Origin of the sequence: Aeromonas sp. S5(2024) (genome assembly GCF_041403025.1) — a bacterium.
GTDB classification, from domain to species: Bacteria; Pseudomonadota; Gammaproteobacteria; order Enterobacterales; family Aeromonadaceae; genus Aeromonas; species Aeromonas hydrophila.
The window spans coordinates 1-55584 of sequence record NZ_JBGLRI010000010.1; the positions used below are offsets into that span (position 1 = coordinate 1).

The 55584-nt window shown below is 64.5% G+C and carries 53 protein-coding genes and 1 riboswitch (1 of these 54 only partly in view); of the genes, 27 read left to right on the top strand and 26 right to left on the bottom strand.

From position 1 onward, the window contains the following. The first annotated feature begins 407 nt into the window (after positions 1-407). Positions 408-493: riboswitch (cyclic di-GMP riboswitch) on the top strand. A gap of 93 nt (positions 494-586) precedes the next feature. The 3 genes from ACB032_RS17500 (at position 587) to ACB032_RS17510 (ending at position 5308) form a co-directional block, all read left to right on the top strand. After that, complete coding sequence (locus tag ACB032_RS17500; protein WP_180807545.1) at positions 587-910, top strand: fimbrial protein; 324 nt, start codon at positions 587-589, stop codon at positions 908-910. A 482-nt stretch (positions 911-1392) separates the two neighbouring features. Next, positions 1393-4140 carry a collagenase gene (locus ACB032_RS17505; protein WP_371138428.1) on the top strand — a complete coding sequence of 916 codons (2748 nt, stop codon included), beginning with the start codon at positions 1393-1395 and terminating at the stop codon, positions 4138-4140. Positions 4141-4306: 166 nt separating this feature from the next. Beyond that, positions 4307-5308, top strand: coding sequence for a vancomycin high temperature exclusion protein (locus ACB032_RS17510; protein ID WP_371138429.1), 1002 nt, complete (start codon positions 4307-4309; stop codon positions 5306-5308). Positions 5309-5361: 53 nt separating this feature from the next. Here ACB032_RS17510 and ACB032_RS17515 read toward each other — a convergent pair whose 3' ends face one another. Both ACB032_RS17515 and ACB032_RS17520 read right to left on the bottom strand, forming a co-directional pair. Then, positions 5362-5976 carry a superoxide dismutase gene (locus ACB032_RS17515; protein ID WP_171280019.1) on the bottom strand — a complete coding sequence of 205 codons (615 nt, stop codon included), beginning with the start codon at positions 5974-5976 and terminating at the stop codon, positions 5362-5364. A gap of 21 nt (positions 5977-5997) precedes the next feature. Beyond that, positions 5998-6423, bottom strand: coding sequence for a hypothetical protein (locus tag ACB032_RS17520; protein WP_206819965.1), 426 nt, complete (start codon positions 6421-6423; stop codon positions 5998-6000). A gap of 290 nt (positions 6424-6713) precedes the next feature. Here ACB032_RS17520 and ACB032_RS17525 point away from each other — a divergent pair, with 290 nt between their 5' ends. Both ACB032_RS17525 and ACB032_RS17530 read left to right on the top strand, forming a co-directional pair. Further along, positions 6714-7625 carry a triacylglycerol lipase gene (locus tag ACB032_RS17525; RefSeq protein WP_277988202.1) on the top strand — a complete coding sequence of 304 codons (912 nt, stop codon included), beginning with the start codon at positions 6714-6716 and terminating at the stop codon, positions 7623-7625. Further along, the gene (locus ACB032_RS17530) at positions 7622-8377 is read left to right on the top strand and encodes a lipase secretion chaperone (RefSeq protein ID WP_206819253.1); all 756 of its coding nucleotides are present in this window, start codon (positions 7622-7624) and stop codon (positions 8375-8377) included. Before ACB032_RS17525 ends, ACB032_RS17530 begins: the two co-directional genes overlap by 4 nt. 45 nt (positions 8378-8422) lie before the next feature. Here ACB032_RS17530 and ACB032_RS17535 read toward each other — a convergent pair whose 3' ends face one another. Genes ACB032_RS17535 through sgrR form a run of 3 tightly spaced genes read right to left on the bottom strand, consistent with a single transcriptional unit; the run spans position 8423 to position 11332 of the window. Then, on the bottom strand, positions 8423-9136 hold the full coding sequence (locus tag ACB032_RS17535) for a hypothetical protein (protein WP_371138430.1): 714 nt from the start codon (positions 9134-9136) through the stop codon (positions 8423-8425). Between the two features lie 31 nt (positions 9137-9167). Then, on the bottom strand, positions 9168-9563 hold the full coding sequence (locus tag ACB032_RS17540; RefSeq protein ID WP_011704482.1) for a thioesterase family protein: 396 nt from the start codon (positions 9561-9563) through the stop codon (positions 9168-9170). 35 nt (positions 9564-9598) lie between these two features. Beyond that, positions 9599-11332, bottom strand: coding sequence for an HTH-type transcriptional regulator SgrR (gene sgrR / locus ACB032_RS17545; RefSeq protein WP_371138431.1), 1734 nt, complete (start codon positions 11330-11332; stop codon positions 9599-9601). A 100-nt stretch (positions 11333-11432) separates the two neighbouring features. Here sgrR and ACB032_RS17550 point away from each other — a divergent pair, with 100 nt between their 5' ends. From ACB032_RS17550 to ACB032_RS17560, 3 genes are all read left to right on the top strand, one after another. Further along, a complete protein-coding gene (locus ACB032_RS17550; RefSeq protein WP_016349280.1) occupies positions 11433-11609 on the top strand; it encodes a hypothetical protein in 177 nt (58 codons plus the stop codon). 159 nt (positions 11610-11768) lie between these two features. Continuing rightward, entirely contained in the window at positions 11769-13037 is a 1269-nt protein-coding gene (locus ACB032_RS17555; protein ID WP_011704479.1) for an O-acetylhomoserine aminocarboxypropyltransferase/cysteine synthase family protein, read from the top strand. Positions 13038-13145: 108 nt separating this feature from the next. Then, entirely contained in the window at positions 13146-13775 is a 630-nt protein-coding gene (locus tag ACB032_RS17560; RefSeq protein WP_371138501.1) for a glutathione S-transferase family protein, read from the top strand. Between the two features lie 204 nt (positions 13776-13979). Here ACB032_RS17560 and ACB032_RS17565 read toward each other — a convergent pair whose 3' ends face one another. Continuing rightward, entirely contained in the window at positions 13980-15155 is a 1176-nt protein-coding gene (locus ACB032_RS17565; RefSeq protein WP_011704477.1) for an iron-containing alcohol dehydrogenase, read from the bottom strand. Between the two features lie 211 nt (positions 15156-15366). Here ACB032_RS17565 and ACB032_RS17570 point away from each other — a divergent pair, with 211 nt between their 5' ends. Continuing rightward, positions 15367-15948 (top strand): hypothetical protein, encoded by a 582-nt coding sequence (locus tag ACB032_RS17570; protein ID WP_011704476.1) that lies wholly within the window; start codon positions 15367-15369, stop codon positions 15946-15948. Between the two features lie 195 nt (positions 15949-16143). On the opposite strand, the gene ACB032_RS17575 is transcribed toward ACB032_RS17570, so the two are convergent. Next, positions 16144-16596: a hypothetical protein gene (locus ACB032_RS17575; RefSeq protein ID WP_049046852.1), complete on the bottom strand. Its 453-nt coding sequence runs from the start codon at positions 16594-16596 to the stop codon at positions 16144-16146. Positions 16597-17061: 465 nt separating this feature from the next. Here ACB032_RS17575 and ACB032_RS17580 point away from each other — a divergent pair, with 465 nt between their 5' ends. Then, positions 17062-18534: a C69 family dipeptidase gene (locus ACB032_RS17580; protein WP_371138432.1), complete on the top strand. Its 1473-nt coding sequence runs from the start codon at positions 17062-17064 to the stop codon at positions 18532-18534. Between the two features lie 61 nt (positions 18535-18595). Here the strand turns inward: ACB032_RS17580 and ACB032_RS17585 are convergent, their stop codons facing one another. Genes ACB032_RS17585 through ACB032_RS17595 form a run of 3 tightly spaced genes read right to left on the bottom strand, consistent with a single transcriptional unit; the run spans position 18596 to position 20116 of the window. Further along, a complete protein-coding gene (locus ACB032_RS17585; RefSeq protein ID WP_139390071.1) occupies positions 18596-19342 on the bottom strand; it encodes an SDR family oxidoreductase in 747 nt (248 codons plus the stop codon). Between the two features lie 56 nt (positions 19343-19398). Then, entirely contained in the window at positions 19399-19644 is a 246-nt protein-coding gene (locus ACB032_RS17590) for a DUF3624 family protein (protein WP_371138433.1), read from the bottom strand. A gap of 13 nt (positions 19645-19657) precedes the next feature. Beyond that, complete coding sequence (locus ACB032_RS17595; protein ID WP_024946079.1) at positions 19658-20116, bottom strand: GNAT family N-acetyltransferase; 459 nt, start codon at positions 20114-20116, stop codon at positions 19658-19660. 186 nt (positions 20117-20302) lie between these two features. Between ACB032_RS17595 and ACB032_RS17600 the strand changes: the two genes are divergently transcribed. Further along, positions 20303-21745 carry a RimK family alpha-L-glutamate ligase gene (locus ACB032_RS17600; RefSeq protein WP_011704470.1) on the top strand — a complete coding sequence of 481 codons (1443 nt, stop codon included), beginning with the start codon at positions 20303-20305 and terminating at the stop codon, positions 21743-21745. Positions 21746-21769: 24 nt separating this feature from the next. Continuing rightward, on the top strand, positions 21770-22303 hold the full coding sequence (locus ACB032_RS17605; RefSeq protein ID WP_043167986.1) for an MgtC/SapB family protein: 534 nt from the start codon (positions 21770-21772) through the stop codon (positions 22301-22303). 54 nt (positions 22304-22357) lie between these two features. On the opposite strand, the gene ACB032_RS17610 is transcribed toward ACB032_RS17605, so the two are convergent. From ACB032_RS17610 to ACB032_RS17620, 3 genes are all read right to left on the bottom strand, one after another. Further along, positions 22358-23977, bottom strand: a complete 1620-nt coding sequence (locus tag ACB032_RS17610; protein ID WP_371138434.1) for an alpha-amylase family glycosyl hydrolase — start codon at positions 23975-23977, stop codon at positions 22358-22360. 123 nt (positions 23978-24100) lie between these two features. Beyond that, positions 24101-26068, bottom strand: coding sequence for a TonB-dependent copper receptor (locus ACB032_RS17615; protein WP_371138435.1), 1968 nt, complete (start codon positions 26066-26068; stop codon positions 24101-24103). 245 nt (positions 26069-26313) lie between these two features. Beyond that, entirely contained in the window at positions 26314-26571 is a 258-nt protein-coding gene (locus ACB032_RS17620) for a DUF2442 domain-containing protein (protein WP_011704466.1), read from the bottom strand. A gap of 259 nt (positions 26572-26830) precedes the next feature. On the opposite strand from ACB032_RS17620, the gene ACB032_RS17625 reads away from it, so the two are divergent. Next, complete coding sequence (locus ACB032_RS17625) at positions 26831-28795, top strand: LTA synthase family protein (RefSeq protein WP_206819240.1); 1965 nt, start codon at positions 26831-26833, stop codon at positions 28793-28795. A gap of 57 nt (positions 28796-28852) precedes the next feature. On the opposite strand, the gene ACB032_RS17630 is transcribed toward ACB032_RS17625, so the two are convergent. After that, entirely contained in the window at positions 28853-29323 is a 471-nt protein-coding gene (locus tag ACB032_RS17630) for an Lrp/AsnC family transcriptional regulator (protein ID WP_011704464.1), read from the bottom strand. A 159-nt stretch (positions 29324-29482) separates the two neighbouring features. On the opposite strand from ACB032_RS17630, the gene ACB032_RS17635 reads away from it, so the two are divergent. After that, positions 29483-30001: a cyclin-dependent kinase inhibitor 3 family protein gene (locus ACB032_RS17635; protein ID WP_371138436.1), complete on the top strand. Its 519-nt coding sequence runs from the start codon at positions 29483-29485 to the stop codon at positions 29999-30001. Positions 30002-30009: 8 nt separating this feature from the next. Here ACB032_RS17635 and metA read toward each other — a convergent pair whose 3' ends face one another. After that, positions 30010-30963 carry a homoserine O-succinyltransferase gene (gene metA / locus ACB032_RS17640; RefSeq protein ID WP_017408885.1) on the bottom strand — a complete coding sequence of 318 codons (954 nt, stop codon included), beginning with the start codon at positions 30961-30963 and terminating at the stop codon, positions 30010-30012. 144 nt (positions 30964-31107) lie between these two features. On the opposite strand from metA, the gene ACB032_RS17645 reads away from it, so the two are divergent. Further along, positions 31108-32346: a DUF3391 domain-containing protein gene (locus tag ACB032_RS17645; protein ID WP_016349264.1), complete on the top strand. Its 1239-nt coding sequence runs from the start codon at positions 31108-31110 to the stop codon at positions 32344-32346. 59 nt (positions 32347-32405) lie between these two features. Then, entirely contained in the window at positions 32406-33563 is a 1158-nt protein-coding gene (locus ACB032_RS17650; RefSeq protein ID WP_371138437.1) for a competence/damage-inducible protein A, read from the top strand. A gap of 70 nt (positions 33564-33633) precedes the next feature. Here the strand turns inward: ACB032_RS17650 and ACB032_RS17655 are convergent, their stop codons facing one another. From ACB032_RS17655 to ACB032_RS17665, 3 genes are read right to left on the bottom strand one after another with little or no spacing between them, the layout of a single operon-like run. After that, positions 33634-34728 carry an ABC transporter permease gene (locus tag ACB032_RS17655; protein WP_139707212.1) on the bottom strand — a complete coding sequence of 365 codons (1095 nt, stop codon included), beginning with the start codon at positions 34726-34728 and terminating at the stop codon, positions 33634-33636. Next, complete coding sequence (locus tag ACB032_RS17660; RefSeq protein ID WP_371138438.1) at positions 34725-35654, bottom strand: ABC transporter ATP-binding protein; 930 nt, start codon at positions 35652-35654, stop codon at positions 34725-34727. The genes ACB032_RS17655 and ACB032_RS17660 overlap by 4 nt, the downstream gene beginning before the upstream one ends. Next, the gene (locus tag ACB032_RS17665; RefSeq protein WP_371138502.1) at positions 35647-36621 is read right to left on the bottom strand and encodes an HlyD family secretion protein; all 975 of its coding nucleotides are present in this window, start codon (positions 36619-36621) and stop codon (positions 35647-35649) included. The genes ACB032_RS17660 and ACB032_RS17665 overlap by 8 nt, the downstream gene beginning before the upstream one ends. Before the next feature lie 285 nt (positions 36622-36906). Here ACB032_RS17665 and ACB032_RS17670 point away from each other — a divergent pair, with 285 nt between their 5' ends. The 3 genes from ACB032_RS17670 (at position 36907) to ACB032_RS17680 (ending at position 40623) form a co-directional block, all read left to right on the top strand. Continuing rightward, entirely contained in the window at positions 36907-38577 is a 1671-nt protein-coding gene (locus ACB032_RS17670) for a DUF342 domain-containing protein (protein WP_371138439.1), read from the top strand. A gap of 104 nt (positions 38578-38681) precedes the next feature. Next, a complete protein-coding gene (gene yidA / locus ACB032_RS17675; protein WP_371138440.1) occupies positions 38682-39491 on the top strand; it encodes a sugar-phosphatase in 810 nt (269 codons plus the stop codon). Positions 39492-39852: 361 nt separating this feature from the next. Then, entirely contained in the window at positions 39853-40623 is a 771-nt protein-coding gene (locus ACB032_RS17680; protein WP_371138441.1) for a gamma-glutamyl-gamma-aminobutyrate hydrolase family protein, read from the top strand. Between the two features lie 9 nt (positions 40624-40632). Here the strand turns inward: ACB032_RS17680 and ACB032_RS17685 are convergent, their stop codons facing one another. Then, complete coding sequence (locus ACB032_RS17685; protein ID WP_161772480.1) at positions 40633-41028, bottom strand: hypothetical protein; 396 nt, start codon at positions 41026-41028, stop codon at positions 40633-40635. Positions 41029-41161: 133 nt separating this feature from the next. Between ACB032_RS17685 and ACB032_RS17690 the strand changes: the two genes are divergently transcribed. Continuing rightward, positions 41162-42688, top strand: a complete 1527-nt coding sequence (locus ACB032_RS17690) for a mechanosensitive ion channel family protein (protein ID WP_039212899.1) — start codon at positions 41162-41164, stop codon at positions 42686-42688. 41 nt (positions 42689-42729) lie between these two features. Further along, on the top strand, positions 42730-43131 hold the full coding sequence (locus tag ACB032_RS17695; RefSeq protein ID WP_024946062.1) for an STY0301 family protein: 402 nt from the start codon (positions 42730-42732) through the stop codon (positions 43129-43131). A gap of 97 nt (positions 43132-43228) precedes the next feature. On the opposite strand, the gene ACB032_RS17700 is transcribed toward ACB032_RS17695, so the two are convergent. The 6 genes from ACB032_RS17700 to ACB032_RS17725 form a co-directional block, all read right to left on the bottom strand. Then, positions 43229-43939 carry an HAD-IA family hydrolase gene (locus ACB032_RS17700; protein ID WP_371138442.1) on the bottom strand — a complete coding sequence of 237 codons (711 nt, stop codon included), beginning with the start codon at positions 43937-43939 and terminating at the stop codon, positions 43229-43231. Positions 43940-43979: 40 nt separating this feature from the next. Beyond that, positions 43980-44957, bottom strand: coding sequence for a tyrosine recombinase XerC (gene xerC, locus ACB032_RS17705; protein ID WP_371138443.1), 978 nt, complete (start codon positions 44955-44957; stop codon positions 43980-43982). After that, positions 44950-45630: a DUF484 family protein gene (locus tag ACB032_RS17710; protein ID WP_016349251.1), complete on the bottom strand. Its 681-nt coding sequence runs from the start codon at positions 45628-45630 to the stop codon at positions 44950-44952. Before ACB032_RS17710 ends, xerC begins: the two co-directional genes overlap by 8 nt. An 80-nt stretch (positions 45631-45710) precedes the next feature. Continuing rightward, complete coding sequence (gene dapF, locus ACB032_RS17715; protein WP_011704447.1) at positions 45711-46541, bottom strand: diaminopimelate epimerase; 831 nt, start codon at positions 46539-46541, stop codon at positions 45711-45713. 65 nt (positions 46542-46606) lie between these two features. Beyond that, positions 46607-47857: a diaminopimelate decarboxylase gene (gene lysA / locus ACB032_RS17720; protein WP_371138444.1), complete on the bottom strand. Its 1251-nt coding sequence runs from the start codon at positions 47855-47857 to the stop codon at positions 46607-46609. A gap of 20 nt (positions 47858-47877) precedes the next feature. Further along, on the bottom strand, positions 47878-48054 hold the full coding sequence (locus tag ACB032_RS17725; RefSeq protein WP_017408874.1) for a lipoprotein: 177 nt from the start codon (positions 48052-48054) through the stop codon (positions 47878-47880). A gap of 73 nt (positions 48055-48127) precedes the next feature. Here ACB032_RS17725 and cyaY point away from each other — a divergent pair, with 73 nt between their 5' ends. Together cyaY and ACB032_RS17735 are read left to right on the top strand one after the other, a co-directional pair. Next, positions 48128-48442, top strand: a complete 315-nt coding sequence (gene cyaY / locus ACB032_RS17730; protein ID WP_043125653.1) for an iron donor protein CyaY — start codon at positions 48128-48130, stop codon at positions 48440-48442. 14 nt (positions 48443-48456) lie between these two features. After that, a complete protein-coding gene (locus tag ACB032_RS17735) occupies positions 48457-49110 on the top strand; it encodes an alpha/beta hydrolase (RefSeq protein WP_024946059.1) in 654 nt (217 codons plus the stop codon). Positions 49111-49233: 123 nt separating this feature from the next. Here ACB032_RS17735 and ACB032_RS17740 read toward each other — a convergent pair whose 3' ends face one another. After that, a complete protein-coding gene (locus ACB032_RS17740; RefSeq protein ID WP_371138445.1) occupies positions 49234-51768 on the bottom strand; it encodes a class I adenylate cyclase in 2535 nt (844 codons plus the stop codon). Between the two features lie 323 nt (positions 51769-52091). On the opposite strand from ACB032_RS17740, the gene hemC reads away from it, so the two are divergent. The 4 genes in view from hemC to ACB032_RS17760 are tightly spaced (at most 10 nt apart) and all read left to right on the top strand, a layout consistent with a single transcriptional unit that may run on beyond the window. Further along, positions 52092-53021: a hydroxymethylbilane synthase gene (gene hemC / locus ACB032_RS17745; RefSeq protein WP_371138446.1), complete on the top strand. Its 930-nt coding sequence runs from the start codon at positions 52092-52094 to the stop codon at positions 53019-53021. Next, the gene (locus ACB032_RS17750; protein ID WP_371138447.1) at positions 53018-53752 is read left to right on the top strand and encodes a uroporphyrinogen-III synthase; all 735 of its coding nucleotides are present in this window, start codon (positions 53018-53020) and stop codon (positions 53750-53752) included. The genes hemC and ACB032_RS17750 overlap by 4 nt, the downstream gene beginning before the upstream one ends. Further along, the gene (locus tag ACB032_RS17755; protein WP_041217696.1) at positions 53749-54822 is read left to right on the top strand and encodes a uroporphyrinogen-III C-methyltransferase; all 1074 of its coding nucleotides are present in this window, start codon (positions 53749-53751) and stop codon (positions 54820-54822) included. Before ACB032_RS17750 ends, ACB032_RS17755 begins: the two co-directional genes overlap by 4 nt. 10 nt (positions 54823-54832) lie before the next feature. Further along, positions 54833-55584, top strand: partial view of a heme biosynthesis HemY N-terminal domain-containing protein gene (locus ACB032_RS17760; protein WP_371138448.1) — the 5' portion only. It continues 412 nt past the right edge of the window; the window shows 752 of its 1164 coding nt (coding positions 1-752); the start codon lies at positions 54833-54835; its stop codon lies off the right edge, out of view.

The following is a 55584-nucleotide window of genomic DNA, read 5'->3' on the forward strand; positions in this document are numbered from 1 at the left end:
GTAATCAGGTAATCAGGTAATCAGGTAATCAGGTAATCAGGTAATCAGGTAATCAGGTAATCAGGTAATCAGGTAATCAGGTAATCAGGTAATCAGGTAATCAGGTAATCAGGTAATCATTTTAACCCATTAGACTTGGGGGGAAGCTGATATATCTGCTCTTGCCACCATCCAGTGTGGCCTTTATTTTAATTCACCGGATGCCAGTCATATATGTTCACCACAGAATAAAGCTTCGTCGAGAAGCAGTAGCCAATAGTGATGAACAAGATTGGATATATATCGCCTAATATGGGCCAGACCATATATTTTCTATCACGGTCATATATAAAATTTTATTTGTGACTGATATCCCACACTTTTTTATGGCGATTGATTTCTCAAAGTGGGGTGTTATCATCTAAACATAGAGTAAAGGGCAAACCGGTCGAAAGGTCGGGACGCAAAGCCACCGGTCTAAGGGTTCATAACCTAAGACAGCGGAGCTGCCATCTGAGAAGAGCGATGTCATCAGCTGTATCTGTGTCATTCTCTTTGATTGCGTTGCCCTTTTCGTACAACGACATGTGACGAAAAGGACATAAAAATGAACACTTCCACCGCTTCCGTTCGCAACAGCGCCATCCGTTTCGCTTCTTCTGCCGCCGCAGCCATGCTGCTGGGTGCTGCCTTGCTGCCTGCCACTGCCTCCGCCGCCGATGGCTCCGTCACCTTCACCGGTACCATCTACGAAGCTCCCTGCGACTTTGCCGACAACAGCGTGACCTGCTATTCCGGCACTCAACGCCAGACCCTGGATCTGGCCAGCCTGCAGCAAGCCGGCAGCCTCAATACCATCAGCAGCACCATGCAGTACAAGCTGTCTGCCGGCAGCAGCAACATGGCCATCGTCACCGTCAGCTACCTCTGATCGGGTCGCTCCTGCCATCTGCCCGAGGTTGTTCATTACCTCGGGCGGCTCTGTTCGCCTTTTGCAGAATGAGCCCCGATAGGCTGCCATCATTAATCACTGCTCTTCATCCACCAATCCCCCTCCCGTTTTTCTCGGCTGCCATCCCGACTGCCACCCAGCGGCTTCTCGCTACGATACTCACTGCGACACTCGGCTTTCTCCTCAGGCACCCTGCTTGATCCCCAGCTTGCTACTGTCGCATTCCCGCTTGACAAAAGAACCTCAAACGAGACTTTGATCACAGTTGCCGGCCTCAGACTGAGATCCCCCCCAGATGGCAGATGAGTCCTTGCTATCAACCGGGCCCCCAATGGGGCTCACTTTGTTTTGATTTAATCTAAATAAATGATTTATATGGCCTGATTGGTGGGTTGATATCCCTTTGGGGCTGACTAGATTGCACGCGTCAATCACGCAGACAATCAAGCAAAGGGATAACAATGAACAATCTGGGTACCAGGTTGCTGCTGCTGGCAGCACCGGGCCTGTTTGCCACTTCGGCGCTGGCCAACTACTCCCCCTCCGACTGGCAACAGTATCAACTCAAAGGTGAATCCAGCCGTCAGCTGGGGGATCGTCTCACCGAAGTGACCTACGAGCTGAGCGCCCGCAGTAGCGGCGCCCCCTATCAGCAGCTGAGGGTGTATCGCCGCTTCGACTGGAGCGATGCCAACCTGGCCGCGCTGGCAGAGCAGCAGTGCGGCGAGCCGCAGCTCAAGATCGAGCAGGGCTGGCAGATCCGCTACCTCAGCTGTGAAGAGGTGGTGCCGGCCGGCAAGGCCGTCCCTGCCAGCAGCTATGACTTTGGCTACGGCATGAAGCAGGGCCGCTGGGAGCCACTGGCAGGCACCCCGACCGCGCCGCGTCAGGATCGTCTCCCGCTGGCTGAGCGGGTCATCCTGGGTCACAGTGAGCAGGAACTGGATCGCTGCGAACTCAACGCCGAAGGTCGCTGCGCCGAACAGGCATGGCAGTACCAGCCGCAAAACTGGCAGCAATTGAAGGTGCTGGAAGAGACCCCCAATGAACGGGATGGCCGCCTCGAGCAGATCTTCTTCCGCCTGCAGCCCATCGCGGGCAGCCAGGCCGCCAAGCAGGTGAGCGAGCTGCACGTCTGGCGCCAGTACACCTGGTTGCTGGAACAGGCCAAGACCCAGCAGGAGTGCGATGAACCCCAGACCCGTCAGGAAGGGGACAAGACCATCAGCTACCGGGTGTGCCGCCAGACCCTGCCCGCCGGCAGCGAAGTGCAGGTGGTCTTGAAGGACACCGGCTATCAATACCCGGTGGGGGGCAGCGAATGGCAGACCCTGCCGGAAACAACCGAGTGGCAGGAGAGCCGGGTGCTCAACCGTCCCATCGTGCTGGCCAGCAAGGAAGAGCAACTCGACTGTCGCCGTGCCGACGGCCGCGCCTGTTCCGAGCCGGATCTGCCGGGCACCGAGCTGCTGGACGCCGAAGCGGCCAAGATAGTGCAGGATGCCAGTGGCCAGCCCGCACCAGTCTGGCAGGAGAACTATGGTCACGATGACACCAAGCTGCTGGCCGTGTCGCGCGGCATCCAGAGCCTGCTGGCGGCCAATCAGCCGGCCCATCCGGCCATGAAGCTGCTGCTGGAATATGTGCGTGCCCACAACTACCACAACTACGGCAAGCACAAGGAAGACGGCCCGGCCGCCGCCGAGGCGCTGGCCGAGGCGTTGACGGCGCTGGGCGCCCATCCGCTGCTCTTCCCGGAGCAGGCCAGCGACGAGGTTGGTGCGGTCATGGGTGCCTGGAGCATCGCCCTGCACGGCCAGTTCAAGAGCCCGGCAGTGCAGAGCCGCTTTGGCACCCTGCTCGGCGAGTTCAACCAGATGCTGGCCTATAGCACCCGCCATGCCAGCGAGATCAACGGTCAGCACGCCTGGGCGACCGGCCTGTTCGATCTGCTCAACTTCCTCGACTTCGCCAGCGACTACAGCGATCCCTTCGCCAATGACTTCCGCCAGCAGGATGGCGAGCTGCGCAAGCAGCTGCACGCCCTCGGCATGAGCGAGCTCGCGTTGTGGAAGGGACGGGATGGCGCCGATCTGTTCCTGCTCAACAACGTGCTGGATGCCTACACCCGCCTCTACCGGGTCGCCCGCTACACCCGTCCGGACGAGCTCGACGGCTACCGCAAGCTGCTGGATGACTCCGTCATCGCACTGGTTCGCCACCACGACCTGATCCCCGGTGGCCAGCAGAGCCAGGATCTGCTGGAAGACATGTCACTGACCCTCTCCACCTACTACCTGACCTACACGGACCGCACCAGCGAAGCCTGCATCAGCGGTGACTTTGCCGGGCTCTGCACCCCCGTCCGGGTGGAGGACGTGCTGCCGTTCGAGCACACCTGCTCGCCGACCCTGCGCCTGCGGGCCCAGGATCTGACCATGGATCAGGCCGAAGGGATCTGCCGTGAACTGGGTGCCGAAGAGCAGCAGTTCCACCAGCAGATGGAAACCGGCTGGCAGCCGGTAGCGGATGATCACAACGAGGCGCTGGAACTGGTGGTCTTCAACTCCTCCGCCGACTGGAAACGCTACGGCAGTGCCCTGTTCGGCGGCGTCTCCACCGACAACGGCGGCATCTACCTCGAAGGGGATCCGGCTCGCCCCGGCAACCAGGCCCGCTTCTTTGCCTACGAGGCGGAGTGGAAGCGCCCAGCGTTCCAGGTGTGGAACCTGCGCCACGAGTACGTGCACTACCTGGACGGCCGCTTCAACCAGTACGGCAGCTTCGGCCATTACCCGCTCAACCGCACCACCTGGTGGTCGGAAGGGCTGGCGGAGTTCGTCGCCCACGGCCAGTGCTTCGCCCGCGGTCTGGACAACGTCGCCGGCCGCCCGGCCAGCGATCGTCCGGCCCTGGCCGACATCCTGCATCTGGATTACGACAAGGGCGGCGAGATGGTCTACTCCTGGTCCTACACGGTGCACCGCTTCCTCAACGAAACCGGCCGCGGCGCCAGCTGGCTGGCCATGGCCCAAGCCCTGCGCAACCCGGATCAGCAGCAGGCCATGAGCGCCTTCGAAGCCGAGCTGGACCAGCTGATTGCCAATGACAGCGAGGCATACCAGCAGTGGCTCGGCCGCGAGCTGCTGCCCTGGTGGGAAGCCAACAAGGACTCCGACGAGTGCAAGGCCAACGACTCCTCCCACTGAGGACGAGACGGCTATGACAAGGGGCGGCCATGGCCGCCCCTGCTTATGAACGATTTTAATCGGCTCAGGATCAAGCAGTTAGCCGACCTCTCCCTGCGACAACCTCTGCCCGAGTGACGTCTTCGGCGGTCATCAAGCCTGACGTACGGCGGCAACTTGTAATAGAATGACCCTCTGTCACCTCTTACTTCAGACCCGAACCGCACCGCGCATGAAGAAGTTTGCCAAGATCCTGCTCGCCTGCCTCTGCCTGTTGCTGGCCTCCGTCGCCACACTGCTGGGCTACAGCGAGTGGACCGTCTCGGACGCCCGTCACTACACCTACGACGACGTCAATGCGGTGCCCTACAACCGGGTCGCCCTGGTGCTCGGCACCTCCAAGTACCTGATTGGCGGCAGCCCGAACCACTACTTCAAATACCGGATCAAGGCCGCCGCCGAGCTCTACAACAACGGCAAGGTGGACTACATCCTGGTCTCCGGCGACAACGCCACCGTACAGTACAACGAGCCGCGCCAGATGCGGCGGGCCCTGATCCAGGCCGGCATCCCGGCTAACGCCATCTACAGCGACTACGCCGGCTTTCGGACCCTGGACTCCATCGTGCGGGCCAAGGAGGTGTTCGGTCAGGCCCACTTCACCGTGGTCTCGCAGGCCTTTCACAACGAGCGCGCCATCTTCATCGCCCGCCATTTCGGCATCGAGGCGGTCGGCTTCAACGCCGTGGATCCCAGCGCCTATCAGGGCATCAAGACCCGGGTGCGCGAGGTGTTCGCCCGCCTGATGGGGCTGCTCGACCTCTATGTGCTGGACAAGGGTCCCAAGTTCCTCGGCGAGCCCATCGTCATCGGCGGCCCGGTCCCCTGCCAGGCGTTGAGCACCATAGGGGCGAGCCAGCCCTGCCTGCCCATTGCGCCGCCCCCTCATAAGCCGAAGGCCAAGTCGGCAGCGGCAGTGAGCGCGGCAACCAGCAGTGCCCCGGCCACCAGCGCCGCCGTGCCGAGCGAAGTCACCGCTGCGGACAAGCCAGCCATCACCAGTGCAGCAACACCAACCAGCGGTGCCCAGACCACCAGCGCCGCCGTGCCAAATGAGGCAACGCCCGTGGATAACCCGGCTGCCGCCAGTGCGGCGCCACCAACCAGCAGCGCGCCGCCCCCTCAATAGCAGAGACCCGCCAACAGGCGGGTCTCTTTCATTGGGCTCGGTATTTCCAGCGATCAGGCCAGCGCCGCCACGTAACGCCGTGCCACCTCGTTCCAGTCGATCACCTTGTAAAACGCGGCTATGTAGTCGGGACGCTTGTTCTGGTACTTGAGGTAGTAGGCGTGTTCCCACACATCCAGCCCCAAAATGGGCACCAGCCCATCCTGCAGGGGGCTGTCCTGATTGGCGCTGCTCACTACCTGCAGCTTGCCGCTCCGATCGACCACCAGCCAGGCCCAGCCGCTGCCAAAACGGCTCAGCGCCGCCTGGGTAAAGGCCTGCTTGAAGGCCTCCAGTCCGCCCAGATCCCTCTCGATCGCTGCAGCCAGCTCGCCGGCCGGCTCGCCACCACCCTGCGGACTCATCACCTGCCAGAACAGGCTGTGGTTGGCGTGACCGCCGCCGTGATTGCGCACGGCGCCCTGTACCTTGGCAGGCAGGCTGTCGAAGCGGGCAAGCAGCTCCTCCACCGGCAGCGCCGCCAGCTCGGGGAGATCGGCCAGGGCGGCATTGAGGTTGTTGATGTAGGTCTGATGGTGGCGGCTGTGATGGATCTCCATGGTCAGCGCATCGATATGGGGTTCCAGCGCGTCATAGGCATAGGCAAGGGCTGGCAGGGTATGGCTCATGGTCACCTCTGTTTATTGTGATTAATGCAGTTGGCGGGCGGACCCGGTCTGGCACAGGCACTGACCGAGGCAGCGGCGGATGCCGTCGTGGTTGCCGTGTTTGCGCAGGAAGGCGAGCAGCTCGGCATGGGTACTACGGGTGTGGCGCAGGGCCGCATCTCGCAGAGGATCGGGGCTGGCCGGCGACTGGCAGGTAGCGAGCAGGCAGTCGTGGATGTGGCACAGCAGGTCGGCAGCCCGCTCCGGCCGCGCCATGGCGACCAGCAGATCCGCCAGATTGTGGTGGGCCACCACCAGCGCGGCGACCGCCTCGTCCACGTCGGGCCAGCCGGCAAACTGCTGACGGGCCAACCACAGCGCCTGCTGATAGCAGGAGAGCGCCTTGCCGTGTTCACCGGCATCAAAGTGGCGATTGCCGCTCATGGTCTGCACCTTCCAGTGCACCATGCTGCTGTCGCCCTCCTCCGTCCCCACCCATCCTCTTACCCAGCTCGCCGCCATGATCCTCAACACCACAAATGATAATAATTATTATTTAACTTATGTGGGCGGCGAACACAAGGGATAGTTGTGCCGGCACCGCCAACAGCCCTGCCCATATGGGTAGGGCTTTTTTGAATCTGTCTGTTTGGTGATCATTTGCACAGATGCAAACGTCCCGCTCCGTCATGCTGGTCGGTACTGGCATGAGGCCGGTGGTTGCCGCTGTGGCAACCTTATTCACAAGGATGGACAAGATGAAAAAATGGCTATTGGTGCTGCTGTGCGCTCTGCCCATGCTGGGCCAGGCGGCAGGTTATACCCAAACCCGCTACCCCATAGTGCTGGTGCACGGCCTGTTCGGCTTCGACAAGCTGCTCGGGGTCGACTACTTCTACGGCATCCCCCAGGCGCTGACCCGGGATGGCGCCAGGGTCTATGTGGCCCAGGTCTCCGCCACCCAGAGCTCGGAACTGCGCGGCGAGCAGTTGCTCAAGCAGGTGCAGCAGGTGCTCGCCATCACCGGGGCCGACAAGGTGAACCTCATCGGCCACTCCCACGGCGGCCCCACCATTCGCTACGTCGCCTCGGTCGCCCCTGAACTGGTCGCCTCCGCCACCAGCGTGGGCGGGGTCAACTACGGCTCGGAGATCGCCGATCTGGTACGCGCCAACGTGGCACCGGGCTCGGTGGCCGAGAAGCTGGCGGTGGCGGCTGCCTCCGCCCTGTCCGGGGTCGTCTCGCTGCTCTCCGGGGGCAGCCAGCTGCCACAGGATCCCCTCGCCGCCCTCGACGCCCTCACCAGCGCCGGCGCCCAGCGCTTCAACCAGCGCTACCCGGAGGGGCTGCCCAGCCAGTACTGCGGCGAAGGACCCATGCAGGCCGCCAACGGGGTCTACTACTTCTCCTGGAGCGGGCGCGGCACCATGACCAACATCCTGGATCCGGTGGATCCGGCGCTGGCGCTGACCGGCAGCTTCTTCAAGGAGCCCAACGACGGCCTGGTCGGGGTGTGCAGCAGCCACCTCGGCAAGGTGATCGGCACCGACTACCGGATGAACCACCTGGACGAGGTGAACCAGTCGTTCGGCATTCGCCACCTGTTTGAGACCGACCCGGTCAGCCTCTATCGCCAGCACGCCAACCGCCTGCAGAGACTGGGGTTATGAACAAGGCATGGCTGATGGCCGCTCCGCTGGGAGCGGCCCTGCTGCTGGGGGGCTGGCAGCTGTGGCCCGCCCCGAGATCCACCTCGGCCAAGCCCCCGGCGCAAGAGGCCGGACCGAGCTCCCCCCTGACCCGGCAGGCGGCCCCCTCGCCCGACGAGAACTCGCTGCAGGCCCGCTATGAAGCCTTTCTCGCCGCCGAAGGCAGCCTGACGGTGCCGACCGATCCGGGCCTGGCCAGCCTGCAGGTGCTGTTCGACGAGCGTGAGCAGTTGCGCCAGCAGAGCTTCACCCCGGCCGAGCAGGAGCAGCTGTTTGCCGAAGATCGGCTGATGGAGCAGTGGACCCTGCGCCGCAAGGCGCTGGCGGAGGCTGGCGATGCCGACAAGCCGCTGCTGGCGAGCGAGCTCGAGCTCTGGCTGGCGGAGCAGCCCCAGTGGTTTCGGGAGGCGGAGGCCAACAGCCGCCTGCTCGGCGACCTGCAGAGTCTGGAGCGGCTGCCAGCGGCCGAGCGTGACGCCGTGCTGCGCGAGCAGCTGGGGCCGGAGGCGGCGGACCGGCTGCACCAGCTGGCGGAGAGTCAGCAGGGGTTCGAGCAGCAGCTGGCCGGCTATCTGGCCGAACTCAAGCCCCTGCCCGCCGAGCGCCGAGCCGAACAGCAGCCGGAGATCCTGGCGCGCTGGTTCGAGCCCGACCAGTGGCGACGGGTGGAAGCCCTCACCCGGCTCAGGCTGGACGAGTCGTCACCGCAATAAAAAGGGGGCCCATATCTGGGCCCCCTCGCTTTGCTACTACCGTACTTACAGCGGCTTGTTGGCCCCCGGCAGCGGCTGCCAGGTGAGGCGGGTCACCTGGGATGCCTGCACCTCGCACTTGAGGCTCAGATCCTGCCACCCCTTCTCCTGGCGCAGGGAGACTTCCCCCTCGATACCCTCGGCGCGGGTCTTGAGCTTGGCCTGCTCGAAGGTCACCTTGTCCCCCCCGGCAAGTGCCATCAGCTTGCCGTTGCAGAGCCAGTGGGCCAGCTCCGCTCCCTTGAGCTTGACGCCCCCCTTGGCCGCCTTCTGCTCGGCCGGACTCTGGGCAAACAGTTTGCCCAGCTCGGCCGCCCGTTTGGTGAGCCAGACTTCCCGCTGCTGCATGCTCATCTTGCTGACGAACTCGGCGGGCTGCCCCTTGTCGTCCAGCCACTGGGTCAGCTTGCCACTGTCGTCAAAGGCGAACTGGGCGGCGGGCTCTTTCACCCCGAACAGCTTGCCGCCCTTGAAGTAGTAGCGGCTCTCCCCTTCCAGCTTGCCCTGCTCGTTCATGATGGGCACGGCGATGATGACGGGAGCGCCATCCACCCAGGCCTTGATGTCGACGCCATCGTGGCTGAACAGACGGGTATCGAGGGCGCTCTCGGCCCCCTTTTCCATCAGGGAGAACTGCTCGGCGAGGGAGGCCGCCACGGAAGGCAGGGAGCAGAGCCCCAGTCCCAAGCCGAGGCTCAGGGCGATCACGGTATTGCGCATAAGTGTCCTGTGATTGGCCGGTGGGCCAAGGTTAGCTTTCTATCAGCCAGGCCCGCAGCCCCTCCCGGTGGCGATCGCTCAGGGGGATGGACTGGCGGGACTGGTAGTCAAAATGGATCAGGGTGGTTTCGGCGGTCACCGCCAGCTCGTCCCCCTGCCAGGCTTCCTGCCAGAGCGTGAAGGAGCTGGAGCCGATGCGGCGGACCCCGGTTTTGATCAATACCTGCTGGCCGTAGAACAGCTCCCGTTTGAACTGCACCGTGTAGCCCGCGATGATCAGATGCCAGTTGTGCACATCCAGCTCGGGGGAGAAGATGCGAAACAGCGGGTCGCGGGCCGATTCAAACCAGACCGCCGGCACCGTGTTGTTGATGTGGCCGAGGGCATCTGTCTCTTGAAAACGGGGTTGGATCTGCATTTCCAGCATGGATATCGACTCCTTGTCGTTGGACCGCGCTCAGGCTAACGCGGCCCGCCTTTGGACTCAAGCTCCCCCGTCGCATCGCCGGCGCCGACGGCCAGCTCCGGGCGCAGCCAGGCGCTGCGAAAATCGAACCAGCCGAGCGCCGTCATCCGCACCCCGTGCACGCCGACCCGGCTCTCCAGCTCCAGCCAGTGGTGAAACAGCGGCACGAACCAGCCCTGCTGCTGCACGTTTGCCAGCAAGGCGCGCGGCCCCGGCTCCTCGCCGCTGGCACGCCACTGCGTCAGCCCCTGCCACAGACGCTGCTGGCTGCCCCACACCTTGCGCAGCAGCGGGGTGCCCTGCAACCAGGCGTAGGGAGCGAAGGCGTGTTCGTGCTCCAGGTTGAGGGTGCCGAGCCAGAGATCCACGTCCTCGTCCGCCCCGCTCACCCAGCGACCGTAGTCCAGGGTGCGCACCTCGAGCCGGATCCCCTGCTCTGCCAGCAGGCTGCTCATGGCGTTGGCACACTCGTTGAACTCCAGATGCTGGTTGAAGCAGGCCAGCACCAGCTGGCGCGGCAGCTGTTTCGGCGTCGGCAGCGGGGCTGGCTGCGCCTCGCGCCAGTGGGGCAAGAGGCCGAGCGCGCTGGTCCAACCCCGCTGCAGCTCGGGGGCGACCCGCGCCATCAGGGCGATGGGGTTGAGCAGGCCGGCCAGCCACTGGCGCAGGGTAGGATCCTGCAAGGATGCGGCTCTGTCGTCCTGCAGCAGGAAGTAGCAGCCGGATTCCAGCTCGGACTCGCCGCGCATGGTGCCAAGCTCGGGGCTGTCGCGCCCCAGCTGCAGGTGGCTCTCCAGCCGCTCCGCCAGTTCCGGCAGCATCCAGATGTCTATCTCGTCGAGCAGGGCGCGCAGGCCGAAGTAGTCGTCGAATGCCTCGAGGCACAGTTGCAGCGGGTCGTTGGCGGTCACCCGGTAGGGGCCGGTGCCCACCGGCTGCAGGGCAAAGCCCGCCTCCCCCTTGAGCTCGCGCGGCAGGATGGCCGCCACCGGCTCGGCCAGCAGCTGGGGCAGCAGAGGATCAGGGCTGTCGAGATGAAGATCCAGGGTGCGCGGCCAGGGGCTCTCCAGCCGCGCCAGATGGGCGAACAGCGGGCGATCCCGCAAGGCCAGCAAGCTCTCCACCACGTCCTCCACCACCAACTCGCGGCCGTGGTGAAAGCGCACCGCCGGCCTCAGGTAGAAACGCCAGTGGCAGGGGCCCAGACACTCCCAGTGGTGGGCCAGATCCCCCTCGATTTCCCCATTTTCCTCATTTCGCCGGGTCAGGCCGTTGAAGATCTGGCGGCTCAGGTGGATTTCGGAGCGGCGCAGCGGGCCGGTGGGCAGCAGGCGCGGCAGCGGCCGGTAGTAGGGCACCCGCAGGATCTGGCGCCCCTCCCGGGTGGCCTGGCCGAGCTGCTCGATCAGCAGCGGGGTGAGCAGATCGAGGCGATCTTCGGCCAGCCGTACCGCCTGCGCCAGCTGGCCCTGGCTCAGCAGATCCCGCAGCCGGCGCCGGGTCAGGCTCTCCTGGTTGTCGAGCAGGGTGAGCCGGGAGCGCCGCCCCCGCCCGGCCTCCGCCGCCCAGCTGAGCCAACCCTGATCCTCCATGCGGCGCAGCAGCAGGCGGGCGTTGCGCGGGGTGCAGCAGAGCAGATCCGCCACCTCGGCGAGGCTGATCTCCCGCTCGTCACAGCCAAGCTGCTGGGCGAGCCGTTGGAATTGCTGGTAAAGGCGGCTGGTGGGCATAAAAGAGGAAATCCTGTTGCTGAAAGTCATCAGTTTTTACTTCCGCATTTTAGCTCAATACTGCTAGCGAACGTGAGAACCACAGCACAGGAGCACCATCATGAGCCACGCCAACCCCATCAAACCGAACCGGATCCAGCAGATCCTGCGCCGTTACTTCAAGCGGATCCTGCCCAGGCCGCTGACCCTGATCGAGGATCCCATGAGCCAGCTCAACCGCCTGATGCAGTGGGACATGCAGCAGATCGACGATCGGGAGTATCGCCGCCGCCTCTGAGTATTCCCCCTCGCCCGGGTCACGCAACGGAGGACACAGTTCACCAGCAGGCGCAATTGCTTTGCCGGATTGGGTGGTTTACATCGGCGCTGGGCCTGATAGATTGGACGTCTATCCATCTATAACTGCTACCCAGCAACATCCAACAAGGAGTGTGTGATGAAAGATGCGACCCTGGCCCTGCACCACGGCTTTACCAGCGACCCCACCACCAAGGCCGTTGCCGTACCCATCTACCAGACGGTGGCCTACGAGTTCGAGAGCGCCCAGCACGGGGCGGATCTGTTCAATCTGGCGGTACCAGGCAACATCTACACCCGCATCATGAACCCCACCAACGATGTGCTGGAGCAGCGGATGGCCGCGCTGGAAGGGGGCATCGCCGGCCTGGTGGTCTCGGCGGGTTCCGCCGCCATCACCTACGCCATCCAGGCGCTGACCGCCGCTGGCGACAATATCGTCTCCACCCCCCAGCTCTATGGCGGCACCTACACCCTGTTCGCCCACATGCTGCCGAGCTTCGGGGTCGAGGTGCGCTTCGCCAAGGATGACAGCGCCGAGGCCATCGCCGCCCTCATCGACGACAAAACCAAGGCGGTCTACTGCGAGAGCATCGGCAACCCGGCCGGCAACATCGTCGATCTGGCGGCCTTCGCCAAGGTGGCCCACGCCCGCGGCGTGCCGCTCATCGTCGACAACACGGTCGCCACCCCGGTGCTGTGCAAACCCATCGAACACGGCGCCGACATCGTCGTCCACAGCCTGACCAAATATGTCGGCGGCCACGGCAACTCGCTGGGTGGCGTCATCGTCGACTCGGGCAAGTTCCCCTGGGCGGATCACGCCGAGCGCTTCCCCCAGCTGACCAAACCCGAGCCTTCTTATCACGGGGTGGTCTACACCGAGGCCTTTGGCCCGGCCGCCTTCATCGGCCGGGTGCGCACCGTGCCGCTGCGCAATACCGGCGCCGCACTGGCGCCGATGAACGCCTTCCTGCTGCTGCAGGGGCTGGAGACCCTGAGCCTGCGCATGGAGCGCCACGTGGACAACGCCCTGCGGGTGGCCCACCACCTCAAGCACCACCCCAAGGTGGCATGGGTCAGCTACGCCGGTCTGCCGGGTCACCCCCACTACCTGCTGGCGGAGAAATACATGGCTGGCCGCCCCTCGGCCATCCTCTCGTTCGGGCTGAAGGATGGCTACGAGGCCGGCGTGCGCTTCTACGATGCGCTCAAGATCTTCAAGCGGCTGGTCAACATCGGCGATGCCAAGTCGCTGGCCTGCCACCCCGCCTCCACCACCCATCGCCAGTTGAGCGAGGCGGAGCAGGCCAAAGCCGGCGTGAAACCTGAGATGATCCGGCTGTCGGTGGGGATCGAGGCCATCGAGGACATTCTGGCGGATCTGGATCAGGCGCTGGAGGCCTGAGTCAGTCAACGCAGGAGCGGGCATCCAGCCCGCTCTTTTTTGGCCAGCGGTGAACCCGCCACCGCGCTGCTGCGTATCACCGCCTTCCGTCACTGCGTCGAGGTTTCCATGATAGTCCTGCACCACCTGAACAAATCCCGCTCCCAACGCATCATCTGGCTGCTCGAAGAGCTGGGCCTGCCCTATGAGATCAAGGCGTATCAGCGCGATGCCGCCACCTTTCTGGCGCCGCCCGAGCTCAAGGCCATCCACCCCCTCGGCAAGTCGCCGGTCATCGAGTTCGACGGCCGGGTACTGGCGGAATCCGGTGCCATCACCGAGTACCTGATCGCCCGCCATGCCCCAGAACGGCTGGCACCGGCTCAAGATAGCCCCGACTATGCCGAGTACCTGCAGTGGCTCCACTTCGCCGAGAGCTCCGGCATTCTGCCGCTGCTGCTCGACATGTTCGTGCGCAAGGACGGCAGCCCGATGCGCTTCCTGCCGGACTACGCCAAAGCCGAGTGCGCCAAGGTGCTGGGCTACCTCAACGATGTACTGGCAACCCGCCAATATCTGGTGGGGGGTCGCCTCACCGGTGCCGACATCCTGAACTCCTTCCTGGTGGATCTGCTGGCCCAGAGCGGCCAGCTGGCCCAGTTCCCGCATCTGCAGGCCTACTGGCAGCGCCTCAACACTCACCCGGCCCGCCAGAAGGCGGCGGCGCGGGAGCGCGAACTGGACTGCAGCGCCGGATAAACGGCGCTGCCCCGCTGACACCATGCAAAACGCCCCAATGATCGGGGCGTTTTTTTTCTGCTCGTCAGCCAGATGATCAGAGCACGTGAGAAAGGATCCTTGCTTCACCTATTGTCAGGATCGCCCCTTGGCCAAGGGCCTCAGGCCTAGAGGGGGTGAGAGAGGATCCGCGCCACTCTGATTGCCAGGCGCGAGTCCCCTGACTTAAAGCGCGTGGGACAGGATCCTGGCTACCTTGTCCGGATCTATGTCCTGCTGCTCCCCGAGCGCGGTCAGCCCGAAACGCTTGAGGTTGGAGCAGATGCCGGGGATGCAGCTCTCGCTCAGGCCGTAGTCGGCGAGCCGGGTGCCCACCCCCATCTGCTGGAAGAACTGCTCGGTGCGGATAATCGCCTCCTCGATGCGCAGCGCCTTGTCCTCGCGGCTGGAGTGCCATACCCGCTCGGCGAACTGGGCCAGCTTCTCCTGCTTCTGCCCCGATTGTTCCCGCAGCAGCGAGGGCAGCACCACCGCCAGACTCTGGGCATGATCCAGCCCGTGCAGGGCGGTGAGCTGGTGACCGATGGCGTGGGTGGACCAGTCCTGCGGCACGCCGCGACCGATGAGGCCGTTGAGCGCCAGGCTGGCCGCCCACATCAGATTGGCGCGCACCTGATAGTTGGTGGGCTCCGCCAGCGCGCGCGGGCCGTTGTCCACCAGCACCTGCAGCAGCCCTTCCGCCAGCCGGTCCTGCACCTCGCCCCCCACCGGGAAGGTGAGGTACTGCTCGATGATGTGGACGAAGGCATCCACCACCCCGTTGCCTACCTGGCGCGGCGGCAGGCTGTAGGTGGTCGTGGGATCCAGCACCGCAAACACCGGCTGCACCAATGGGTTCATGAAGGAGAGCTTGGCCTCCCCGCGGCTCACCACGGCGGCCGGGTTGCTCTCCGAGCCGGTGGCCGGCAGGGTCAGCACGCAGCCCAGCGGCAGTGCTGCCTTGATGGGGGCCTTGTGCAGCAGGATCTCCCAGGGATCCGCCCCCTCGAAGCAGGCCGCGGCAGCCACGAACTTGCTGCCATCCACCACGGAACCACCGCCGACCGCCAGCAGGAAGTCGATGCGCTCGCGCTTGACCAGGGCTACCGCCTCCATCAGCTGATCGTACTGGGGGTTGGCGCCGATGCCGGGAAACTCCAGCCACTCCCGTCCCGCCAGCGCCTGGGTCAACTGCTCATAGACCCCGTTCTGTTTGATGCTGCCGCCGCCGTAGAGCACCAGCAGGCGGCTGCCGGCCGGGATCAGTTCGGGCAGCTTGGCGATCTGGCCTTCACCGAAACAGACGCGGGTAGGATTGGCATATTGGAAGTTGTACACGGCAGAGCCCTCGGTTGAATGCATGCAAGGGAATTGTGCGCCTGTGGCTCCGGCAGGTCAAAAAACGGGAGCCGGCTATCAGATTGCGCAGCGGGGGGCGGGCCGCCGTAAGGAAGTCGTGCGGCGCCGCCCCTGTTTCCGTGCCGCTCTGCTATGGTCTCTCTGGGAACCGGGTGCGCAACCCTCAGCGCCCAGCTCCCGCCCTCTTCACTCTTTTGCTCATAAGGTCTGACACATGAAACTCAAGCATGCATGGATTGCCGGTTTGCTTTCCCTCTCGACCTGTCTGGCGCAGGCTGCCGAGGTGGCGACCGAAGTCGCCACGGCCCCTGGCAAGGCCAACCTGGTGGAGGCCGTCTCGGCCCAGGCCACGGTCACCGCCATCGATATGGCCAGCCGCAAGGTCAGCCTGAAAAATGCCGCCGGCGAGGCGTTCGACATCGTCGCCGGTGAGCAGGTCACCAACCTGGCCAACCTCAAGGTGGGCGACGTGGTGGCGCTCCGCTACCTGCAGATGCTGGATCTGGAGCTGCTCAAGGGCACTGCCGGGGTGAGAAAACGCATCGTGGAAGTGGCGGCCGGCAAGGCCGAGGCAGGTGAGAAGCCGGGCGCCGGGATCGGCAAAAAGGTCACCCTCTATGGCGACGTCATCGCGGTCGACAAGGGGCAGCAGACCATCACGGTGAAGGGGGTGGATCACACCCTGGTGCTCAAGGTACACAACCCGGCCCAGTTTGCGCTGATCGCCAAGGGCGACCAGATCAAGGCCGTGCAGACCCAGGCGGTGGGGATCGGCATCCTGCCCGAGAAGAAGTAGCGACGGCCTGAGTCGATGCAGCGGCCGGACGCCGTCCGGTCTCCAAGGGAGTGGCAACCGCCCTCCCTTTTTTGCTGCCGTGGTGGCGGCGCAGAGCGGCCCGTGCTGCGCCGCATAGGCAACCCGTTGGTATCCGGACAGGGGCAAGTGATTGCCCCCACCGACCATGGATTGCCGTTCGAGTCATCCCGCCGTTCAGGCGCTCTTGGTCTCTTCCTTGGCGCTGCTCTTCTTGCCGGTGAGGCGGTCCATCGCATCCTGCAACATGGCGTCCCGCTGCTCGTTGAGCGGCTTGCTCTGCTCCGCCCGCTCTTCGGCAGTCAGCTGCTTGTTGTCGGCAATCGTCTTGAGCTTCTCTTCTATCTCGTTGAACTTCTTGCGATCAAAGCCGAGCGCCTTGTCCACCAGCTGCTGCATCACGCCCCCCTTGTCGGAGCCGATGTCGAGCGCCGGCGGCAGCTTGCTGTTCTTGGCCAGGTGTTCATAGGTCAGCGCCTGCTGGGCCTGGCCAGTGATCCGCTGGGAGGAGAGGTTGACCAGATCTTCCCAGCCGCCACCCTGACCGCTGTCGGCACTGCTGAGGGTGGCGAGGGCGCGGTTGTTGGAGGCGCTCTGGGCAAGCTGCTGGCTGTAGGGTTTGATATCCATGGGGGCTCCAGTCTGCATGCCGATCCGGCATGACGAGGTCGCTGATTCGATGGCATGAGGCGCCAGGCCCCATCATTGGCAATAAAACCAGCAAGTTGCAGGCCAACTTGCCAGATTGGTGCAGATCCCGGCTCGCACGGGCTCGCGAGCTGATCCATGGCCATCTCGACGTCAGAATCATGACGCTGCGCTGCCCAATCGGCAGCTTCTGGTGCATATCGCTACCTTCTTCACGCTTTACCAGACAAAGCAAAGGAACGACTCATGGATCACAAAACAAACAACCAGTGAGGCATACAATTTCGGCGCACAAAACGACCAGCAAGCAGTGTTATGGATGAAATGTTTGCGTCATCGACCATGAGCAGCACGATCCCCCGGCAGCGTATCGGCGGCTGATCGCACTGCGGCAGACCTGCATCCCACCGCCTGGCTTTCACTCACAGTTACGCTTCGGGCAATCCCATGAAAAAACACACCTTGAGTCTTCTCTCCGCCACCCTGCTCACCCTGCTTGGCACCAGTGCCGACGCCTGTACCGGCCTCATCGTCGGCAAGGGCGCCAGCGCCGATGGCAGCGTGATGATCGCCAGAAACGAGGATTTTGGCGTCAACAACTGGAACAAGTACCTCGCCTTCCGGCCCGCGCAGCAGAACGAGGGTACAATCTGGAAACTGGGCAACGGGCTGGAAGTGCCGATGCCAAAGGCCTTCTTCGCCTACTCCGCCATTCGTGACTGGGATGCGACGTCCAGCGACCCGGCAGGCAAGTATTACGAGGAGCGCGGCATCAACGAATTCAACGTCGCCATCTCGGCCACCACCAGCGCCGAGGTCAACGACAAGGCCCAGCAAGCCGATCCGCTGATCGAGAAGGGGGTCATCGAGGCCATCATCCCGACCCTGATCCTGCCGCAGGCCAGGACGGCCAAAGAGGGGGTCGCACTGCTCGGCCGCTATGTGGAGCAATATGGCGCCGGGGAAGGCAACAGCCTCTATCTGGCGGATGTGAACGAGGCCTGGCTGATGGAGATCGGCTCCGGCCACCACTGGATTGCGGTGCGGGTGCCGGACGACAGCTACGCCATGGTGGCCAACGGCCTGCGCATCCACGGCGTCAATCTCGACGGTGCCGATGTGCTGCACTCGCCCAAGCTGCTGGAGTTCGTACGTGAACACAAACTGCTGGATAACGCCGACCCGAAAGAGTTCAACTTCGCCAAGGCATTCGGGGTCATCGCCGACCCCTACAACGTGGATCGGGAGTGGCTCGGCCAGAAAATGCTGACTGCCTCCCACAAACAAGCGACCCGGCAGGCGCAATATCCACTCTTTATGAAGCCGGATGCTCCCATCGCCGTGCCGGACGTGGCCAGGCTGCTGAGCGCCACCTATGAGGGCACGCCGCTGGCCGGCAAGGCGGAGCGGCCGATCCGCATCGACAGGCAGCTCGAATCCCACGTCATCCAGCTGCGCAAGGAGATGCCCAAAGAGCTGCAGGGGCTTATCTGGCAGAGCTACGGCGTGCTGGCCGAATCCGTGATGGTGCCGCTCTACAACACGCTGGAGTCCTACCCCCTGCCCTATCGCAGCGGCAGCGACAGCTACTCCGATGACTCCGCCTACTGGCAGTTCCGCAGCCTGACCGCACTGGCCAGCGCCGATCCGGACAAGTACCTGCCGCTGCTGCGCGGCGTCTGGAGCAAGGAGAGCAGCAAGCTCTACCAGGAGGTGGCCCTGCTCGACAAGAGCCTGAAGCAGGCCTATGCCAGCGACAAGGCTACCGCCATCGGGCTGGCCGCCGACTACTCCTATGGCCAGCTGGAGCAGACCTATCAGATGGCCAAAGAGCTGCGCTACAAGCTGATGACGGATCTCACCAAGCGCACCGAGCAGAAGTACTCGCCGGAGGAGTTCAAGAAGATCATGAGCCTGTAAAGAGGCCACCAAAACAGAGAGGCTCCCTTGGGAGCCTCTTTTATTTCGTCAGCTGCAGCCATCAGCGACGGCTGATATTGAGCGGGCCGAAGGTCTGCGCCACCGGCATGATCTCGATGCTGTTGATGTTGACGTGGGCCGGCTGCTGGCTGATCCAGAGCACGGTATTGGCGATGTCTTCCGGCTGGATCGCCTGCACCCCCTGATAGACGGTGGCCGCCTTGGCGTCGTCACCGTGGAAGCGCACGTTGGAGAACTCGGTGCCACCACAAAGACCAGGCTCCACGTTGGTGACGCGGATGGCGGTGCCCGCCAGATCGGCGCGCAGGTTGAGGCTGAACTGCTTCACGAACGCCTTGGTGGCGCCGTAGACGTTGCCGCCCGGATAGGGGTAGGTGCCGGCGATGGAGCCGATGTTGATGACGTGGCCGCGATTGCGCGCCACCATGCCCGGCAGCAGCAGGCGGGTGAGCAGGGTCAGGCCGCTGATGTTGGTGGCGATCATCTGCTCCCAATCTTCCAGATCCGCTTTGTGGGCCGGCTCCAGCCCCAGCGCCAGACCGGCGTTGTTGACCAGCAGATCCACCTCGCGCCACTCGGCCGGCAGCCCGTCGATGGCGGCGCGGGTGGCAGCCTTGTCCTGCACGTCGAACACCAGCGGCAGGAACTGCGCGCCCAGCTCGTCGGCCAGCGCCGCCAGCCGTTCGGCGCGGCGGCCGGTGCCGATCACCCGGTAGCCCGCCTGCACCAGCTGACGGCTGATGGACTCACCAAACCCGGACGAGGCGCCCGTTACCATTGCTATCATCTGAACCTCCATATCTACAGCGCTATTGTTATTTATCTGTTTGAAATCAATCTGATTCATTCATCGCTCAATTCACGTCCGGTCGCCCTGCGCCAGACAAACACCAGCAGGTGGAGCAGCAACAGGCCCGATCCCCCCAGCGCGAACAGCAGGCCGGTGAGGGCGTTGACTGAGGTGTCGGCGCCACACCACCACCAGACCAGCCAGCCGATCAGGCCGATGACGAAGGTCTGGCCGGCGCAGACCGGGCAGCGCCCCAGCTTGGCCTTGATGGCGGTAGCGAGGCAGTTGTCGCAGCTCATCCCCTCTCCTCTCTCAGGCCTGCTTCAGCGCCAGCACCAACCGGTGGGCGTGCTGACCGTGGCCATAATAGTCCGGCAGCTTCTGTCTGGGCCGAAAACCCAGCTCGCGATAGAGGGCCTGCGCCTCTTCATTGGCATCGCCGACTTCCAGCCGGATCGCCCCCCAGCCGGCCTCTTTGCCCTCCTGAATAACCTGCTCCAGCAGGCGGCGGGCCCAGCCTTGCCGGCGGATGGTCCAGCGGATGGCGAGGGTCTGGATGATCAGCCGATCCCAGCCCCTGTGCTCCAGCAGACAGAGGTAGCCCATCAGCTGCTCCTGCTGGTCCAGCACCAGCAGGGTACGCCCCTTGGCGTGGGTCAGCAGATAGTGCCAGCGGCTGCGGCCAAAGGCGACTTCGGGGGGAAAACAGTAGCGTTCCAGCTTAACGATGGCGCCCAGATCATCGGTCCGGGCCGCGCGCACGGTCAACACGGGGAGTCCTTGTTCGGTTATTTATCTTCATCACCAAAAATGCGACTTGTATCACAAGTTACCAAAGCGGCATATTAGGCACTGTAACCTCTTGTTTCCCCTCGCGCCATTGTCGTGCTTGTCGGTGCATCGAAGCCCACTGGGGATCCTGCCATTCAAGGCAGTTTCATCTGTGGAGCCGAAAAAATGAGTACCTACGTCATCGTCGAAGAGCCGGGCGACTGGCCCTGCCATGCCGATTATCTGCTGACCGCCCGCACCTACCTGCAACACGGGGTGCCCACCACCGGCGGCCGCCCCCGCATCATCAACCTCTGCCGCAATCTGGAGCACCTCAGTGCCGGCTACTACTGCTCGCTGCTGGCCCAGGCCCGCGGCCACCACTGCCTGCCGGGTCTGCAGGCCATCAGCCAGCTGCAACCCCAGCAGCCGCCGGCCAAGCTGTGGCGCAAGCTGCAGGGCTGGCTGGCCCAGCAGAGTGAAGACCGAATCCGGGTGCGCGCCATCTTCGGCCAGTGCGAACAGAGCGAGCTGGCGGGACTGGCCCGCTACTACTACGGCCTCAGCCAGCTGCCGCTGCAAGAGCTGACCCTCAAGCGCGGCCGCCACGGCTGGTCGGTGCGCCAGCAGCAGAGCCTATCACCGCTGGAACTGAGCACGAGCGAGAAAGAGTTGATGCTGCACCACGCCCAGGCACTGGTGGGCACCGGCGACGAGGAGCAGGCGGCGCCGCTCTATCAGCTCGCCATTCTGGTCGACCCCAACGACGGCCGCGCCAGCAGCGATGCGCTGGCGCTGGAGCGCTTCATCCAGGCGGCCGCGGCGCAGGGGATCCGGGCCGAGATCCTGGCGCCGTCCGCCATCGAACGGCTGCCGGAGTTCGACACCCTCTGGCTGCGCTCCGAAACCGCGGTGGGCCACTACACCTTCGAATTTGCCCGCCGCGCCGAGCAGCTCAAGATGCCGGTGATCGACAGCTCCCGCGCCATCCTCGCCTGCAGCAACAAGCTCTACCTCTACGAGCTGATGGTGCGCAGCGGCGTGCCCATGCCGCCCACCATGGTGGTGACCCGCCGCGGCCGCCACCACGTGGACGAGCTGGTGCAGCGGCTCGGCCTGCCGCTGATGGTGAAGGTGCCCGACGGGGCGCAGGGGCGCGATCTGGCCATGGCCAGCGACGAGCAACAACTGGCCCGCCTGCTGGATGAGGGGCTGGCCCGCTCCGCCCTGCTGCTGGTGCAGAGCCGGATCCCCGCCGAGTTCGACTGGCGCATCGGCTTTCTCGACGGCTCGCCGCTGTTTGCCTGCCGCCGTTTCCGCCCCGAGCCCGGCAACCGCATCCGCCGCCGCAAGCACCCCCTCGACATGAGCCGCATCGAGGCACTGCCGCTCAACGAGGTGCCGGAGCGGGTGCTGCAAACCGCCAGGCGCGCCGTGCACCAGCTCGGCAACGGCCTGTTCGGGGTCGACCTGCGCCAGCAGGGGCGTGACTGCGTGCTGCTGGAAATCATCGACAATCCCTGGATACGTGGCGATATTGAGGACAGAGAGGCAAAGGACCTCTACGAGCGCCTCGCCCGGGCCTTCCGCCAGCGGCTGGAAAACCGGGGGCAGAGCGCGGCCGGATAACAAGCATCGAGAGCAGAGGTGGATATGATGACGACTGATTGGTGGGACATAGCGCCCCTTGGCTGGGAGAACATCCTGGTCTGTCTGGTGTGCGGCACCCTGGTAGGGCTGGAGCGGCAACTGCGCGGCAAGCCGGTCGGCATCCGCACCTCCTCGCTCATCATCCTCGGCACCTACTGCTTTCTCGCCATCGGTGCCGCCGTCAGCCCCCAGAGCGCCGATCAGGCGCGGGTGCTGGGCCAGCTCATCACCGGCATCGGCTTTCTCGGCGCCGGGGTGATGATGACCCGGGATGGGCAGGTACTGGGGGTCACCTCCGCCGCCACCGTCTGGATGCTGGCCGCCCTCGGCGCCCTCATCGGCATGCAGATGCTGCACCAGGCGCTGCTGCTCACCGGCGTTACCCTCTCCATCCTGGTAGGGGTGGACTACCTGGAGACCAGCTTCAAGAGCCTGCGCCGCGGGGTGCACAACCGGCTGGAGAGCTGGCGGCACGGCAATGGCCACACTCAGGCCGCCCCCCATCAGGACGAGCTGGGCAGCGGCATCGAGAAGTAGCCTCCCCCATGAAAAAGGGCTCCATAACGGAGCCCTTTTTGTTGCCAGCCTCGCTCAGCGCACCAGCAGGAAGCGGCCGCTCAGCGGCGGCAAATCCACCGTCACGCTGCTGCCGCCGATGGCCAGGCTCTCGCCACTTTGCAGATCCACCAGGGCGCTGGCACTGCGCAGCTTGCCGACCGGCACCGCGTAACTCTGGGGCGTGCTTGAGACGTTGAGCAGGTAGACTACTTGCTCCGCCGCCGTCTGCTTGATGTCGCCATAGACGCTGCCCTCGGCCACCAGCTTGACCCGCTCCCCCTGATAGAGGGCGGGGTGGGCGGCACGCAGGGCCAGCAGCTGGCTGAGCCACTGTTTCAGATCGCTCTGCTCGCTGCTCGGCACAAAGCCGGTGGCACCCGGCACCTTGCCATCGCTGCGGGCCACGTGATCGTCACAGAGCCCCTGCGCGGCGCAGTCGCCACCCACCTGCTGGGCAAAGCCCGGCACTTCGTCGCCAAACTCCTCGCCGTAGTAGAGGGTGATGGGGCCGGAGCGGGCCGCCAGGAAGCTGAAGGCCGCCTTGTGACGCTGCCAGTAGTCCGCCGGATTGAAGTTGCCGCGCTCCAGCAGATCGCCGAAGCGCACCAGATCGTGGTTACCCAGCATCAGGTTGGGCATGGCGTGGTTCGGGTAGTTCTCCACCTTGTTCCAGCTGGCGTCGAGCACGCTGGCCCCCTGACCGCCCTTGCCGGACTCCTCCACCGCCAGCGCCTGCACCAGACCGTAGCGCAGCGGGAAGTCGAACGCCGAAGAGAGCGCCGGGTTGTCGCTCGGCCCATACGCCTGGGCGCGGATCTCGTCGGCGCCCTTCCACACCTCGCCCACCATGTAGCCGAGGGTGCCCCACTGCTGGCCGGCGGCCTTGCGCGCCGCGCTGGCCCGCTCCACTTCGCTGCGAATGGCGCGCCAGTCGTCGAGGCCGAGCTGGTAGGCCTGATCGAGGCGCCAGCCGTCGATGCCGTACTGCTCGACCCAGTAGCGGGCCACCTCCTTGAAGTAGGCCAGGCTCTGGGGCTGGCTGTAATCCACCAGCTGGCCGGGATAACCGGCCCCGCCGCTCTTGAGGGCGGGCAGCCGTCCCTCGGGCGAGGGCTTGCTCACCCCCACCTTGTTGACGTGACCGAACACCCCGTCGAGGAAGACGTAGAGGCCACGCTGATGCGCCCCGTCCACCAGCTGCTTGAGCTGGACATTGCTGCCGAAGTTGGGGTCCACGTTGAAGAAGTCACAGGCGAAGTAGCCGGTGGCATCGAGCTTGTCGTCACCGCCTTGCCCCGCGCAGGAGTCGAACACCGGGGTCAGCCAGATGGCGTTGACGTTGAGGCTCTTGATGTGGTCCAGGCTGTCGATGATCCCCTGCAGATCGCCGTTGTGCTGGGAGGGGCCGTAGCCGACGCCGTAGTTGGCGCTGCCGTCGCCATCGACGAACGACTCCACCATCACCTGGTAGGTGCGCAGGTTGCAGGCCGGCTGATCATTGCCGTAGCAGGCGCGGCTGGCGGTGGCCGGCGGCGGGTTGGTGACCGGGGGCTGCTGGGGCTCGCTGGAGCCGCTCCCGCCTCCGCTGCCGCAAGCCGTCAATAACAGGGCGGCCCCGATGAGGCCGCCATGACGCAACGTTCCTTGTTTCATTGTTATGTTCCCGCTGTGGTGGTATCGGCGCCCAAAGCGCCACACTGGGGCCATGATAGCGGCCCCGCCCACACGGGTCTGTGACTGAAAACGTTACCTGGCTCAGTCGGTTGGCGCGCCGACCTAGAGCACGCCGGCCGAGGCGAAACGGTAACTGACCGAGAGCCAGTAGGCGCGGCCCGGCTCAGGAATCCGCCCCACCTGCTCGTAGCCCAGCCCGGCCTGACTGGCATGTACCGACTTGGAGAGGTGCTCGTAGTAGAAGGTGTCGAACAGGTTGTCGACTCCGGCCGACAGCTGCCAGCCCGGCTGGAACTGCCAGGCGGCGCTCAGGTTCATGGTGAAGAAGCCTGGGGTCTCCCCCTGATCCTGGCCGGCTACCGTGCCGGAGCCCACATCGACCCGCTCCTGCGCGGCCACGGCGCGGCCCAGCAGGGTCAGGTTCCACGCCTCGGCCGGCTGCCAGCCCAGCGCCAGCTTGCCATCGAGCGGCGGCATCTGGGCCAGCGGCTGGTGATCGCTCTGGTTTTCGCCGTAGACCACCGCCAGACCGCCATCGAGGCGCCACTGCTCGGCAAACTGCCAGCGCCCTTCCAGCTCGCCACCGCGGGTCTGGGCGTCGATGTTGCGCACCTTGTTCGACTTGTTGTTATAGAGCAGGTAGTCCTGAATGTCGGCGCTAAAGAGGGAGAGGGTCAGATCCAGTTCGCGACTGCGCAGGGCCAGCCCCGCATCCCACTGGCGGCTGCGCTCCGGGTTGAGGGTGAAGGGCACGCTGTCCTTGCTGCGCTCCCAGTAGTCCGGCGCCCGTTTCGCCTGGCCCCAGGCCAGGTAGCTCGACCAGGCCGGCGACCACTGGTATTCGTAGCGGCCAAAGCCGCTGTCCAGGGTCAGGGTATCGCTGTAGAGGGTCTGATCCCCCGCGCCGTAACGGGTGGTCTCGACCCTGTCCTGCCGGTAACCTCCCTTGTAGCTGTGGGCCCCCTGCTGACGGCCCAGCTCGGCGAAGCCGCCCTGCTGCTCGAAGCGCAGGGTGCGCTGACGCGGCTGGCTGGCGTAATCCACCCCGCTGCGGGCCCTGTGCTGATCCCGGTTGGTATCCAGCCCGGCGGTCAGCAGCCAGTCGGCCGGCAGGGCGATGTCGTTGGCCCAGCGCCCACCGGTGTTGCGCCGGTCCGGGTTGGAGAGCATCTTCATGCCGCTGTTCGGGCGCAGGCTGAAGTTGTCCATGATGTGGTCGATGTCGTTGTCCCACAGGGTCAGCTCGCTGCGCTGCCAGTGGCGGCTGATCTGCTCCTGCCTGAGCTTGAGGCCGAAGGATTCGCGGTCAAACATGGGGCCGTCCATGGTGCGATCCGCATAGGCGGCGCGGGCGTTGCTGCGCTCGGCGGTGAGTTCCAGCCAGGTGTGCTCACTGGGCGTCCAGCCAAGCTGGGCAGTGCCGTTCTCGCGCCGGTAGAAAGAGCGCACCTTGTCGCCATGGCCGTCGCGATAGTCATCGCTGTCGGAGTGGGTGAACTGGCCGCGCAGATAGCCCTGTGTCGCCCCCACGGTGGCATCCAGCATCTGGTCGTCGCGCCCGAAGCTGCCATAGAGCGCCGACGCCTCTGCCTTGACGCCGGGGGCGGTGAACTCGGGCCTGTCCCGCTCGAACAGCACGGTACCCGCCAGGGTCGCTCCCTGTTCGAGGGATTGCGGCCCCTTCAGCACCCGGATCCGATCGAAAGATTGAGGAAAGACGTAGGCAGTGGGCGGGTCCATCCGGCCGCCGCAGCCACCGGCCAGCATGCCGCCATCCATCTGCACGTTGAGGCGGGACATGCCCATCCCCCGCAGCACGGGATCGCCGCCCAGCCCCCCCTTGCGCACCATGCTCATGCCGGTGACGTTCTTGAGGTAACCGGCGCCATCGGCCGCCGGCATGGGGGAGCCCGGCTTCTTGGGATCCAGGGTCACCTCCAGGGTGCTGGCGGGGCGACTGGCGACCACCACCATGGGCTCCAGTTGCTGGACCGGCTCTTGGCCGGCGGCACCGTGACAGGCGAAACCGCCCACCAGCAGGGCCAGCGGGGTGCGCATATGACAAGCCATACTCTTTCCTTATCTCTTTGTTTATTTTATTTTTTTAATTTCAACCAACAAACCATTCAGCTGCTGGAAGGTTTGCCGTCAGGCTGCAAAAAAGGCCTGCGGCGCGGTGGCGGCAAGCCCTCAGAGGCGAAGCCAAGCTAGGGTTGGCAAAATGTTGCGCAGGTTTTACCCAAATTGGGTGAGGAAGGCAAACGCTCAAACATTCCCGCTACAGGAATCTTGGTGTGGCTCACAAAAACAGGGGGTTAGCTGAACGCTTCCCGCTCGTCGATGGGCTTGATCAGGTGATAGACCTCGTGGGCCGACAGAATGCAGCCAGCGGGCCACTCCAGCTGGTGGTGGCGATTGATGAAGACCCGGGCGCAACGCCGCTCCGAATCCAGCGCCGCGAACAGCGGCTGGGTGCGCCAGGGGGTCAGGTCCAGCGCCCCCGTGGTACCGTCCGAGAGCACCACGAACAGGCTCCACCCTTGCAAATATTCCACATCGATAAAGACCGGCATCCCTTCGGCTCCGATTGAGAAAATTCGGCGCCATTATAGATAAGCCCCCCGCACCGCTTTGCCGGCAGGATCACAGTTTTTCCAGCCGTTTATGCTGTCTTCGATCCCTGCGCGCCCTCACATAAAAATCATAAATCGTGCCAAAACATCCTTTTAAACAGCACCTACACGCAACCTTTCCCCGGGCCCGCTGTCATAACCCTGCAATATAAGAACAATGCGCCCGTGGACGGGTGCAAACAGGCTTGTAGGAACAACAATGACCACTATCAGACGATGGCTGGGACCGTTTTGGCCCATCGCCGTTTTTTCATTGATCGCGCTAGTCTCTCTCTCCATCAGCCGGCTCGCGCTCGGCCTCTGGCAGCTGGAGCGGGTCGACGCCGTCGCCGGCTGGCAGGAGATGCTGCTGCAGGGGCTGCGGGTCGACTTCGCCACCCTCTGCTGGCTGTGGGGCGTGCCCGCCGTGTTCACCCTGCTGCTGGCCGGCCCCCATGCCGTGGGCCGTGCCTGGCTGCAGCTCATCCGGGTCTGGCTGACCCTGGGGCTCTGGCTGCTGCTCTTCCTGGAGATCTCCACCCCCTCCTTCGTGACCGAGTACGGAGTGCGGCCCAACCGCCTCTACATCGAATACCTCATCTACCCCAAAGAGGTGTTCGCCATGCTGTGGGCCGGCCGCAAGGGCGAACTGCTGCTGGCACTGCTGTTCAGCGGTGCCGTGCTGGCGGGCGGCTGGTGGCTGAGCGGCCGCTTGCTGCGCGGCATCAGCTTCCCGCGCTGGTACTGGCGGCCCGCCTTCGCCCTGCTGATCCTGGCCATCGGTTTTCTCGGTGCCCGCTCCAGCCTGGGTCACCGCGCCCTCAACCCGGCCATGGTGGCGTTTGCCAGCGATCCGCTGGTCAATGCGCTCACCGTCAACTCCTCCTACTCCCTGTTCTTCGCCATCAAGCAGATGCGGGCCGAGGAGGATGCCAGCCAGTTCTACGGCGAGCTGCCCCGTCAGCGCATTCTGGATCTGGTTCGCCAGGAGAGCGGGCGCGAATCCCATGAATTCAGCTCCGACACCCTGCCCAGCCAGACCTTCAACGAGGCCAGCTACGGCGGCAAGCCGAAGAACCTGGTGATCCTGCTGCAGGAGAGCCTGGGCGCCCAGTTCGTCGGCTCCCTCGGCGGCCTGCCGCTCACCCCCAACATCGATGCCTTGTCGAAAGAGGGTTGGGCGTTCGAGCAGCTCTACGCCACCGGTACCCGCTCGGTGCGCGGCATCGAGGCGGTACTGACCGGCTTCACGCCGACCCCGGCCCAGGCCGTGGTCAAGCTCGGCCGCAGCCAGACCAACTTCTTCACCATCGCCGATCTGCTCAAGCAACGGGGCTACGACACCAGCTTCATCTACGGCGGCGAGAGCCACTTCGACAACATGCGCAGCTTCTTCCTCGGCAACGGCTTCACCACCATCGTCGAGCAGAAGGACTTCAAGAACCCTGTGTTCGAGGGCTCCTGGGGCGCCTCTGACGAAGATCTGATGGCCAAGGCCGACGAGACCTTCCGGGCGCTCAGCAAGCAGGGCAAACCCTTCTTCAGCCTGGTGTTCAGCTCGAGCAACCACGATCCGTTCGAGTTTCCCGACGATCGCATCACCCTCTATGAGCAGCCCAAGCAGACCCGCAACAACGCCGCCAAGTACGCGGACTACGCCATCGGCGAGTTCTTCAAGAAGGCGAAGCAGTCGGACTACTGGAAGGACACCCTGTTCCTGGTCATTGCCGATCACGACAGCCGGGTCAGCGGCGCCAGCCTGGTGCCTATCCCCCGCTTCCACATTCCGGGCGTCATAGTGGGTGACGGCATAGCGCCGAGACAGGATCCGCGCATCGTCAGCCAGATCGACATGGCGCCGACCCTGCTCTCCCTGATGGGGGTCAGCGCCGACTACCCCATGCTCGGCAAGGATCTGACCCGCATGCCCGCCGACTGGCCGGGGCGCGCCATCATGCAGTACGACAAGAACTTCGCCCTGATGCGCGGCAAGGACGTGGTGATCCTGCAGCCGGAACGAGCGCCGGAAGGCTTCATCTATGAGGATGCGACAGAGACGCTCACCCCGGCGCCGCAGCCGGCCACCATGAAGGATGCGGCCCTCGGCCTGGCGCTCTGGGGCAGCCTCGCCTACCAGCAGGGGCTCTACCGGACGGCGCCGGATACCCGCACCGTGCTGAACTGAGCGCCATAAAACAAAACCCGCCGATTGGCGGGTTTTTTGGAGGAGGCTGACGGGGCATCAGGTGTTGAGGAAGCAGGGCAGCGAACGGCTGAACTTGTGCTCAAACACCAGCGAGGTCTCCAGGTGCACCACCTCTTCGCGGGAGGTGAAGTGATCGAACACGAAGTTGCGCAGGTGCTCGGTGTCGGCGACGCACAGATGCACCAGGAAGTCATCCTTGCCACCCATGTGGAACAGGCTGATCACCTCGGGCAGGGCCAGGATGGCGTCGCGAAACGCATCGATGATCTGGCGGCTGTGGCGGGCCAGTTGCAGCGACACCATGGCCTGGATGTGACCGCCGAGGGCCTGGTAATCCACCTCGCAGTGGGCGCCCTTGAGCACCCCGTCCTGCTGCAGCTTGCGTACCCGTTCCAGACAGGTGGACGGCGCCACCCCGACCAGCGCGGCCAGATCCTTGTTGGTCATGCCCGCATCGCGAAACAGATGGGCCAGGATATCCAAATCCAGTTGATCCAGGTTTCTCATCTTTACTCCTTGAACCGCTCAATTTTTTAGACTCTGCCCGTAAACCGGGCCGAACACAACGCAGATTGACATCGGGGCCGCGCCCCCTATGCTTTGGCGCACTCAAAAACCGGGTCAGGCCCGGCTTGCCTCGCCGTTGCTGGCGTCATAAGGATCTTTATGCACCCGTCTCACCCCTTCTGGAGCCAGGAAGTCCCCCGCGTCGATGGCCAACTGCTGCTGACCCCCTGCCCCGGCACCCAGCAGGTGGCGCTGCCACTGGCGTTGGGCCAGCTCAAGCTGGCCGGGGCACACGGCGTGCTGACCATGATGACCGACGCCGAACTGGCCCGGCTCGAACTGGGCACGCTTGGCCAGCAGATCGAGGCCGCCGGCATGCGCTGGTTCCAGCTGGCCATCGAGGACGATCAGGCTCCCGATGCCGCCTTCGAAGCTGCCTGGCGGCGGGCTCTGCCAGACCTCATAGGACTGCTGCGGGACGGCAAGCACCTGGTCATCCACTGCAAGGGCGGCAGCGGCCGCACCGGGCTGGTGGCGGCGGCCCTGCTGATGAGTCTGGGCCAGCCCCAGCAGGAGGCGATGGCCGCCATCCGGGCCCACCGGCCCAAGGCCTTCACCCTGGCCTGCCACCGCCAATGGCTCGACGGGCTGGCGGCGCGGCTGGCAGAGGACGACTGAGCAATTCCCTACCTCGATGGCGAGTTCTGCTGATAGGTAAACACCTTGCCGATATCCTCGACGCGATAGCTGGTGAGCTGATAGACGTAGTAGTTGAGCCAGTTGGAAAACAGCAGGTGACCGTGGCTGCGCCAGCTGGCGCGCGGGGTCCGGGTCGGGTCGTTGTCCGGGTAGTAGTTGACCGGAATGACCGGCGCAAGCCCGGCCGCCAGATCCCGCTGGTATTCGCCATCCAGGGTCAGCGCATCGTATTCCGGGTGACCGGTGACGAACACCTGACGACAATCCTTGGTGGCCGCCAGATAGACCCCGGCCTCTGCCGATTCGGCAAAGATCTGCAGATCGGTGTGGGCGCGGATGAGATCCCCGTCGAACGCCGCATAGCGGGAGTGAGGCGCCACGAACTCGTCGTCGAAGCCGCGCAGCAGCGGTTCGTGCTCGTCGAGCCGGTGGTGGCGATAGACCCCGGACAGCTTCTCGCCGTGGGTCTGCTTCTCCATGCCGTACAGGGCTTTCAGAGCCGCCTGCACCGCCCAGCAGAGGAACAGGGTGGAGGTCACGTGCTGATGGGACCACTCGATGATCTCGACGATGCGCGGCCAGTAGACCACCTCCTCGAACTCCACCAGCCCGAGCGGCGCCCCCGTGATGATCATGCCGTCGTAGTTGTTGCCGCGCACCTGTTCGAAGTCGTGATAGAAGTTCTCCAGGTGCGCCTGGGGCGTGTTCTTCGACTCCCGATCGTCGATGCGCAGCAGATCCACGTCCACCTGCAACGGCGAGTTGGAGAGCATCCGCATCAGCTGGATCTCGGTTTCAATCTTCTTGGGCATCAGGTTGAGGATCAACACCCGCAGCGGGCGGATGTTCTGGGTGACGGCCCTGGATTCCGTCATCACGAAGATGTTCTCCTGCCCCAGCACTTCGGCGGCGGGTAACTGATCCGGGATCTTGATCGGCATGCTTACTCCCTGTACTGCATCGGTAAATATGTCTGGACATCCAGAAGCCTATAATAAAGCACCCACCCTGTCATCAGATACCTTTTGTATTCACCCCCACCTTTGACTAGCATACGGCTCAGTGTGTCTCTCGCATCCAAGACAATGACAGGTATCAAGATTTCAGTAGACCGGCTGCAAGTCGGCAATTACGTTTCTCTGCCACTTGGCTGGCGCGAACACCCCTTCCTGTTTTCCAGCTTCAAACTAAAGAATGAAGAGGAGATCGAGCTCATTCGCCGGCTCGGTCTCAAGCTCGTGACCATCATCCCCGACAAGAGCGACGCCCCGCCCAAGCCGCTGAACCAGATCCAGGCCCAGCCGGTAGAGGCGCCGGATACCTCCCAGCGTCAGGCCGAAATGCAGTTGGAGAAGGAGCGCCGCATCGAGCAGTTGCAGCAGTATCGCCGCGATCTGCAGCAGTGCGAGAAGCAGTTCCAGCAGTCGCTGGCCCAGGTGCGCAACGTGATGAGCAAGATCCAGTCCCGCCCCCTCAACGCCATCGGCGAGGCGCAGGAGCTGATCAACGCCATGACCGAGCAACTGCTGTCGGTGGACGAGATGGTGCTGCACCTGGTCTCCGACAGCGAGGACGGCAACAACCTCTACTTCCACTCCCTCAACGTCAGCGTGCTCAGCATGCTGCTGGCCAAGGAGTGCAACATGTCGGCCGACGAGATCCGCCAGGTCGGCATGGGGGCCCTGTTCCACGACATCGGCAAGCTGAAGATCCCGAGCCAGATCCTGCGCAAGACCGAGCCGCTCACCAAGCCGGAGCAGAACCTGATGGCCCAGCACCCGCGCTACGGGCTGGATCTGCTCAATCTGGCCAAGGACTTCCCGGCCGAGGCGAAGGGCATAGTGCTGCACCACCACGAATACCTGGACGGCAGCGGGCCGGAGGGGCTCAAGAAGGGGCAGCTCGATCCGCTCACCCAGATTGTGTCGCTGATCAACGAGTACGATAACCTCTGCCACATGCAGGCCAAGGTGCCCTACTCGGCCCTGAGCGGCCTCTACAAGCAGCGCAAGGCCCAGTTCAATCCCGAGTATCTCAGCATGCTGATCCGGCTGATGGGGATCTACCCGCCCGGCAGCGTGGTCCAGCTCTCCAACGGCCAGGTGGGGCTGGTGATGTCGGTCAACGCCTCCCGCCTGCTCTACCCCTCTGTGCTGGTGTACGATCCCCGCATCCCGCGCCAGGAGGCGGCCATTATCGACCTGCAGCAGGCCGAACTGTCGATCGCCAAGGTGATCCATCCCAAACGGCTGCCGCCGGCGGTGTTTGAGTACCTCAACCCGCGCACCCGCATCAGCTACTACTTCGAACACACCAAGCCCTGATCGACCCGGCCACTCGGTGGCCGCCCCCCAGTCCAGCCGTCAGCCCCGAGGAGCCCGCCATGCGCATCGAAATCATCAGCACCGGAGACGAAATAGTGACGGGCCTGGTGGTGGACACCAACGCCGCCTGGCTCAGCGCCCTGCTGCTGGAGCAGGGCTGGCAGGTGCGCCGCCGCGTCACCGTGGGGGACAACATCAAGGACTTGAAGGCCGTGCTGGCAGAGAGCGCCAGCCGCGCCGAGGTGGTGCTGGTGTGCGGCGGGCTCGGCCCCACCGCCGACGATCTCACCGCCCAGGCGGCAGCCGAAGCCTTCGACCAGCCGCTCACCCTGTTCCCGGACTGGCTCGCCACCATCGAAGCGCGCTACGCCAGCCGCGGCAGGCCCATGCCCGCCAGCAACGCCAAACAGGCCTGGCTGCCACAGGGGTGCGAGATCCTCGACAACCCGGTCGGCACCGCCTGCGGCTTTGTGGTCACCCCCACAGGCCACCAGGGCCCAAGCCGGCTCTTCTTCACCCCGGGCGTGCCGTTCGAATTCAAGCAGATGGTGCACGAGCAGATCATGCCGCGCCTCAAGGTACTGGCCGGCGAGCAGACCGACACCGAACTGCGCCGTTTTTATACCTTCGGCGTCTCGGAGTCGGCCCTCAGCGACATGCTGGATGCCGCGCCCTGGCCCGCCGGCATCGAGCTCGGCTATCGCTCCTCCATGCCGCTCATCGAGCTGAAGCTTATTGGCCACGGCGCCAGCGCGGCGGACATGAACGCCGCCGAGGCGCGGCTGCTCGCCGCCATCGAGCCCTGCCTGGTAGGACGGGGCGATAAGGAGCCGGCGCGGCAGATCCTGGATCTGCTGGGGGGTAAACCGCTGACGCTGCAGGAGGGGGAGAGCCGCGGCGCCCTGCTGGCCATGTGCCACCCGCATCCCGCCCTGACGGCCGGCTTCAGCCACGCCCTGGCCCACGAGCTGGCGCAACTGGCGGCGCCTGCAGCCCCCCTCAGCCTGACCATAGGCAACTCGGGCCCGGACGGCGTGCCGCTGCTGCTCTGCGTCGATGGGCAACTGTACGGCCAGACCCTCAAGGTCAGCCACCCGGATCCCGACAGCGGTCGCCGGATCCTCGCCTTCGCCGCCCTCGACATGCTGCGCCGCCAGCTGCAGGGCTTGCCTGTGCTCGGCGACTACCGCACCCTGGCCCGCACCGCCAGCCGCTAACAACCAGCAGCAAGCAGCAAGCAGCAAGCAGCAAGCAGCAAGCAGCCAGGTTCTCACCCCTCGCGGGGCATCAATCCAGACTCTTCTTGAAGCGATGGGCGGCCAGGGTCAGCACCAGCAGGGTGAACCCCGCCAGCCAGAGCACGTCAGGCAGCAGCTCGGCGAGCTCGCCACCGCGCAGCACTATGCCCCGGATCAGCCGCATGAAGTGGGTGGCCGGCAACACCTCGGCAATCCACTGGGCCGGCAGCGGCATCCCCTCGTAGGGGAACATGAAGCCCGACAGCAGGATCGAGGGCAGCAGGATGAACACCGTCATCTGCATCGCCTGCAGCTGGGTCTGCGCCAGGGTGGAGATGAGCAGCCCCAGGGTCAGGCTGGCGGCAATGAACAGCAAGGTCGCCAGCAGCACCTGGCTCAGGGCGCCGTTGATGGGCACGTCGAAGATGAAGTGGCCGAGCCCGAGGATGATGGCCACCTGGATCAGCCCCACCCCGATATAGGGCAGGATCTTGCCCAGCATCAGCTCCATCGAGCCGACCGGGGTAGTGATGAGCAGCTCCAGATTGCCGCGCTCCCGTTCGCGCACTATGGCTGCCGAGGTGAACATGATCATGGTCATGGTGAGGATCACCCCGAGCAGGCCGGGCACTATGTTGACCGCCGAACGGCGCGCCGGGTTGAAGTAGAGCACGGTCTCGAAGGTGGGGGGGGCCGTCTTGAGGTCGGGTTTCAGATCGGAGAGCGGCATGTTGCGAAGGCCGAGCAGGGCCCCGGCGATCATGGTGTCCGAGCCATCCACCAACCACTGCCCCGCCGTCTCGCCGGCGCTGAGCCGGCGGCTCAGATCGGCGGGCAACACCAGCACGGCGCGCACCTCGCCCCGGGTCAGCGCCGCCTCGGCCTGCTGCACCCCGACGTATTGCTGCTTGATGCGCACCACCTGGCTCGCCTTCACCGCCTCCACCAGCAGCCGGCCCGGCACGCTCTGGCTCATCTCCACCAGCCCCACCGGGATCTGGCGTACGTCGGTGTTGATGGCGTAACCGAACAGCAGCAGCTGGATCAGCGGGATCATCACCACCATGCCGAAGGTCAGCCTGTCTCTGGCCAATTGCCTGAGTTCTTTCTGGGTGATGGCCCAGAGCCGTCGCAGACTGTTCATGCCCTCGGCTCCTGACCGGTACAGCTGACGAACACATCCTCCAGACTGGGTCTGACCAGCGCCAGACTGGCCCCGGCCAACGCCGGGCAGGCCTGCTGCAGCCAGGCTACCGGCTCCGCCAGCTCCTTGTCCACCAGCACCCGCAAGCGCTGGCCGAGCTGGGCGGCGGAGCGCACCGGCACCAGCTGCACCAGCTGCTGTTTGAGCAGCCGCAGATCGGCGGCCAGCACCTCCACCACCTGGGTGCTCATGGCGTCCATCAGCGCCTGCGGCGCCCCCTGGGCGCGCACCCTCCCCGCCTCCATGATGGCAAGCTGATGGCAGCGCTCCGCCTCGTCCATGTAGTGGGTGGTCACCAGTATGGTGGTGCCCCCTTCGCTCAGATCGAACAGCTTCTCCCAGAAATCGCGCCGGTTCTGCGGATCCACCGCCGAGGTGGGTTCGTCCAGCAGCAGCAGCGCCGGCCGGTGGATCACTGCCGCCGCTAGCGCCAGCCGCTGCTTCTGGCCGCCGCTCATGGCGCCGGCCCGCTGCCGGGCCAGCGGCGCCAGCTCATAGGTGGCCAGCAGCTCGTGCAGGCGGGCAGCCAGCACGGCGCCCCCCATGCCGTGGATCCGGCCCATGAACTCCAGGTTCTCCCAGGCGGTCAGCTCGTCATAGAGGGAGAACTTCTGGGTCATGTAACCGATCTGCCGGCGCAGGGTCTCGGCCTCGCGCGGGATGTGCAGCCCCAGCACCTCCACCTCCCCCGCCGAGGGGGTGAGCAGGCCGGTCAGCATGCGCAGGGTGGTGGATTTGCCGCAACCGTTGGGGCCGAGAAAACCGTGGATCTGCCCCTTGGGCACGCAGAGATCCAGCCCGTCCACCGCCAGAAAATCGCCGAAACGGCGGCTCACCCCCAGCGCCCGGATCGCCAGCTCACTCATGGCCCTCTCCCTGCGCGGCGGGTTCGGCCTGCAGCGGCAGGCCGCTCGGCAGCTCCTGCGCCCCCGCCGGCAGATCGATCTCGGCCAGATAGACCAGCCGGGCCCTGTCCTGCTCGTTGAGGGCGTAGTAAGGGGTAAAGGCGGGCTCTTTCGAGATCCAGCGCAATCGGCCGGTGAAGGGCTCCGCCACCCCGTCCACCTGCACCCGCACCGGCTGGCCGACCCGGTAACCGGCGAGGGAGGGCTCGGGCACATAGACCCGGGCGTAAGGCGCCTCGTCCGCCTGGATGGCGGCCAGCACGGCGCCGACCGCGACCCGCTCGCCGAGGTGATAGGGCAGGCTGTCGAGCCGGCCGCTGCGGGTGGCGACGATGGAGAGATCCGCCAGCTCCCGCTCGGCCAGCGCCACCTCGGCGGTGGCGGCCAGCAAGGCGGCCTGCGCTTCGTCGATATCTTCGCGCCGCACCCCGCGCGCCAGCTTGTCGAGCTGCTGGCGGGCACCGTCCTGCTCGGCCAGGGCGCTGTCGCGCTGGGCGCGGGCCTTGTCGAGATCCGCCGGGCTCACCAGCTTGCGGCGTACCAGCCGGTCGATCCGCTCAAAGTTGCGCTCGCTCTCCCTGACGTTGGCCTGCGCCTTGTCGAGGCTGGCGCGGGCGGCGGCGATGTCTTCCGGTCGCTCGCCATTGGTCAGCCGGGCCAAGGCGGCCCGCGCCTGTGCCTGTTGGGCCCTGGCGCGGGCCAGCACCGCCTGCTGACGCCGGTCATCGAGCCGGGCCAGCAGGGTGCCCTCCTCCACCCGGCTGCCCTCCGTCACCGGCAGGGCGCGGATGATCTCGCCGGCGGTGGCGGTCAGCAGCACCCGGTCTCGTTCCAGGGTGCCGAGGGCCGTGGTGGATGCCTGTGGCTGGCAGGCGCTAAGCAGGCCCGTCAGGGCCAGGGGCAGCAGACAATGACGCAAGGTCGACACTCCTCTCACGGTGGCGGATCCGCCCGGGGGCACTCCCTTCACCCGCCGGATGGCAGCCGCTAGCGGCTGGCAGACGGGCTCATGGTGTCGTCAGCATACTCCCTGTTACTTTTCATTTCCTCGTCCCAGCTCACCCATTTGTGCTTAGCTCATTGACCAAAAAGGAGAAATGTCTGGATACTGCAGACCAGCACCATGTTGATGATTCGCATTTTTAACAAAATGCCGATTAACTGAAAACAAGCAGCCGTTCCAATTGGGATGCGGATGAAGGAAGGGATCCGGGTGTTAAGCAAAGAGTGGTTACTGTTGTCAGCCGATATGGAATACGCCTGCCTGCGCATCGTGCCCGGGCTGACTAACCCCATCTCGGAGAGCGATATCCAGACGCTGCTGCTGGCCTCCAACTGCCGCCGCTATCAACCGTTGACGGAGGGGATCAAGCAGGCCATCAGCCTGCTCAACACCCTGCTGAGCAACCCGACCGCCCCCCTGCCCGGCAATCCGGTGCCCATCGCCCAGCGCCACGATGCCAGTGTCCTGCTGGTGGTGGAGAAGGACCGGATGAGCGCCACCGCCCAGATCACCGCCGACTGGGGCGGCAAATACCTCACCAGCGAACAGATGGAACAGGCGATCCAGAGCAGCGAGATCAGTCAAGGGGTGCAGGCGCCGCTCATCGCCGCCGCCGTGCTGGCCGCCAAGGAGGCGACGCCGGGCACCCTGCTCAGGCTACCGGTGGCGCAGGGCAAGGCAGCCGTCAACGGTCAGGACACCCGCTTCGAGCGACTGGTGGAGACCCCTGCCGAGCGCATCCTCAAGCCTCAGGAGCTGGACCACGGCCGGGTCGACATGCGCGACCTCGGCACCATCCTCACCGTCAAGGCCGGTGCCCAGCTGATGCGCCGCCACCCCGCCACCCAGGGGGTGCCGGGTTTCACCGTCACCGGCCAGGAGCTGCCCGCCAAGCATGGCAAGGACAGCCCCATGCTGGCCGGCGAGGGCACCTTCCTCTCGCCGGATGACCCCGATCTGCTGCTGGCCAGCCGCCCCGGTCTGCCGCGCCAGGAGAAGAACGGCATGAAGGTGGACGACGTGCTGAGCGTCAAGCAGGTGGATATCCGCCACGGCCACGTCATCTTCGAAGGGGCGCTGATCGTGGCGGGCGACGTCACCCCCGGCATGAAGATAAAGACCAGCGGCGACGTGGTGATCGGCGGCTTCGTCGAAGGGGGCTACATCGAATCGAGCGGCACCATCACGGTGCGCAACGGCATCATAGGGCGCAAGAGCGAACAGAGTGACGAGTTCCTCTGCCACCTCAACGCCCAGGGGGAGATCCACGCCAGCTACGCCCAGTACGCCAAGCTGGAGGCCGGCGGCGACATCCACATCCTGACCCAGCTCAGCCACTGCTACAGCCGCAGCGGCCAGGATCTCAAGGTGGGTGACAGCGGCATGCGCAAGGGCCACCTGCTGGGGGGCATCAGCATCGCCAACCGCCTCATCATGGCGCCGATCCTGGGGGCCTCGGCCCACAACCAGACCCGGCTGCAGATCCTCGGCGGCTACTTCACCCACAAGGAGCAGGAGCAGGCGCTGCGCCAGCGCAAGCAGGAGTGCCGGGAGCAGCTAGACAAGCTGCAGGACCTGCTGCTCAAGCTGCTGCAACTGCCAAGCGACAAGCGCAATCCCCAGACCCTGCAGAAGATCAAGCTGATCCGGACCCAGCGCCTCGAGGAGAGCAAGCTGCTGGATGAACAGCTGGAAGCGGCCCAGGAGGAGCTGCAGAAGCTGATGGCGGAGATGGACATCATCGCTACCCAGCACGCCTTCCCCGGGGTCGAGGTGGAAATGGCCCACCACCACTACCGGGTCGACATCGAACACGGCCCCATCCACTTCGCCATCCGTGAAGATCAGCTGCAGTTGACCCCCTACGAACCCCACAAGTGACGCAAGAGTGCCCCGTCAGTCGTGATCCGGGCGGCGAATTTCGCTACACTCGGCCTCCCATTGGCCCCATCGGGCGGGCCAGCCAGACCGCAGGATAGTGAGAGATGTACAAGCTGATCGCATTGGATATGGATGGCACCCTGTTGAACTCCCAGGGCCAGATTTCCCCCCGCACCCACGCGGCCATTGCCGCCGCCCGCGCCAAGGGCGTCACCGTCGTGCTGGCCTCGGGCCGGCCGCTGGAGGGGATGAGCCGCTATCTGGTGGAACTCGGCCTCACCGGTCAGGATGACTACGTCATCTGCTACAACGGTGCCCTGGTGCAGCAGGTGGCCGATCAGCGCATCATCCGCAGCCAGCTGCTCACCGGCAGCGATGCCAGCGCCATCGCCGCCCTGGCCGACGAGCTGGGCGTCAACGTGCACGGCTTCTCGGTAAACCGGGGGCTCATCAGCCCCAGGGTCAGCCCCTACACCGAGCACGAATCCCGCCTCATCGACATGCCCATCAAGCTGCTGGACTTCGCCACCCTGCCCGCCGACGAGCAGATCCTCAAAGTGATGATGATCGATCCCGAGCCGCTGCTCTCCCCCGCCATCGCCAAGCTGCCGGCCGAGCTCTACCAGTGCTATACCGTGGTGCGCAGCGCCCCCTACTTCCTCGAATTCATGAACAAGCAGAGCAACAAGGGGACCGGCGTCGCCGCCCTGGCCGAGCACCTGGGGCTGGATGCCTCCCAGGTCATCGCGGTGGGGGATGCGGGCAACGATCACCACATGATCGAATACGCCGGGCTGGGGGTGGCAATGGGCAATGCCACCGACGATATCAAGGCGCTGGCCCAGCACACCACGGGGCGCAACGATGAAGACGGGGTCGCCCAGGTGATCGAGCGTTTCATCCTGAACGCCTGACACGACCAGGGGCCTGCGGGCCCCTTTTGCTATCCGGCCGTCAGCGCGGAATGTTTAATATATCCACCACAGAAATGCACTTCCCTCTCCCCTTTCTCGCTACAGGCCCCTTTAAATGGGACTCAAGCCAGTCGAGCGCAGAATATATTTAACATATCGGCATCATTTTGTTTGACATATTGAACAGCCTTGGCAGACTGGGATCAGGATCCAGGCTGTCGTTGCCCAGGCTGACCGACGATTCTGGCTGTGCAACGCACCTCCGATCCCACGACCATGCCTTGAGGCATGCCCTTGCCCCGCTGACGACGGCAAGGGCCTGCCCAAGGCGCAGGACCGCTAAGGACAGCCAAGGTGAATCATGACTCGCAGCCCCCACACCCCGCGTAAACCCGTCGTACTGATGACCACGGGCGCCCAGCCCCGCAATGGCCACGCCTATCAGGTGATGACCCACAAATACATCAAGCCGCTGGTGGAGATCAGCGGTTGCGTGCCGCTGCTGGTGCCCACCTGCTGCGGCACCGAGGATCTGGCGCAGTATCTGGATCTGGCGGATGGCGTCTATCTGAGCGGCGCCGGCTCTAACATAGATCCCGCCCTCTACGGCCAGGAGAACCTCACCCCGGAGAAGCAGCAAGACAGGGACCGGGATCTGTTCGACATCCCGCTGGTGCGGGCCGCCCTCGACCGCGGCCTGCCGATCCTCGGGATCTGCCGCGGCATGCAGGAGATCAACGTGGCGCTGGGGGGAGACATCCACCAGAAGGTCTACAGCGAGCCAGGTTATGACGATCATCGGGAGGATGCGGACGATCCGGTGGACGATCAGTATGGCGAGAGCCATCAGGTCGAGCTGGTGCGGGGCAGCTGGCTGGCGGAGCTGATGGGACAGCCGTCGATCCCGGTCAACTCGCTGCACGGCCAGGGGATCAAGACGCTGGCCAAGGGGCTGGAGCCGCTGGCCCATGCCGAAGACGGGCTGATCGAGGCGATCCACGCCCCCGCTCTCTCCCCCTTCCTGCTGGCGGTGCAGTGGCACCCGGAGTGGAAGGCGAGCGAGAACCCTCACTCCATCAAGATTTTCGAGGCCTTTGGCGACGCCTGCCGGGCCCGTCTGAGCGGCCTCTGACGCAGCCGGCTAGTCGCCGAACCCGCGCGCCTTGAGCTTGGGCAGCGCACCGCGATCCGGGCGCAGGGTTCGGCACACCTCCAGCCCCTTCAGGCCGCGCTGGATGTGATCCGGCGTGTGGCCAAACACCATGCCGTTGCTGCGATAGAGGGCGCTGTCGTCCAGCTCGAACAGCTCGCCGCCGATCAAGAGCTGCTCACGGCCGTTGACCGTCTTGCCGCGCTTGAGCGGCAGCATCATGTCGCTCAGCACCTCGCCGGTGGCGCAGCCCTCGCGCCAGCGCGCCTCGTCGGCAAAGGGGGTGATGGCGATCTCGCGCCAGGAGCCATCGCGAAACTCGACCCGATACTTGTCGGCCAGCTGATCACAGCCCGTCAGCAACCAGGCCCCGGCAATCCAGACCATCTTGTTCAGCGTGCGCACTCGTACCACTCCCTCGTCAGACCGGCGCCCAGCATAAATAAATTGCCCCCGCCCCGCACCCATTTAGCGGGTTGAAACCAACTATGCTGGAAATAACCAATGATAAGGGGCTGCTATGTTTAGCGATAACCTCGTTGCGCTACCTACCCTGCTGTGGATTGGCGAACACCCATTCTGGACCCTGTTGACCCTGTTCTTGCTCTTCACCCATTTCTTGCGCAGCCCCGGCCGCCGTCGGGAGCTGGTGAGCGAGCTCGGCTTCGTGATGATAAGCCTGGTGGTGATCCTGCTGATCCAGTTCGAGGGGGGCTGGTTTCGTCTGCCACTGCCCCACCACTGGCTGGTGGAGATCTCCAGCCTGCTGGCCGGGCTGGTGCTGGTGAAAATCTGGGGGATCCTGCTGTTCCAGTTTCTGCTGCCCCTGTGCCAGATCCGCATCCCGCGCATCATCGCCGACATCGTCATCACGGTCGGCTACATCGGCTGGTGCCTGTTCCGCCTCTACGCCTCCGGCATGGCCCTCGGCGAGATCGTCACCACCTCCGCCGTCATCACCGCCGTCATCGCCTTCTCCATGCAGGACACCCTGGGCAACCTGCTGGCCGGCGTCTCGATCCAGCTCGACAACTCCATCGCCATCGGTGACTGGCTGCAGGTGGAGACCACCCAGGGCCGGGTGGTGGAGATCAACTGGCGCGCCACCACCATCGAGACCCGCAACTGGGAGACGGTGGTGATCCCCAACAGCCACCTGCTCAAGCAGCGCTTCACCGTGCTCGGACGGCGGCAGAACGCCCCCCTGCAGTGGCGCCGCTGGGTCTGGTTCGACATCACCCTGGATACCCTGCCGACCCAGATCATCGCCCTGGTAGAGCAATCCCTGCGGGAGACCCGCATCCGCCACGTCTCCGCCAGCCCGCAGCCGGACTGCCTGCTGATGAACGTGGAAAACGGCATCGCCCGCTACGCGGTGCGCTACTGGCTCACCGATCTGGCGGTGGACGATCCCACCGACTCGGCGGTGCGCACCCTGATCGATGCCGCCCTGCGCCGCAACGACCGGCGCCTGACCCCGCCCATCTTCAACGTCTTCATGACCACGGATCAGGATCACAAGGATCAGCGCCACAAACGGCATACCGCCGAGCGCACCGACACCCTGCGCCGCCTGCCGCTGTTCGCCATGCTGCAGGAGGAGGAGCTGCTGCGGCTGGCGGATCAGGTCAAGTTCGCCCCCTTCGTCAACGGCGATCGGATGCTGAGCCAGGGGGAGGTCTCCGGCTGGCTGTTCGTGCTGGTGAAGGGGGATGCCCAGATGCTGGTGGAGGTGGAAGGGCGCGAGCTGCCGCTCGGCACCCTCAATGCCGGCGATTTCTTCGGCGAGCTGAGCCTGCTCACCGGCGAGCCCAGCCCGTTCACGGTGCGGGCCCTGGGGACCGTCGAAACCTATCGCATCAATCAGGCCATGTTCCAGGAGCTGGTGGCCCAGCGCGGCTCCCTGCTCGAGCCGCTCTACAAGGTGCTGAGCGCCCGTCAGCAGGAGCAGCAGGAGCTGCTGGCGCGGGAGGCGGAGGCCATGAAGCAGATCACCCCGCCACGGGATCTGCTGGACAAACTGATGGCGCTGTTTGGCGGTCGATGACGTAGCATGGCGGCTCAGGCTTTCTACCAGAGATGCATTTCATGCTGTTGACCGCACTGGCCCTGAGCGCCACCCTGCAATTTGACTGCCCCGCAACCATTGAAACCCGCCAGCAGCAGCTGGGGACCAGCCCGGGGTGGCAGGCCGTCACCCGCAACGATCTGGGGGAACAACACCAGCCCCTCAGCCACCGGCTGGACAACCTGGCCCTGTTCGACGGCGACCCCGATGAGCGAGCCCAGCTCAAGCCGGACAACGGCGACAGCGACGCGCTGCACTACTGGAGTCTGGATCGCCGCAACCCTCGCCCCTTCTATCTGGTCTGCCACTATCGGGAGACCGCCATCACCCTGCAGCAGGCGCTGCCCGCCGGCATCAGCTACTGCCGGGTCAACCAGCCCGAGCCTTACGATCTACGCGGATTGATCTGCCGCAACGAGTGACCACTCCGGCATGACCCAACGATGGCTGCTGCCTGCGGAGCATGATCGGCCGACAGGGAATGCATGTCGGCCGGAGCTGGTGGGAGTGGAGGCCTGATCAGAGCAGCAGTTCCGCCAGCTCGCCCAGCGCCGTCAGCTCCACGTCCGGCAGCAGTTGCAGTTGTCGCCAGGGCTGACCGCGCTCGTTGAGCCAGGCGGCCTTGAAGCCGTGCAGCCGGGCCCCCAGCACGTCGGTCTGTGGATGATCCCCCACGTGCAGGATCTGGCCGGGGGCCAGCTTGAGTGCCCTCTGCGCCTCTACGAACATGTCCGGCGCCGGCTTCATCCTGCTGCCGAGGCCAGCCTTGCAGACCAGGGTGAAGTAATCCGCGAGACCAGCCCGGGTCAGATCCAGATTGCCGTTGGTGATGACCACCAGCGGGTAGTGCTCGGCCAGCCGGGCCAGCAGGGCGTGGGTCTGGTCGCTCACCTCGATCTTCGAGCGCTCAGCCAGAAAACCGGCGAACACCGACGCTGCCTCACGCTCCGCCAACTCTTGCACCATCCCCCCCGCCATCAGCGCGGCCTGAATGCCGTGCCGGCGCGCCAGACTGACGTCGTGGCGCAGTGCCGGCTGTTCCAGCAGCAGGTTGTGCTTGAGCGCCTGCCAGCGCGGCTTGTCCAGCATGGCGGTGGCCAGGTATTCGCTGCGCAGGTGGCTCAGCATCCACTGCTCGGCCCGTTCGATGGCCGGGCCGTTGTCATAGAGGGTATCGTCGAGGTCAAACGAGATGGCGGCCACCGGCTGCCAGCGGCGATAGAACTGCATGGTATCTCCTCTTGTCGAGGCCGGGCGTGCCCGGCCCTCCTCATTCGTCGTCCGGAGTGGCGGGATCCCGCTTCGCCCTTGGATGGGCGCTGTCATACACCTTGGCCAGATGCTGGAAGTCGAGGTGGGTGTAGATCTGGGTGGTGGAGAGATCGGCGTGACCCAGCAGCTCCTGCACCGCCCGCAGATCGCCGGAGGACTCCAGCATGTGGGTGGCAAAGCTGTGGCGCAGCTTGTGGGGATGGACATGGGCGTTGAGCGCCTGCTTGTTGCCCCAGCCGTCGAGCCGCTCCTGCACCGAGCGAGCCGACAGCCGCTGCTTGCGCTTGGAGACGAACAGCGCCTCCAGCTCATCGCCGGCCAGCAGGGGGCGCAACTTGAGCCATTTTTGCAGCCACTCCACCGCCATCCGCCCCACCGGCAACACCCGCTCCCGCGAGCCCTTGCCGGTCACCCTGAGCTGGCGCTCGTCGAGCTTCACGTCCGCCAGATTGAGCCCCACCAGCTCGGCCAGCCGCAGGCCGGAGGAGTACATCAGCTCCATGATGGCGCGATCCCGCACCGCCAGCGGATCCTGCTCGTCGGTGATGTTGAGCAGCTGGTACATCTCGTCCACATCCAGGTTCTTGGGCAGCGGCCGCCCCTGCTTGGGGGTGACGATGCCGCGCGCCGGATTGGCGACCAGTCGCCCCTGACGCACCTGCCAGTCGCAGAAGCTGCGCAGGGCGGAGACCTTGGTGGCCAGCGAACGGGGCGCCAGCCCCGCCTTGTGCATCCGGGTCACCAGACTGCGTACCTGACTCGCCTCGAGCCGGGCCCAGTCGTCGACCCCGAGCTTCACCAGCTCGGCGGTCATGGCTTCCAGATGGGCCTGGTAGTTGCTGCGGGTGTGCGGGCTGAGCTGGCGCTCGACCCGCAGGTATTCGATGAAAGCCGCCAGCTCGTCAGCCAGCGCGGCCGGCAGGGGCTCGGCGGCAGACGGCGCCTTGGCGGGGGATCTGGCCGGCGTCTTAGCCACGCGCCAGCTCGGGCAGACGCAGTTGCAGCAGGCGGCCGAGCTGGCCCAGCAGCAGGGTGTCGTTGTGGGGGGTAAAGTGGCTCGGATCCGAGCTGGCGAAGGCCAGCACGCCGAGATCGCCGAGCCGCATCAGGGCCACCGAGTTGACCAGCACGTCGTGGCCGAACAGTGCCTGCTTCTCGCTCTGGTTGAGCCGGCCGAAGTAGTAATCCTGACCCGGCAGGCGCTGGCCCAGCAGCTGTTCGAGCTGTCTGCCCTCCGCCATGAACTTCTGCTCGGGGCCGCTCAACTGGAATTTTTTCGGGCTGAGCCAGAGCCGCAGGCCGGTCAGCCGCAGCCGCTGCACGAACGCCTTGCCCATCACGGCGCTCACCTCGAACAGGCTCTGACAGCCGTACAGCTCGCCGTAGAGATCGGCATAGACCCGGAAAATCCGCTCGTTCTCGCTGGCGATCCCCATCAGCTCGGTGATCTCCTGCTCCAGCTGCTCGATGCGCTCGCGCTGTCTGTCCAGCTGGCGCTCCACCAGCGAGACGGTGCCCTTGCGTTCGTGAGGAATGCGGATCCGGTCCAGCATGGCCGCGTGGCGCTGGAAAAACTCGGGATAACGGGCCAGGTACTCCAGCACTGTGGCTTCATCCACCAGTGGTTCCTGCCGTTTGAGTTCGCTCATAACTTGGTTGGTCCATCCGAAAAAGGGGCACAAGGCCCCGACATTAGTGCTTGGCAGAGCGGGGGCCTCCCCGCCCGTGCCTATAACTCTATCTGACCGTCAAATACATGCTCGGCCGGCCCGGTCATGTAGACCGGCTGACCCGGCCCCTTCCAGGCGATGGTCAGCTTGCCCCCCGGCAGGGTGACGGTGACCCGCTCCTTGAGCTTGCCCTGGCTGATGCCCACCACCACGGCGGCGCAGGCGCCGGTGCCGCAGGCCAGGGTCTCGCCCACCCCGCGTTCGAACACCCGCAGTTTGATCTCGCTGGCGTTGACCATCTCCATGAAGCCGACGTTGACCCGCTCGGGAAAGCGCTCGTGTCGCTCCATGATGGGACCCAGGGTCGCCACCGGCGCATCGGCTACCGAGGGCACCTCGATGACACAGTGAGGATTGCCCATGGAGACGGCCCCGCACATCACAGTATGCTCCTGGGCCCGCAGCAGGTAGGTTTTTTCCGCCTTCTGGGCCCGGAACGGGATCTTGCCTGGCTCGAACTGGGGCACCCCCATGTTGACCGTGACCTGGTTCTCCCCTTCCAGCTGCAGCACGATGCGGCCGCGCGCCGTGCTGACCGCGATGCGATCCCGGTTGATCAGCCCCTTGAGGCGCACGAAACGGGCGAAACAGCGGGCACCGTTGCCGCACTGCTCCACCTCGCTGCCATCGGCATTGAAGATGCGGTAGTGAAAGTCGAGCTCGGGATCATAGGGCGGCTCCACCAGCAGCAGTTGGTCGAAGCCGATGCCGAAATGGCGATCCGCCAGCTTCTTGATGACCTCATTGCTGAAAAACACCTTCTGGGTGACGCCATCCACCACCATGAAGTCGTTCCCCAGCCCGTGCATCTTGGAAAAATCTATCAACATCGTGCGTTCCTGTACCCTTGTTCACGCTCTCACCTGGAGGAACGCTTAGAGAAATCCATTAACAATCAGGGCAGTAAATGCTCACCGCGCCAGAGATCGGCCAACTGCTCGCGCTCTCTGATGAGGAACGACTGCGCTCCGTCCACCAGCACTTCGGCGGCGCGGGGACGGGTGTTGTAGTTGGAGGACATGGTAAAGCCATAGGCACCGGCGGAACGCACCGCCAGCAGGGAGCCCTCGGCGATCGCCAGGGTGCGCTCCTTGCCGAGGAAGTCACCGGTCTCGCAGACCGGACCGACCACGTCGTACAGCGCCGGATCGTGGGCCGTGCGGCTGTCTACCTCGATGATGTTCATCCAGGCGCCGTAGAGCGAGGGACGCAGCAGATCGTTCATGCCGGCGTCGATCAGCGCGAAGTTGCGGGTCTCGCCCGGCTTGAGGTACTCCACCCGGGTCAGCAGCACGCCGGCGTTGGCGACGATGGCACGGCCCGGCTCGAACAACAGGGTCAGATCCCGGCCCGCCAGCTTCTGCTTGAGCGCCTCGGCATATTCGCTGGGATGGGGAGGTTGCTCGGCGCCATAGTTGACCCCAAGGCCGCCACCCACGTCCAGGTGGTGAATGTGGATGCCTTCCGCCGCCAGGCCGTCGATCAGCCGCAGCAGCTTGTCGGCCGCCTCCATGAACGGATTGAGCTCGGTGAGCTGGGAGCCGATATGGCAATCCACCCCGACGATCTCGATGTTGGCCATGGCCGCCGCCTTGCGGTAGATGGCGGGCGCCTGCTCGATGGGAATGCCGAACTTGTTCTGCTTGAGGCCGGTGGAGATATAGGGATGAGTACCGGCGTCGATGTCCGGGTTGACCCGCACCGACACCCGGGCCTTCTTGCCCATGCCGCCCGCCACCCGGTTCAGACGCTCCAGCTCGGCTTCCGACTCCAGGTTGAAACAGAGGATCTCTTTATCCAGCGCGAGGCGCATCTCGGCTTCGCTCTTGGCCACCCCGGAGAAGACCACCTTGGCCGGATCGCCGCCCGCCGCCAGTACCCGCGACAGCTCGCCGCCGGAGACGATGTCAAAGCCTGAACCCAGCCGGGCCAGCAGGTTGAGCAGCGCCAGGTTGGAGTTGGCCTTGACCGCATAACAGATGAGATGGGGGATGTCGCCCGCCGCCTTGTCGAAAGCGTGCCAGTGACGTTCAAGGGTGGCGCGGGAGTAGACGTACAGCGGGGTGCCGTACTGCTCGGCAAGTTGTTGCAGCGAGGTGTGTTCGGCCTGAAGCTGGCCGTCGGCGTCGTAGTTAAAGTGATCCAAGGGGGCGGTTCCTTCCTAAATTATTGCGGCGCGGCCTCTGGGGCTGCCTCGGCGGTCGCAGGCGTCTGTGCTTGCGGTGTACTCTGGGTCTGGGGCTGCTCGGGGGGCGGCATGTAGAGCGGTCCCGTCAGGCCACACGCGGCCAAACCAAGAGACAGAAGAGTGGCAAGCAGACACTTGGTAAGCTGGGTAATCATAATGGTTCGCTGCGAAAAAATTTTTGGCCCTCTATAATCGCACTCACATTGTTAAAAGCAACAGGATAAACCGATGAAGGATCACGAGTATCACGCCCTGACCGACGCCTTTTTCCAATATGTGGAGGACACCGTCGACGCAGGATATCCGGATATTGACTGTGAGCGTGCCGGCGGGGTCTTGACCCTGTCGTTCGAGAACAAGACCAAGGTCATCATCAACAAGCAGGAACCCCTGCACCAGATCTGGGTCGCCACCCGCGAGAACGGCTTCCACTTCGAGCTGCAAGGAGAAACCTGGATCGACAACCGCTTCGGTCACGAGCTCAAGACGCTGCTGAGCAAGGCCTGCACCACCCAGGCGGGCGAACCCGTCCAGTTCCCATGATGGTGCAGCCCGCCATGATCGATCTGCATCCTGAAGGCGCCCGTCACGCGGTGATCTGGCTGCACGGGCTGGGGGATTCCGGCGCCGGCCTCGCCCCGCTGGTGGATGCGCTGGCGCTGCCCGCCGACCTGCCGGTGCGTCATCTGCTGCCCGATGCGCCGGAGCGCGCCATCACCATCAACATGGGCTACAAGATGCGCGGCTGGTACGACATCAAGAGCTTCGACAACCCGGCGGATCGCGCCGTGGAATCCCACGTCAGGGAGTCCGCGGCCCGCATCGCCGCGCTGATCGAGCAGCTGGTAGCCGAGGGCTTCGCCCCCGAGCGCATCGTGCTGGCCGGCTTCTCCCAGGGGGGCGTGATTGCCTCCTTCACCGCCCTGCGCCTGCCGCAGCAACTGGCGGGCCTGCTCTGCATGTCCACCTACCTGGCGGCGCCCGACGCCCTGCTCGGCGAGATGAGCGAGGCTGCCCGCAGCCTGCCCATCTGCTACATGCACGGCATCTATGACGACGTGGTGAGCCTCTCCATGGGCTGGGACGCCAAGAACCGGCTGGAGGCGGCCGGGCTCTCCCCCGCGTGGCACGAGTACCCGATGCGCCACGAGATCTGCCGCCCGCAGCTCGACGACATCCGTCAGTGGCTGCTGGCCCGCCTCGCGGGCTGAGCCAACCGCGAATAGCCAAACGGCCTGCAGATGCAGGCCGTTTTCATTCGATATGAGCGATGATCCTGTGCAGCAGGGGGCCGAGACCAGGGCGCTTGCGCGCACGCCGGACCGGCCCCTGCCCTACCCCGCGCCTGCGGCGGAGCCGAGCTCGCGCCCCTGACCACCGTCGCGCAGCTGGCCCTGGCTGCGGTAGGGGATCACCTCCAGCTCGCCATTGATCTGCACTATCTCGTAGTACTGGGGCAGGTTGAAGTTGCTGAACTGGCCCGCGTCGCTGAAACGCTCGTGGCTGGAGGTATAGAAGCGGTTCACCCCCTGCACCAGCTCATCCTTGTTACCGGCGAAGTGCTGGTAGATCTCCACCCGGTTCGCCTCGTCCAGGATATAGATGTTGGTGCCCGCATCCCGGGTATCGAAGAAGAACTGCACCAGCCCCTCGCTGGCGTAGGCATCGACAATGCCGGGCAGATGCTGGCTGTGGGTCTTGTCGAGCCGCAGCGGCAGGTGATCCAGCTTGTTGTGGGAGATGTGGCGATAGAAGTCGACCGCGTTCTCCAGCTTCTTGACCGACACCCCGCGCCGCTCGAAGAAGATCCCGTACTTCTCCTTGCCGAGCGCCAGCGTCTTGACCAGCTGCTGCTTGTCGCGGGCCAGGCGCAGCTCGATGCATTCGGCCACCAGCTGCTGGAAGCGGGTGCGCACCAGGGAGCGGAAGTGCTGGCTGTAGCAGAACACCTCGATCATCTCGGGGGCGGCGGCATCCTGGTGCATCTTGCCGAGGATGGTGGTGAGAGCGTCCACCACCGCCTCGTCCCCCTGGAAGTGCAGGGTACGGATCTCGCTCCAGGAGTTGCGATAGACCAGGTCCACCGACCCCACCAGACACTCCTGATTGCGGCCGAACGAGAAGACGTCGGCGGCGTTGGCGTCGAATTCGATCACCTGGCCCACCCAGTGACTGGTCGGGTCCGTCTCCAGGTTGAGGAAAATGGAGAGCTGACGAATTTCGCACGGCCGGCTGAGGGCCAGGTTGGTGGCGCGGGGATACTTGACCGGGAAGGTGCCGGACAGATCGCGACAGAACTGGTGCAGGTTGTCGATGTGCAGATCCGAGCCCTGGTTGAACAGGTGCACTCGCGACTGCGGCGTCAGCAGGCCGTTGAAGTAGGCCCACGACACCAGCTTGCTGATGTAGCCGTTATATTCGAGCGGCGCCCGGCCGATGATGTCTGCCGGCTCCAGCGAATGTTTGTAGAGATACCAGCCGGCGCGGTTCAAGCGGCCGTGCGGCACCTGCACCAAGCTGAGATCCGGCTCGCTCAAGTCCGGCGCAATCTTGAGGTTGATGCGCTGCACCTTGCCCGGCAGGCTCTCGAATGCGGCATAGAGCTTGCGCGACAGGATGCCGATGTCTTCCGGGTTGATGGACTCGCTGATGTTGTTGCGCCGGGCGAACTGGATCAGGTTGCGGTAGCTCTGCATCAGGGCTTCCAGCAGCTCGGCATGAGCCACCTTGACGTCCTCGACCTTCCACTCCTGGCGGTGATCCAGATGGTGCAACCGCTCCTGACTCCAGCCCCAGTAAGAGACCAGCTGGGTCATCTGCTCGCGGCGCCAGGCTGGGGAATGCTCCTCCTTCGGGTGGCTGAGACCGTCACACACCTTCAGATAGAAGCAGCGGCGCACCAGATCGAGCCGCTGCATGTCGCCGATGGACTTGAGGTAGTTGGTCACCTTGTCCAGCATCAGGCAGTAGTTGTCGAGCCGGTAGTGCATCCCCTCGTTGTGCTGGAACCAGTCGCGGCTGGTCACCGACAACAGACGGGTGTTGGGATACTCGTGGGAGTAGGCCTCCATCAATACCGACTTGAGCACCGCCTTGTAGGGGGAGTCGATACCCTTGTAGAGCTGCCAGAGGGCGGAGCCGAAGTACTCCTCGGCCGGAATGCGGTTGAAGCCACCGAGATCGAGCCAGTCATCCTGGCTCAGCTTGCCGTGGGCGAACAGGCCGTTGACGTAATCGTCGTAGTGATCGTCATACTCGCTGGGCACCAGATACCAGAGCAGCCGCTTGCCGGCGATCAGCATGGCGCTGCGGTAGAACTCGTCGAGCAGCAACAGGTGCTGGGCGCTGCCGCAGCTCTCACCCTGCATCTGGGCATCGTTGCGCTGGCGGAACTTGTCCTCGGGGATCAGGAAGAAGTTGAGATCGACCCCCCGCTGCTCAGCCCATTTGGAGAGTTGCTGGCACTTGAGATCCAGCAGCTCGAGCCGCTCCTGCGACAAACCAGCCACATGGCAGACCCAGATGTCGAGATCCGAGTGACAGCACTGGCCGATGGACGAGGTGCTGCCCATGGAGTAGAGCCCCTGGATCGACTTGTCATGGGTGGTGAGGCCGTTCAGGCAGTTGGCGTTCTGGCACAGGTCCTCGATGAAGGCCTGCTGGGCGTCATTGGCGGTAAAACTCCAGATGCCGTGCGGCACATCCCCCGCCACATAACCGGGCAACAGGGGGTGATTGAAGTGCAGCATGACGGGTAGCAGCTGAAAAACCTGCTGCCCGTAGCGACTCATGAGACCTAGCGCCCGTTGCGTCTTGAGACGATTGAGTTCGTCGTAGCGCGCCACCAGCGTGTCGAGTTTTACCAGCAATGCCCTGCCTATACCGAGGTAAGAAATGACGCACCAAAACGGGGAGACGTCAAAAAAGTGTGATCATGTTAACAATGCAAACAGCGGTGGTAAACAAGCCCGCACACAATCGCCGGATTATTTATGACAAGTCACTAAACAGTATCATTGGAAAGCAATAAAAATCTGTAATTTCAACAAATTAACCGGAAAGCCAGACTTAATAAAAATCATTTTCAGCAGCCGTTTTTGAGCTTGAGCCCGCTTTTGCAGGCTGTGCCATGAAAGCCCCTGCAAAGGGTGGTAAGATCGTTTTCCTTCTAAAGATGAAACAACTGATTGATATGGCAGCCCGAACCCTGAAAATTGCCACTCGCAAGAGCCCCTTGGCCCTGTGGCAGGCCAACTTCGTCAAAGACCGGCTGGAAGCCCTGTACCCCGAGTTACAGGTCGAGCTGGTGCCCATGAGCACTCAGGGTGACAAGATCCTGGATACCCCTCTCGCCAAGGTGGGCGGCAAGGGGTTGTTCGTCAAGGAGCTGGAAACCGCCATGCTGGAGGGACGGGCCGACATCGCCGTGCACTCCATGAAAGACGTGCCGGTGGAGTTCCCCGAAGGGCTCGGTCTGCACACCATCTGCGAGCGCGAAGATCCGCGCGATGCCTTTGTTTCCAACCGCTTCGGCCAGATTGATGAGCTGCCGCAGGGGGCCGTGGTCGGCACATCCAGCCTGCGTCGTCAGTGCCAGCTGCGCGCGGCACGTCCAGATTTGGTGATCCGCGACCTGCGCGGCAACGTCAACACCCGTCTCGCCAAGCTGGACGCCGGTGAATACGACGCCATCATCCTCGCCGCCGCCGGCCTGAAACGGCTGGAGATGGCGCACCGCATCACCGCCTTCATCGAGCCGGAACAGAGCCTGCCCGCCAATGGTCAGGGTGCAGTCGGCATCGAGTGCCGCCTCGACGATCACGAGCTGCACGCCCTGCTGGCACCGCTCGAACACCCCGAGACCCGGATCCGGGTACTGACCGAGCGCGCCATGAACCGTGTCCTGCAGGGGGGCTGTCAGGTCCCCATCGGGGCCTACGCCCTGGTGCAAGGGGAAGAAGTGTGGCTGCGCGGGCTAGTGGGTAGCCCGGATGGCAGCCGTGTCATTCGCGACGAGATCCGCGGTCCGCTGGCCGACGGTGAGGCCCTCGGTCACACCCTGGCCCAGCGTCTGCTGGCCGATGGTGCCGATGTCATCCTGGCCGAGGTCTACCGGGCATGATCCCGCTGGTGGTGCGCCCGGCCGCCCAGGCCGCCGAGCTGGCGGCGCTGCTGCGCCAGCACGGCCACGCACCGCTCTGCTGCCCGCTGCTGGAAACCGTGGCGGGCAGCGAACTGCACCGCCTGCCCGAACTGCTGCCCCAGGCCGACATCGTCATCTCTGTCAGCATGCATGCAGTTCATTTCACTCATCATTTTCTGTTGCAAACTGGTCAGACCTGGCCAAATATTGACTACTTTGCGGTCGGCCAGGCCAGCGCGGATGCCTTCGCCGAGGTGGGCATCCAGGCCTTGAGCCCGGACGATCCGCGCAGCGAAGGGCTGCTGGCCCTGCCCGGCCTGCAACAGGTGAACGGCAAGCAGGTGCTGATCCTGCGCGGCAATGGCGGCCGGGATCTCATCGCCCGGACGCTGGCCTCACGCGGCGCACTGGTGCACTATTGTGCGGCCTATGAGCGCCACTACCCCGCACTGGACGGGGATGCATTGACTCGCCACTGGCAGGCGGCCGGGCTCGACAGCCTGCTCGTCACCAGCGGTGAACTGCTGCAACGGCTGCTGGAACTGGTCCCGGACCAACAGCTGCCCTGGCTGCACGACCGCCTGCTGGTGGTGCCCAGCCCGCGGGTGGCCGAAATGGCCGCAGCGGCGGGCTTTACCCATATCACGATTGCCCAGGGTGCATCCAACCAGGCCCTGACGGCCGCTCTGGAACTGAGGAAGATGGAATGACTGAACAGCAAGAAGTCCAGCCGAGTGCCGCGGCCTCCGTGGCCGACAACAAGCAACCCGGCCAGAAGGTCAACAACAAGAAGAGCAGCTCGGGTGCTGTGGTCGGCGGCATCGCCATCCTGCTGGCCCTCGGCCTGACCGGCGGCCTCTATCTGCACGGCCACAAGAGTGCCGTGGCTCAGCAGGGCGAGCTGAACCAGCTCAAGCTGCAACTGGCCGAGGCCATGAACAAGCTTGACCAGAGCAACAGCAAGGATGGCGAACAGCTGGCCGCCCTCGGCAAGCAGCAGCAACTGCTGCAGGACGAGCTCAAGGGGTTGCAGACCCGGGTGCTGGATCTCAACGACAAGCGCCCCAATGACTGGATGCTGGCCGAATCCGAATACCTGGTGCGGATGGCCGGTCGCAAGCTGTGGCTGGAACACGACCTCGTCTCCGCCATCACACTGCTCGGCAATGCCGACGAGCGCATCAAGGCGCTCAACGATCCCAGCCTGATGCCCATCCGCAAGGCGCTGGCCGAAGACATCGCCCAACTCAAGGGGATGCCGCGCATCGACCGCGAAGGGCTGACTCTGAAGCTGGCCGCCCTCTCCGATCAGATCGAGCTGTTGCCACTCTCCACCGTCAGCATGCCGGAAGCCAAGAGCGAGCCTGATCAGGCCGTCAGCACCAACCCGGACGAGTGGGAGAGCAATCTCAAGAAGAACTGGGTCAAATTCACCGAGAACTTCATCACCATCCGCCGTCGTGACGGCGCGGTGGAGGCCCTGCTCTCCCCGCAGCAGGAGATCTTCCTGCGCGAGAACCTCAAGACCAAGCTGCTGCAGGCCCAGCTCGCCGTCTACCGCGAGCAGCAGGCCCTCTATGACGATAGCCTGGACAAGGCCCAGCGCTGGCTGACCCAGTATTTCGACACCGACAACAGCGCCACCCACTACATGCAGTCCGAGCTGGACAAGCTCAAGGGGGAGCAGATCCAGTTCAACTATCCGGATCGCTTCAAGACCCAGGCCATGCTGGAAGAGGTGCTGACCGAGCGCCTGCAGCGCATTCTGGCCAGCAACTGAGGAGGGCACCATGATTCGTCTGATTGTACTGGTGGCCGCCATGGTGGCCGGCCTCATCTTCGGCCCGCAGGCCTCCGGCAACAAGGGCTATGTGCTGATCTCGCTGGGCAACTACACGGTTGAATCTTCGGTCACCAGCGCGGTGATCCTGGCGGTGCTGTTCTACGGTGCCCTGCTCATTGTCGAGTGGCTGCTGGGCCGGGTATTCGGCCTGCGCCGCAAGACGCTGGGCTGGTACGGCTCGCGCCGGCGCCGCAAGGCCAACCAGCAGACCGTGGCCGCCACCCTGGCCATGGCCGAGGGGCACTACAGCCAGGCCGAGAAGCTGATGCTCAAGGGCGCCAGCAACAGCGACACTCCGCTGCTCAACTACCTGAGCGCCGCCAAGGCGGCCCAGGCCCGTGGCGATGACGTGCGCCGGGACCAATACCTGCAAAAGGCGCAGGAGGAGAACCCCAAGGCCGAGCTGGCGCTGACCCTGACCCAGACCCAGCTGCAGATCGAGCAGGGCCAGTACGACACCGCGCTGGCCATGCTGGAATCCGTCTATGCCCTCAACCCGCGCCACCCCATGGTGCTGGACCAGCTGCGCCAGGTGCACCTGGCCCGCGAGGACTGGGCTGCCCTCATCGACCTCATCCCGGTGCTGCACAAGGTGGGCAAGCTGACCCCCAAACAGGAAGAGGATCTGCTGCAGCAGGCCTGGCGTGGTCGCCTGAACGCCGCCAGCGGCGCCCTCGAGACCCTGCGCCCGATCTGGCA

Bases quoted from the DNA above. Each gene is read 5' to 3' on its own strand.
- ACB032_RS17500 (WP_180807545.1), top strand. From the start codon at position 587: ATGAACACTTCCACCGCTTCCGTTCGCAACAGCGCCATCCGTTTCGCT.
- ACB032_RS17505 (WP_371138428.1), top strand. From the start codon at position 1,393: ATGAACAATCTGGGTACCAGGTTGCTGCTGCTGGCAGCACCGGGCCTG.
- ACB032_RS17510 (WP_371138429.1), top strand. From the start codon at position 4,307: ATGACCCTCTGTCACCTCTTACTTCAGACCCGAACCGCACCGCGCATG.
- ACB032_RS17515 (WP_171280019.1), bottom strand. From the start codon at position 5,976: ATGAGCCATACCCTGCCAGCCCTTGCCTATGCCTATGACGCGCTGGAA.
- ACB032_RS17520 (WP_206819965.1), bottom strand. From the start codon at position 6,423: ATGGTGCACTGGAAGGTGCAGACCATGAGCGGCAATCGCCACTTTGAT.
- ACB032_RS17525 (WP_277988202.1), top strand. From the start codon at position 6,714: ATGAAAAAATGGCTATTGGTGCTGCTGTGCGCTCTGCCCATGCTGGGC.
- ACB032_RS17530 (WP_206819253.1), top strand. From the start codon at position 7,622: ATGAACAAGGCATGGCTGATGGCCGCTCCGCTGGGAGCGGCCCTGCTG.
- ACB032_RS17535 (WP_371138430.1), bottom strand. From the start codon at position 9,136: ATGCGCAATACCGTGATCGCCCTGAGCCTCGGCTTGGGACTGGGGCTC.
- ACB032_RS17540 (WP_011704482.1), bottom strand. From the start codon at position 9,563: ATGCTGGAAATGCAGATCCAACCCCGTTTTCAAGAGACAGATGCCCTC.
- sgrR (WP_371138431.1), bottom strand. From the start codon at position 11,332: ATGCCCACCAGCCGCCTTTACCAGCAATTCCAACGGCTCGCCCAGCAG.
- ACB032_RS17550 (WP_016349280.1), top strand. From the start codon at position 11,433: ATGAGCCACGCCAACCCCATCAAACCGAACCGGATCCAGCAGATCCTG.
- ACB032_RS17555 (WP_011704479.1), top strand. From the start codon at position 11,769: ATGAAAGATGCGACCCTGGCCCTGCACCACGGCTTTACCAGCGACCCC.
- ACB032_RS17560 (WP_371138501.1), top strand. From the start codon at position 13,146: ATGATAGTCCTGCACCACCTGAACAAATCCCGCTCCCAACGCATCATC.
- ACB032_RS17565 (WP_011704477.1), bottom strand. From the start codon at position 15,155: ATGCATTCAACCGAGGGCTCTGCCGTGTACAACTTCCAATATGCCAAT.
- ACB032_RS17570 (WP_011704476.1), top strand. From the start codon at position 15,367: ATGAAACTCAAGCATGCATGGATTGCCGGTTTGCTTTCCCTCTCGACC.
- ACB032_RS17575 (WP_049046852.1), bottom strand. From the start codon at position 16,596: ATGGATATCAAACCCTACAGCCAGCAGCTTGCCCAGAGCGCCTCCAAC.
- ACB032_RS17580 (WP_371138432.1), top strand. From the start codon at position 17,062: ATGAAAAAACACACCTTGAGTCTTCTCTCCGCCACCCTGCTCACCCTG.
- ACB032_RS17585 (WP_139390071.1), bottom strand. From the start codon at position 19,342: ATGATAGCAATGGTAACGGGCGCCTCGTCCGGGTTTGGTGAGTCCATC.
- ACB032_RS17590 (WP_371138433.1), bottom strand. From the start codon at position 19,644: ATGAGCTGCGACAACTGCCTCGCTACCGCCATCAAGGCCAAGCTGGGG.
- ACB032_RS17600 (WP_011704470.1), top strand. From the start codon at position 20,303: ATGAGTACCTACGTCATCGTCGAAGAGCCGGGCGACTGGCCCTGCCAT.
- ACB032_RS17605 (WP_043167986.1), top strand. From the start codon at position 21,770: ATGATGACGACTGATTGGTGGGACATAGCGCCCCTTGGCTGGGAGAAC.
- ACB032_RS17610 (WP_371138434.1), bottom strand. From the start codon at position 23,977: ATGAAACAAGGAACGTTGCGTCATGGCGGCCTCATCGGGGCCGCCCTG.
- ACB032_RS17615 (WP_371138435.1), bottom strand. From the start codon at position 26,068: ATGGCTTGTCATATGCGCACCCCGCTGGCCCTGCTGGTGGGCGGTTTC.
- ACB032_RS17620 (WP_011704466.1), bottom strand. From the start codon at position 26,571: ATGCCGGTCTTTATCGATGTGGAATATTTGCAAGGGTGGAGCCTGTTC.
- ACB032_RS17625 (WP_206819240.1), top strand. From the start codon at position 26,831: ATGACCACTATCAGACGATGGCTGGGACCGTTTTGGCCCATCGCCGTT.
- ACB032_RS17630 (WP_011704464.1), bottom strand. From the start codon at position 29,323: ATGAGAAACCTGGATCAACTGGATTTGGATATCCTGGCCCATCTGTTT.
- ACB032_RS17635 (WP_371138436.1), top strand. From the start codon at position 29,483: ATGCACCCGTCTCACCCCTTCTGGAGCCAGGAAGTCCCCCGCGTCGAT.
- metA (WP_017408885.1), bottom strand. From the start codon at position 30,963: ATGCCGATCAAGATCCCGGATCAGTTACCCGCCGCCGAAGTGCTGGGG.
- ACB032_RS17645 (WP_016349264.1), top strand. From the start codon at position 31,108: ATGACAGGTATCAAGATTTCAGTAGACCGGCTGCAAGTCGGCAATTAC.
- ACB032_RS17650 (WP_371138437.1), top strand. From the start codon at position 32,406: ATGCGCATCGAAATCATCAGCACCGGAGACGAAATAGTGACGGGCCTG.
- ACB032_RS17655 (WP_139707212.1), bottom strand. From the start codon at position 34,728: ATGAACAGTCTGCGACGGCTCTGGGCCATCACCCAGAAAGAACTCAGG.
- ACB032_RS17660 (WP_371138438.1), bottom strand. From the start codon at position 35,654: ATGAGTGAGCTGGCGATCCGGGCGCTGGGGGTGAGCCGCCGTTTCGGC.
- yidA (WP_371138440.1), top strand. From the start codon at position 38,682: ATGTACAAGCTGATCGCATTGGATATGGATGGCACCCTGTTGAACTCC.
- ACB032_RS17680 (WP_371138441.1), top strand. From the start codon at position 39,853: ATGACTCGCAGCCCCCACACCCCGCGTAAACCCGTCGTACTGATGACC.
- ACB032_RS17685 (WP_161772480.1), bottom strand. From the start codon at position 41,028: ATGGTCTGGATTGCCGGGGCCTGGTTGCTGACGGGCTGTGATCAGCTG.
- ACB032_RS17690 (WP_039212899.1), top strand. From the start codon at position 41,162: ATGTTTAGCGATAACCTCGTTGCGCTACCTACCCTGCTGTGGATTGGC.
- ACB032_RS17695 (WP_024946062.1), top strand. From the start codon at position 42,730: ATGCTGTTGACCGCACTGGCCCTGAGCGCCACCCTGCAATTTGACTGC.
- ACB032_RS17700 (WP_371138442.1), bottom strand. From the start codon at position 43,939: ATGCAGTTCTATCGCCGCTGGCAGCCGGTGGCCGCCATCTCGTTTGAC.
- ACB032_RS17710 (WP_016349251.1), bottom strand. From the start codon at position 45,630: ATGAGCGAACTCAAACGGCAGGAACCACTGGTGGATGAAGCCACAGTG.
- dapF (WP_011704447.1), bottom strand. From the start codon at position 46,541: ATGTTGATAGATTTTTCCAAGATGCACGGGCTGGGGAACGACTTCATG.
- ACB032_RS17725 (WP_017408874.1), bottom strand. From the start codon at position 48,054: ATGATTACCCAGCTTACCAAGTGTCTGCTTGCCACTCTTCTGTCTCTT.
- cyaY (WP_043125653.1), top strand. From the start codon at position 48,128: ATGAAGGATCACGAGTATCACGCCCTGACCGACGCCTTTTTCCAATAT.
- ACB032_RS17735 (WP_024946059.1), top strand. From the start codon at position 48,457: ATGATCGATCTGCATCCTGAAGGCGCCCGTCACGCGGTGATCTGGCTG.
- hemC (WP_371138446.1), top strand. From the start codon at position 52,092: ATGGCAGCCCGAACCCTGAAAATTGCCACTCGCAAGAGCCCCTTGGCC.
- ACB032_RS17750 (WP_371138447.1), top strand. From the start codon at position 53,018: ATGATCCCGCTGGTGGTGCGCCCGGCCGCCCAGGCCGCCGAGCTGGCG.
- ACB032_RS17755 (WP_041217696.1), top strand. From the start codon at position 53,749: ATGACTGAACAGCAAGAAGTCCAGCCGAGTGCCGCGGCCTCCGTGGCC.